51 protein-coding genes (2 of these 51 running past the window's edge) are annotated in these 56,469 nt (G+C 69.3%); 20 read left to right on the top strand and 31 right to left on the bottom strand.

Annotation, left to right across the window (positions count from 1 at the left end; genetic code table 11):
* From AB0K82_RS22975 to AB0K82_RS22965, 3 genes are all read left to right on the top strand, one after another.
* Positions 1–5,411, top strand: the 3' portion of a protein-coding gene (locus AB0K82_RS22975) for a LamG-like jellyroll fold domain-containing protein (RefSeq protein WP_364399959.1). 1,798 nt of this gene lie to the left of the window's left edge; 5,411 of the gene's 7,209 nt are visible here — the last part of the coding sequence; its start codon lies beyond the left edge, outside the window; the stop codon is at positions 5,409–5,411.
* Positions 5,412–5,687: 276 nt separating this feature from the next.
* Positions 5,688–7,244, top strand: coding sequence for a DUF4158 domain-containing protein (locus tag AB0K82_RS22970; protein WP_364399956.1), 1,557 nt, complete (start codon positions 5,688–5,690; stop codon positions 7,242–7,244).
* Positions 7,163–8,545: a transposase gene (locus AB0K82_RS22965; protein WP_364399953.1), complete on the top strand. Its 1,383-nt coding sequence runs from the start codon at positions 7,163–7,165 to the stop codon at positions 8,543–8,545. Before AB0K82_RS22970 ends, AB0K82_RS22965 begins: the two co-directional genes overlap by 82 nt.
* Positions 8,546–8,593: 48 nt before the next feature.
* On the opposite strand, the gene AB0K82_RS22960 is transcribed toward AB0K82_RS22965, so the two are convergent.
* On the bottom strand, positions 8,594–8,965 hold the full coding sequence (locus AB0K82_RS22960) for a hypothetical protein (RefSeq protein WP_364399950.1): 372 nt from the start codon (positions 8,963–8,965) through the stop codon (positions 8,594–8,596).
* Between the two features lie 281 nt (positions 8,966–9,246).
* On the opposite strand from AB0K82_RS22960, the gene AB0K82_RS22955 reads away from it, so the two are divergent.
* The 4 genes from AB0K82_RS22955 to AB0K82_RS22940 all read left to right on the top strand — a co-directional run bounded on the left by AB0K82_RS22955 (position 9,247) and on the right by AB0K82_RS22940 (position 12,827).
* Positions 9,247–9,570, top strand: a complete 324-nt coding sequence (locus tag AB0K82_RS22955; protein ID WP_364399947.1) for a hypothetical protein — start codon at positions 9,247–9,249, stop codon at positions 9,568–9,570.
* Positions 9,534–10,184 (top strand): site-specific integrase, encoded by a 651-nt coding sequence (locus tag AB0K82_RS22950; protein ID WP_364399944.1) that lies wholly within the window; start codon positions 9,534–9,536, stop codon positions 10,182–10,184. Before AB0K82_RS22955 ends, AB0K82_RS22950 begins: the two co-directional genes overlap by 37 nt.
* Positions 10,185–10,296: 112 nt before the next feature.
* Positions 10,297–11,421 carry a MerR family transcriptional regulator gene (locus AB0K82_RS22945; RefSeq protein WP_364399941.1) on the top strand — a complete coding sequence of 375 codons (1,125 nt, stop codon included), beginning with the start codon at positions 10,297–10,299 and terminating at the stop codon, positions 11,419–11,421.
* Positions 11,418–12,827: an MFS transporter gene (locus AB0K82_RS22940; RefSeq protein ID WP_364399938.1), complete on the top strand. Its 1,410-nt coding sequence runs from the start codon at positions 11,418–11,420 to the stop codon at positions 12,825–12,827. The genes AB0K82_RS22945 and AB0K82_RS22940 overlap by 4 nt, the downstream gene beginning before the upstream one ends.
* Here AB0K82_RS22940 and AB0K82_RS22935 read toward each other — a convergent pair.
* The 3 genes from AB0K82_RS22935 to AB0K82_RS22925 form a co-directional block, all read right to left on the bottom strand.
* Positions 12,739–12,984, bottom strand: a complete 246-nt coding sequence (locus AB0K82_RS22935) for a Tn3 family transposase (protein ID WP_364399935.1) — start codon at positions 12,982–12,984, stop codon at positions 12,739–12,741. The two genes, AB0K82_RS22940 and AB0K82_RS22935, sit on opposite strands and share 89 nt — an antisense overlap.
* Entirely contained in the window at positions 12,878–13,729 is an 852-nt protein-coding gene (locus AB0K82_RS22930; RefSeq protein WP_364399932.1) for a DUF4158 domain-containing protein, read from the bottom strand. Before AB0K82_RS22930 ends, AB0K82_RS22935 begins: the two co-directional genes overlap by 107 nt.
* 348 nt (positions 13,730–14,077) lie before the next feature.
* On the bottom strand, positions 14,078–14,647 hold the full coding sequence (locus tag AB0K82_RS22925) for a TetR family transcriptional regulator (protein ID WP_364399929.1): 570 nt from the start codon (positions 14,645–14,647) through the stop codon (positions 14,078–14,080).
* A gap of 77 nt (positions 14,648–14,724) precedes the next feature.
* On the opposite strand from AB0K82_RS22925, the gene AB0K82_RS22920 reads away from it, so the two are divergent.
* A complete protein-coding gene (locus tag AB0K82_RS22920; RefSeq protein WP_364399926.1) occupies positions 14,725–15,225 on the top strand; it encodes a DUF3237 family protein in 501 nt (166 codons plus the stop codon).
* A 398-nt stretch (positions 15,226–15,623) separates the two neighbouring features.
* Here AB0K82_RS22920 and map read toward each other — a convergent pair whose 3' ends face one another.
* Positions 15,624–16,391, bottom strand: coding sequence for a type I methionyl aminopeptidase (gene map / locus AB0K82_RS22915; protein ID WP_364399923.1), 768 nt, complete (start codon positions 16,389–16,391; stop codon positions 15,624–15,626).
* A 52-nt stretch (positions 16,392–16,443) separates the two neighbouring features.
* Between map and AB0K82_RS22910 the strand changes: the two genes are divergently transcribed.
* Positions 16,444–16,761, top strand: coding sequence for a helix-turn-helix transcriptional regulator (locus AB0K82_RS22910; RefSeq protein WP_364399921.1), 318 nt, complete (start codon positions 16,444–16,446; stop codon positions 16,759–16,761).
* A gap of 604 nt (positions 16,762–17,365) precedes the next feature.
* The gene (locus AB0K82_RS22905) at positions 17,366–18,256 is read left to right on the top strand and encodes a methyltransferase domain-containing protein (protein ID WP_364399918.1); all 891 of its coding nucleotides are present in this window, start codon (positions 17,366–17,368) and stop codon (positions 18,254–18,256) included.
* A 362-nt stretch (positions 18,257–18,618) separates the two neighbouring features.
* On the opposite strand, the gene AB0K82_RS22900 is transcribed toward AB0K82_RS22905, so the two are convergent.
* A complete protein-coding gene (locus tag AB0K82_RS22900) occupies positions 18,619–18,753 on the bottom strand; it encodes a hypothetical protein (RefSeq protein ID WP_364399915.1) in 135 nt (44 codons plus the stop codon).
* A gap of 260 nt (positions 18,754–19,013) precedes the next feature.
* Between AB0K82_RS22900 and AB0K82_RS22895 the strand changes: the two genes are divergently transcribed.
* Positions 19,014–19,577, top strand: a complete 564-nt coding sequence (locus AB0K82_RS22895) for a dihydrofolate reductase family protein (protein ID WP_364399912.1) — start codon at positions 19,014–19,016, stop codon at positions 19,575–19,577.
* A gap of 325 nt (positions 19,578–19,902) precedes the next feature.
* Here the strand turns inward: AB0K82_RS22895 and AB0K82_RS22890 are convergent, their stop codons facing one another.
* The 4 genes from AB0K82_RS22890 to AB0K82_RS22875 form a co-directional block, all read right to left on the bottom strand.
* The gene (locus AB0K82_RS22890; protein ID WP_364399909.1) at positions 19,903–20,910 is read right to left on the bottom strand and encodes an RNA polymerase subunit sigma-70; all 1,008 of its coding nucleotides are present in this window, start codon (positions 20,908–20,910) and stop codon (positions 19,903–19,905) included.
* 186 nt (positions 20,911–21,096) lie between these two features.
* Positions 21,097–21,537, bottom strand: coding sequence for a recombinase family protein (locus tag AB0K82_RS22885; protein ID WP_364399906.1), 441 nt, complete (start codon positions 21,535–21,537; stop codon positions 21,097–21,099).
* A 72-nt stretch (positions 21,538–21,609) separates the two neighbouring features.
* The gene (locus tag AB0K82_RS22880) at positions 21,610–23,037 is read right to left on the bottom strand and encodes an MFS transporter (RefSeq protein WP_364399903.1); all 1,428 of its coding nucleotides are present in this window, start codon (positions 23,035–23,037) and stop codon (positions 21,610–21,612) included.
* Positions 23,034–23,690: a TetR/AcrR family transcriptional regulator gene (locus AB0K82_RS22875; protein WP_364399900.1), complete on the bottom strand. Its 657-nt coding sequence runs from the start codon at positions 23,688–23,690 to the stop codon at positions 23,034–23,036. Before AB0K82_RS22875 ends, AB0K82_RS22880 begins: the two co-directional genes overlap by 4 nt.
* A gap of 307 nt (positions 23,691–23,997) precedes the next feature.
* Here AB0K82_RS22875 and AB0K82_RS22870 point away from each other — a divergent pair, with 307 nt between their 5' ends.
* On the top strand, positions 23,998–24,213 hold the full coding sequence (locus tag AB0K82_RS22870; protein WP_364399897.1) for a hypothetical protein: 216 nt from the start codon (positions 23,998–24,000) through the stop codon (positions 24,211–24,213).
* Positions 24,214–24,783: 570 nt separating this feature from the next.
* Here AB0K82_RS22870 and AB0K82_RS22865 read toward each other — a convergent pair.
* Positions 24,784–25,227: an ATPase gene (locus tag AB0K82_RS22865; RefSeq protein ID WP_364399894.1), complete on the bottom strand. Its 444-nt coding sequence runs from the start codon at positions 25,225–25,227 to the stop codon at positions 24,784–24,786.
* Positions 25,228–26,832: 1,605 nt separating this feature from the next.
* Positions 26,833–27,726 carry an NADP-dependent oxidoreductase gene (locus tag AB0K82_RS22860; protein WP_364399971.1) on the bottom strand — a complete coding sequence of 298 codons (894 nt, stop codon included), beginning with the start codon at positions 27,724–27,726 and terminating at the stop codon, positions 26,833–26,835.
* A gap of 70 nt (positions 27,727–27,796) precedes the next feature.
* On the opposite strand from AB0K82_RS22860, the gene AB0K82_RS22855 reads away from it, so the two are divergent.
* Entirely contained in the window at positions 27,797–28,426 is a 630-nt protein-coding gene (locus AB0K82_RS22855; protein WP_364399891.1) for a helix-turn-helix domain-containing protein, read from the top strand.
* Between the two features lie 688 nt (positions 28,427–29,114).
* On the opposite strand, the gene AB0K82_RS22850 is transcribed toward AB0K82_RS22855, so the two are convergent.
* Positions 29,115–30,017 carry a tyrosine-type recombinase/integrase gene (locus AB0K82_RS22850; protein ID WP_364399889.1) on the bottom strand — a complete coding sequence of 301 codons (903 nt, stop codon included), beginning with the start codon at positions 30,015–30,017 and terminating at the stop codon, positions 29,115–29,117.
* A 199-nt stretch (positions 30,018–30,216) separates the two neighbouring features.
* Here AB0K82_RS22850 and AB0K82_RS22845 point away from each other — a divergent pair, with 199 nt between their 5' ends.
* Both AB0K82_RS22845 and AB0K82_RS22840 read left to right on the top strand, forming a co-directional pair.
* A complete protein-coding gene (locus AB0K82_RS22845) occupies positions 30,217–31,422 on the top strand; it encodes an MFS transporter (RefSeq protein ID WP_364399885.1) in 1,206 nt (401 codons plus the stop codon).
* 50 nt (positions 31,423–31,472) lie between these two features.
* A complete protein-coding gene (locus tag AB0K82_RS22840) occupies positions 31,473–31,877 on the top strand; it encodes a MerR family transcriptional regulator (RefSeq protein ID WP_364399882.1) in 405 nt (134 codons plus the stop codon).
* 83 nt (positions 31,878–31,960) lie between these two features.
* Here the strand turns inward: AB0K82_RS22840 and AB0K82_RS22835 are convergent, their stop codons facing one another.
* The 5 genes from AB0K82_RS22835 to AB0K82_RS22815 all read right to left on the bottom strand — a co-directional run bounded on the left by AB0K82_RS22835 (position 31,961) and on the right by AB0K82_RS22815 (position 40,241).
* Positions 31,961–34,876 (bottom strand): Tn3 family transposase, encoded by a 2,916-nt coding sequence (locus tag AB0K82_RS22835; protein WP_364399879.1) that lies wholly within the window; start codon positions 34,874–34,876, stop codon positions 31,961–31,963.
* Positions 34,877–35,193: 317 nt separating this feature from the next.
* On the bottom strand, positions 35,194–37,584 hold the full coding sequence (locus AB0K82_RS22830; protein ID WP_364399876.1) for an excinuclease ABC subunit UvrA: 2,391 nt from the start codon (positions 37,582–37,584) through the stop codon (positions 35,194–35,196).
* 255 nt (positions 37,585–37,839) lie between these two features.
* Positions 37,840–38,289 carry a helix-turn-helix transcriptional regulator gene (locus AB0K82_RS22825; protein WP_364399873.1) on the bottom strand — a complete coding sequence of 150 codons (450 nt, stop codon included), beginning with the start codon at positions 38,287–38,289 and terminating at the stop codon, positions 37,840–37,842.
* A 77-nt stretch (positions 38,290–38,366) separates the two neighbouring features.
* Positions 38,367–39,500, bottom strand: coding sequence for an epoxide hydrolase family protein (locus AB0K82_RS22820; protein WP_364399870.1), 1,134 nt, complete (start codon positions 39,498–39,500; stop codon positions 38,367–38,369).
* Between the two features lie 90 nt (positions 39,501–39,590).
* Positions 39,591–40,241 carry a TetR family transcriptional regulator gene (locus tag AB0K82_RS22815; RefSeq protein ID WP_364399867.1) on the bottom strand — a complete coding sequence of 217 codons (651 nt, stop codon included), beginning with the start codon at positions 40,239–40,241 and terminating at the stop codon, positions 39,591–39,593.
* Positions 40,242–40,420: 179 nt separating this feature from the next.
* Between AB0K82_RS22815 and AB0K82_RS22810 the strand changes: the two genes are divergently transcribed.
* Positions 40,421–41,494: a tyrosine-type recombinase/integrase gene (locus tag AB0K82_RS22810; RefSeq protein ID WP_364399865.1), complete on the top strand. Its 1,074-nt coding sequence runs from the start codon at positions 40,421–40,423 to the stop codon at positions 41,492–41,494.
* Between the two features lie 21 nt (positions 41,495–41,515).
* Here AB0K82_RS22810 and AB0K82_RS22805 read toward each other — a convergent pair whose 3' ends face one another.
* The 4 genes from AB0K82_RS22805 to AB0K82_RS22790 all read right to left on the bottom strand — a co-directional run bounded on the left by AB0K82_RS22805 (position 41,516) and on the right by AB0K82_RS22790 (position 43,807).
* Entirely contained in the window at positions 41,516–42,241 is a 726-nt protein-coding gene (locus AB0K82_RS22805; protein WP_364399862.1) for a DUF3159 domain-containing protein, read from the bottom strand.
* Entirely contained in the window at positions 42,238–42,504 is a 267-nt protein-coding gene (locus AB0K82_RS22800) for a hypothetical protein (RefSeq protein WP_364399860.1), read from the bottom strand. Before AB0K82_RS22800 ends, AB0K82_RS22805 begins: the two co-directional genes overlap by 4 nt.
* A gap of 103 nt (positions 42,505–42,607) precedes the next feature.
* Positions 42,608–43,096 (bottom strand): hypothetical protein, encoded by a 489-nt coding sequence (locus tag AB0K82_RS22795; protein WP_364399857.1) that lies wholly within the window; start codon positions 43,094–43,096, stop codon positions 42,608–42,610.
* A 39-nt stretch (positions 43,097–43,135) separates the two neighbouring features.
* A complete protein-coding gene (locus AB0K82_RS22790) occupies positions 43,136–43,807 on the bottom strand; it encodes a DJ-1/PfpI family protein (protein WP_364399854.1) in 672 nt (223 codons plus the stop codon).
* A gap of 185 nt (positions 43,808–43,992) precedes the next feature.
* Between AB0K82_RS22790 and AB0K82_RS22785 the strand changes: the two genes are divergently transcribed.
* Positions 43,993–44,937 carry a helix-turn-helix domain-containing protein gene (locus tag AB0K82_RS22785; protein WP_364399851.1) on the top strand — a complete coding sequence of 315 codons (945 nt, stop codon included), beginning with the start codon at positions 43,993–43,995 and terminating at the stop codon, positions 44,935–44,937.
* 47 nt (positions 44,938–44,984) lie between these two features.
* Here AB0K82_RS22785 and AB0K82_RS22780 read toward each other — a convergent pair whose 3' ends face one another.
* Together AB0K82_RS22780 and AB0K82_RS22775 are read right to left on the bottom strand one after the other, a co-directional pair.
* Positions 44,985–45,155: a CGNR zinc finger domain-containing protein gene (locus AB0K82_RS22780; protein WP_364399968.1), complete on the bottom strand. Its 171-nt coding sequence runs from the start codon at positions 45,153–45,155 to the stop codon at positions 44,985–44,987.
* Positions 45,156–45,311: 156 nt separating this feature from the next.
* Positions 45,312–45,704 (bottom strand): helix-turn-helix domain-containing protein, encoded by a 393-nt coding sequence (locus tag AB0K82_RS22775; RefSeq protein ID WP_364399848.1) that lies wholly within the window; start codon positions 45,702–45,704, stop codon positions 45,312–45,314.
* Between the two features lie 95 nt (positions 45,705–45,799).
* Here AB0K82_RS22775 and AB0K82_RS22770 point away from each other — a divergent pair, with 95 nt between their 5' ends.
* The gene (locus AB0K82_RS22770) at positions 45,800–46,729 is read left to right on the top strand and encodes an NADP-dependent oxidoreductase (protein ID WP_364399845.1); all 930 of its coding nucleotides are present in this window, start codon (positions 45,800–45,802) and stop codon (positions 46,727–46,729) included.
* A gap of 41 nt (positions 46,730–46,770) precedes the next feature.
* Here the strand turns inward: AB0K82_RS22770 and AB0K82_RS22765 are convergent, their stop codons facing one another.
* The 6 genes from AB0K82_RS22765 to AB0K82_RS22740 form a co-directional block, all read right to left on the bottom strand.
* Positions 46,771–48,168: an FAD-dependent oxidoreductase gene (locus AB0K82_RS22765; RefSeq protein ID WP_364399842.1), complete on the bottom strand. Its 1,398-nt coding sequence runs from the start codon at positions 48,166–48,168 to the stop codon at positions 46,771–46,773.
* Positions 48,169–48,175: 7 nt separating this feature from the next.
* A complete protein-coding gene (locus AB0K82_RS22760) occupies positions 48,176–49,012 on the bottom strand; it encodes an ABC transporter permease (protein WP_364399839.1) in 837 nt (278 codons plus the stop codon).
* 64 nt (positions 49,013–49,076) lie between these two features.
* On the bottom strand, positions 49,077–49,931 hold the full coding sequence (locus AB0K82_RS22755; protein WP_364399836.1) for an ABC transporter permease: 855 nt from the start codon (positions 49,929–49,931) through the stop codon (positions 49,077–49,079).
* Positions 49,932–49,934: 3 nt separating this feature from the next.
* The gene (locus AB0K82_RS22750; RefSeq protein WP_364399834.1) at positions 49,935–51,158 is read right to left on the bottom strand and encodes a spermidine/putrescine ABC transporter substrate-binding protein; all 1,224 of its coding nucleotides are present in this window, start codon (positions 51,156–51,158) and stop codon (positions 49,935–49,937) included.
* On the bottom strand, positions 51,155–52,288 hold the full coding sequence (locus tag AB0K82_RS22745) for an ABC transporter ATP-binding protein (RefSeq protein WP_364399831.1): 1,134 nt from the start codon (positions 52,286–52,288) through the stop codon (positions 51,155–51,157). Before AB0K82_RS22745 ends, AB0K82_RS22750 begins: the two co-directional genes overlap by 4 nt.
* Entirely contained in the window at positions 52,285–53,715 is a 1,431-nt protein-coding gene (locus AB0K82_RS22740) for a gamma-aminobutyraldehyde dehydrogenase (protein ID WP_364399828.1), read from the bottom strand. The genes AB0K82_RS22745 and AB0K82_RS22740 overlap by 4 nt, the downstream gene beginning before the upstream one ends.
* 152 nt (positions 53,716–53,867) lie before the next feature.
* Between AB0K82_RS22740 and AB0K82_RS22735 the strand changes: the two genes are divergently transcribed.
* Both AB0K82_RS22735 and AB0K82_RS22730 read left to right on the top strand, forming a co-directional pair.
* Positions 53,868–54,371: an Lrp/AsnC family transcriptional regulator gene (locus tag AB0K82_RS22735; protein ID WP_364399825.1), complete on the top strand. Its 504-nt coding sequence runs from the start codon at positions 53,868–53,870 to the stop codon at positions 54,369–54,371.
* A 14-nt stretch (positions 54,372–54,385) separates the two neighbouring features.
* Positions 54,386–55,753 (top strand): aspartate aminotransferase family protein, encoded by a 1,368-nt coding sequence (locus tag AB0K82_RS22730; protein WP_364399822.1) that lies wholly within the window; start codon positions 54,386–54,388, stop codon positions 55,751–55,753.
* A gap of 383 nt (positions 55,754–56,136) precedes the next feature.
* Here the strand turns inward: AB0K82_RS22730 and AB0K82_RS22725 are convergent, their stop codons facing one another.
* On the bottom strand, positions 56,137–56,469 hold the end of the coding sequence (locus AB0K82_RS22725; RefSeq protein ID WP_364399819.1) for a hypothetical protein. 702 nt of this gene lie beyond the right edge of the window; only the last 333 of its 1,035 coding nucleotides appear in the window; its start codon lies beyond the right edge, outside the window; its stop codon occupies positions 56,137–56,139.

Genomic DNA, 56,469 nt, shown 5'->3' with positions numbered 1-56,469 from the left:
TCAAGCGGCTCGAAGGGGAGATCGCGGCCCTCCAGCCACAGATCGCGGCCCTTGTCGACAAGTCCGGCAAGGTGCCCGAGTACCAGGCCCTCCACGACCGGCTGAAGCGCGAACGCGACGACCTCCAGAACCGCTTCAACGCCGAGAAGGACCAGCTCACCTCATACCGCTATCGGCTGTTCTCCAAGATGACGCGCGAGTGGAACGGCAAGACCTGGCCGCTGCTGCTGCTCATCGCGGGCACCCGGGCGGCCCCCGCGAACGTGGCGGGAGCGGCAGCCGCCGCGTCCGACTTCGACATGGCGAAATGGACCGTCGCGGTCTCCAGCTGGTTCCAGAACGGGCCGACCTACCACAAGATCCGGTACGAGCCGTTCGACAAGTTCCTGTTCCCCCTGGGCGACTCGCCGGTCGACGGTGCCCCCATGAGCGCCAAGTCCGACACGGGGGATCAGAATTACGAATTCTCACTGCGGCAGGAGGGCGAGTACTTCCGCTTCGTCAACCGGATGAACGGCCTCGCCGTCTGCGTGAACAACAACGGTAAGGTCTACCAGTCGAGGGACGGCCTGACGAGCGACGTGGGCCTGCTGCGCCTGGAACGCCTGGACATGCTCTCGGGCGTGGACAGGCTGCTGGCGGAGGCCGAGAACAAGCTGGGTCCCGCCGTGAAGGACCTGATCGAGGCGCAGACCGCCCTCCAGCGCATCACCGAGCTGCGGAAGGCGCTCACCGCCAAGCAGGCGGAGCTAAAGGAGGCCCAAGACGAGCTGGCCCGCCTGTCCGGCGGCCTTCAGGGCGACGACGACCTGACCGTGACCATGCCGATGCTCGGAATGGACCGCACCGGCCTGAGCCACTACGGCGGCCTGCTCGACTTCGCCCGTGGCTCCGACACGCCCGTCCTGCTCGACAGCGGCACCGGCGACCTCGTGATGTACTTCCGCGGCGAGAACGAGCAGTTCTTCGCCGCCTACTACGACACGTCCGTCACGCGCGGTTCGCAGGAGCTGACCGCGGACGGCGGCAGACTCAGCTTCACCGCCCGCGACGCGGGTCTCGCCCTGGACTCCTGCACGATCGAGGTGACCGACGGCGACGTGCCCGGACGCTGCGACGTGACCGTCACGGCCGGCGGCGAGACCGAGACGTGGCGTTCGCTGCCGCGCAAGGCGGGGGTGATGGCCGCGGCGCTGGCCGGGAGCGCGGGCGAGCCGGTGGCGGTCGGGGCGGTCGCCTCGGTGAGCGGCTCGGGCATCCAGCTCACCGAGGGGACGGCCGTCAAGGTCCCGAAGGGTGCCCACCTGCTGATCGGCGGACGCGGGTACGCGGCCGCCGCCGACACGGCCCGCGGCGCCAAGGCGATCACCCTGACCACGGCCGGCGCGTCCGGCGCGGCGGTCTCGGCGATCTCGACGGGCGACAACGTCAACCTCGTCGGCTACGACTTCGGACGCGCGTCCTCCAGCCGTCCCGGGGTACTGATGTCGGGCGGCTCACGCCTGGTGGGACTCGTCACCAACGGGGTCGAGTCCGTTCCGAACGGCAAGGCCAGGCCGTTCGTCAACGGCACCGGCTGCCGCTGGCGGGCCAAGATGCCGGGCCGCGCCTACTTCTTCGACGGCAAGGAGCAGCAGTACCTGAGCCTGGCCAAGGACAAGGTGCCGCAGGCGTCCACTCCCGGCGACCTGTCCCTGGAGGCGTGGGTCCGCCCCGAGGAGGGGCAGGGCAGGCTCGTGCACGCTCACACGGGCGACTCGACCTACTCGCTGGCACTGGCGCAGGCGCCGCTGCCCGTGCAGTCCTTCGACGGCAAGACCCAGATCGGGTTGTCCGGCGCGCTCGACCTGGCCGGCCGCGACTTCACCGTCGAGCTGTGGGCCAAGCGCAACAACCTCCGCGGCGTCCGGGAACCGCTTCTCACCCACGGCGACATGGCCGGAAAGGTGGACCAGACCCTCCACCTGCACTTCAACGAGAACAGCACCTTCGGCTTTCATCTATACGGCGACGACCTGACCACCAAGGACCCCTACCCCGACCTGGACTGGCATCACTGGGCCGCCGTGTACACCCACGCCACCCGTGAGCAGATCCTCTACCGGGACGGCGTCGAGGTCGCCCGCCGCACCGCCACCGGCGCCTACGCCGGCAACGGGCCGGTGGTTCTGGGCTACCAGCAGTTCTACGCCGCCTACTTCAACGGCCACATCGACGAGGTCCGCATCTTCGGGCGGGTGCGCACCCCTGCGGAGATCTCCGACGAACGCCTGCAGCGGATCTCCCCCCGCACGCCCGGCCTGCTCGGCCACTGGACGTTCAACGGGACCGCGACCCCCTCGCCCATCAAGGGCTACCAGGTGGTGGCGCGGGTCGGCGACCGCGTCCTGCGGTCGGCCGAACGGTTCGCCTGCAACGAGTGGGCGCACGTGGCCGCGACGTACAAGCAGGCGTGGGCCGTGCAGCTGGACGGCACGACGAGCCTGGCGGTGGCCCCGCAGGCCGCGCTGGACCTCCTCGACGACCTTACGATCGAGGTGTTCGTGCGCATGGAACGGCTGGGTACCCCCGTGGACCTGGTCGCCAAGGGCGTCGCGATGGACGGCGGCCCGGGCGGTGTGCCGTACCAGCTGAGCGTCCGCACCGACGGATTTCTGGAGTTCGCCTTCGCCGAGGCGGACGGCAAGGTCGTGCGCTACACGTCCACCCAGGCCATCACCGCCGGGACCTTCCAGCGGGTGTCCGTCATCCGGCAGAGGCAGCGGCCCGCCGGGACCGCGCCCCCCGCCGACGCCCAGTCGACGACCGAGATCCGCTTCTATATCGACGGCAACGCCGCGGGCGACCACCGCTATACCGGTCCCGGCCCCCAGGCCAACGGCAGCGACGTCGAACTCGGCCGCGGACTGCGCGGCGAGCTGTGCGAGGTGCGGCTGTGGAGCACGGCCCGCGATCCCAAACAGCTCGGCCTGCCGGTCACCGAGCGCGACAAAGGACTGCTGGCGCGCTGGGCGTTCGACGAGAACGCCGGCAACGTCGCCCTCGACAGCCGGGGCTCCTTCCCGGCCAGGCTGCGGGGCGCCCGCTGGACCCGCGACCCCGACCCGAAGGCGAGCCCCCTGCGGTTGTTCCGCAACGGGCAACAGCTCTCCGACAACCTGACGCCCGTCGCCGAGGACGCCGTTCCCTACGGTGACAGGCAGCTCACCCTGGGCGCGCGCATCCAATCCGGCAGGGTGATGGACCCCCTTACCGGGACCCTGGAGGAGGTGCGCGTCTGGCGCAGCATGCGCACCCCCGAACAGATCCTGGACAACCTGTTCACCCGGCTGCGCGGCGGCAAACAGGACCTCATCGCCTACTGGTCCTTCGACCGCGACTCCACCGCCGCCACCGCCACGACCGTGCTCGACGACGGGCTGCGCGGCAACGACCTGGGCTTCTCCGCGAAGCGGCCCCGGATCCTGCTGTCGACCGCGCCGGTCTCTACCGACACCGCCGAGGTGCGCTCGGCGCTGGCCGGCGTCCGGACGACCTTTCACGACACCATTGGTTCCGCCCCGGCCGCGTCGGAGTACGCCGACATGCAGTACACCCCCGCCGGGGACATGACGGGTGTCCTCAAGCGCTGCTACGGCTACGTGCGCCAAGGACGCTGGCATCTGGTCACCGGCTACAAGGTCGGCGACCTGGTCACCGAGTGGGTGGGCCAGGTGCAGTTCGACCCGCAGCTCATCGGCTACATCGAGGGCGCGCCGCCGGTGCCGTCGGAGAACCTCACCAAGGACGGCGGGCACGCCGAGGCGTCCTCGGTGGAGTTCACCGAGGCCGACCAGGTCACCTACAGCTTGTCCTCCAGCAAGACTGGCAGCGTCAACTCCGCCTTCAACTTCGCGCTGGGCCTGGAGACCGACGCGAGCGTTCTGTCGATCACCGCGCCAATGGGGGTAGGAACGGCCCAGCCGGCGGCCAACGCCCAGCTGACGGTCAAGGGGAGCTTCGGCATGGAGTTTTCCAACTCCTGGAGCGAGGACACCCAGGTCGCCCAGGGGCTGAACACCACCCGCAAGACCCGGATGGCGCTGTCCGGGCATGTGGAGGACCCCACCCGGATGCTCAACCCCGCCCTCGGCCGCCGGTACGTGCCCGCCAACACGGGCATGGCACTGGTGCAGTCGGAGACGGCCGACGTCTTCGCGCTGCGCTTGGCCCACACCGGTGCGCTGGTCGCCTACCGGATGCTGCCCAATCCCGACATCCCCAAGGACTGGAACATCATCCACTTCCCGATCAATCCGCGCTACGTCAAACAGGGCACCCTGGACGGCGCCGTCGGTTTCAGCGACCAGGGCAAGGTCACCGACCCCGACTACCCGACCGCCGTCGGCTACGGCGAGCACAGCTACTTCAAACCCCGCGACGCCTACGCGCTCAAGAACCGCATCACCCGCGACCAGCAGCGCCTGCGCGCCTACTACGAGTCGGTCTCGACCGAGACCCACGCCTCCGACCCGACCCACCGGCAGGCGCAGGCCGTCCTGCGGAGCATGGGCGTCGACGCCCCCGACTCCGGGCCCGGCCGCGGCACCGGCGGAAGCGCCACCGCCGAGGGCTTCTCGCACCGCGACCTGGTCAACACCTACGTCTGGACGGCCCAGGGCGGCTTCTTCGCCGAGTCCACCGAGGCCACCGACGCCGTCACCCAGACCACCTCCGGCTCCTACTCGTTCTCCGGGAAGGCCACCTACAGCGAGGACTTCTCCCTCGGGTTCACGACCGTGAGCCTCATCGGCAATTTCGACTGCTCGTTCGGCGGCGGCATGAGCACCACCCGCACGCGCGCGAAGAACGCCGCCCGCACGTTCGGCCTCAGCGTCACGTGCGCGCCTTCCGGCGACCTCCAGAAGACGGACAAGGACGGCAAACCAGCGTTCGATGCCGGAGGCAAGCCGGTCCTGGCACCGGGCAAGGTGGACGCCTACCGCTTCTTTACCTTCTACCTCGGCGAGAACAGCTCCAACTTCGACGACTTCTACAACAAGGTCATCGACCCGATCTGGCTGTCGAACAGCAGCGCCGCCGACGCCGCCGCCCTACGCCAGGCCCGCCAGTCGTCCGCCAAGCCGCCGTGCTGGCGGATCCTACACCGGGTCACCTTCATCAGCCGTGTCCTGCCCCCCGTCCCGGCGCCCGGCGCGCCGCCCCTGGAGAAGGCGATGCGCGCTGAGAACATCGACAGCAACTACGAGCTGATCAAACGCCTCGAACCGTACGTCCGCAGCGCCACCACCAGCACCGACGCGCTCGGCACCGCCACCCGCGCCGCGCTGACCGCCCACATACCCGAACTTCTGCCCCACGCCCCCGAGATCATCGAGTACCTGACCCTCTACTACGGCGTCCGCGACTGACAAGCCCTCCCGCCTGGTGCCGCGCCGCCCGCACGACGGCGCGGCACCAGGTCCTGCCATCCCGCGTTTCAGCGGGTTGGAGTGTTGCGTTCTGCGCGCCAGCGCTCTACCAGGCCCTCCACTCGGGTCGGTGCAACCAAGTGAAAAGTAGCTGTACGTAACGTCTCGGGATCGTTGCGTAGCGATCACGTCTCAGTGATACCGATCAGTAGCCGCGCGGTTACAGAACATGTTTCTTCCGACCTTCTATGCGGGATCGGAAGAAAGGGCCCAGTCATGCGGCGGGAGTGGGAGTTGGAAGACCTCATCGAGTGCTGGACGCTGGATGAGGACGAGTTCGCCCTGTTGGGGAACAAGACCGGGGCGACGCGGCTGGGCTTCGGCCTGGTGTTGAAGTTCTTCGAGCAGGAGGCCCGGTTCCCGCGGCGGGAGGACGTCCCCAAGGCCGCGGTGGAGTTCATGGCCGGGCAGGTCAAGGTCGACCCGGAGCTGTACGGGGAGTTCGACTTCGCCTCCAGGCAGGCCATCAATCACCGCAAGCAGATCCGCGAGTTCTATGGGTTCCGGGAGATCGCGGTCGGCGATGAGGACAAGCTGATCGTCTGGCTGGCCGGCAAGATGTGCCCGTTGGAGGTATCGCGGGATCGTTGGTTGCGGGCCGCGTTGCCGGCCCGGTGCCGCCAGGAGAAGATCGAGCCGCCCAGGCCGGGGCAGGCCGAGCGGCTGCTGGGCGCGGCCGAGGCGATGTTCGAGCGGCAGTTCACCACCAGCACGGTCGCCAGGTTGCCGGCGGGCGCGGTCATCAAGCTGAAGGAGCTGATCAAGGTCTGCGATCCGGACCTCGGCTCCGAGGCGGCCGGCGGTGGCCGCAGCTTCCTGCAGGAGCTCAAGGAAGACCCTGGCCCGCTCACTTTGGACACGCTGCTGGCCGAGATCCTCAAGCTGGAGCGGGTCAAGGCGATCGGGCTGCCTGAGGACCTGTTCGGCTTCGGTGACATCTCCGAGAAGGTCGTGGACGGGTGGCGGGCCCGGGCGATGAAGATGTACCCGTCGGACTTTGAGTCCTCACCGGAGCCGATCCGGCTCACGCTGCTGGCGGCGCTGTGCCATGTCCGTAAGGCCGAGATGATCGACGGGCTGGTGGAGCTGCTGATCCAGCTCGTCCACAAGATCAGCGTGCGGGCCGAGCGGAAAGTGGAGAAGGAGATCAACGCCGAGTTCCGGCGGGTGCACGGCAAGAACGGCATCCTGGTCCGACTGGCTGAGGCGGCGCTGGATCTGCCCGAGGAGCTCGTGCGGGAGGCGATTTACCCGGTGGTGGGGACGCGGACGCTGCGCGACATCATCGCCGAGGCCAAGGCGAATGAGAAGGTGTTCAACACCCGGGTGCGGACCAAGCTGCGCGGCTCCTACTCCCACCACTACCGGCGCGGCCTGCCCAAGCTGCTGAAGGCGGTGGAGTTCCGCTCGGGCAACGAGGCGTTCCAGCCGGTGATGGACGCCCTGGCGCTGCTGGACCGCTACGCCGATTCCGAGGTCGAGCACTACGACGCCGCGGACGCCGTGCCGCTGGAGCATGTGGTGCCCGACGACTGGCGGGAGGCGGTCCTGGACCCCGACACCGGCCTGGTCGAACGCATCCCGTATGAGCTGTGCGTGCTGGTCGCTCTGCGCAAGGCGATCCGCCGGCGGGCAACATCTGGCGCGACCCCGAGGACGACCTGCCGCCCGACTTCGCCGAGAACCGCGACGTGCACTACCAGGCGCTGTCCAAGCCCCGCGACCCGGCCGAATTCATCGCCGACCTGCAGAAACGCCACCTCGCCGCGCTGAACAAGCTGAAGGAGGAGATCTCACGCCGATGGGGCGTGCTGGACCTGCTCAACGTCATCAAGGACGTCGACCACGTCACCGGATTCACCGGCGACTTCGCCTCGGTGGCCTCCCGCACCGTCACCGACGAGGCCGTCCTGCGGCGCCGGCTGCTGTTGTGCCTGTACGGCCTGGGCACCAACGTCGGGATCAAGCGGGTCGCCGACGGCGTCGCTGCGGCCGTCGGCGAGACCGACCTGGCCGACAGCGAGGCGGCGCTGCGGCGGACCCGCCGGCTGTTCATCAACCGCGACAACCTGCGAGCCGCGATCCGCACCGTGGTCAACAAGACCTTGCTGGCCCGCGACACCGAGCTGTGGGGGCCGGGAACCTCGTGCGCGTCGGACTCGCGCAAGTTCGGATCCTGGTCGGCGAACTTCATGACCGAGTGGCACCAGCGATACGCAGGCCCCGGGATCATGGTGTACTGGCACGTCGAACGCAAGTCGGTGTGCATCTATTCGCAGGTCACGTCCACGACGGCGTCCGAGGTCGCCTCAATGATCGAGGGCCTGCTCCGCCACCTCACCAGCGCGGAGATCGACCGGCAGTACACCGATACCCATGGAGCCTCGATCGTTGGGTTCGCGTTCGCGCACTTGCTGAACTTCAACCTCCTGCCCAGGTTGAAGAACATCGGGTCGGCGCGGCTGTATCGGCCCGGGATCGGTGAGGACGAGGCGTGGCCGGCCCTGGACGAGGTGCTGTCGAACAAGACCATCGACTGGGACCTGATCGCCAACAACTACGATCAGATGGTCAAGTACGCCACCGCGCTGCGGCTCAAGACCGCCGAGGCGCACCAGATGCTGCGGCGCTTCACCCGCGGCGGCCCCAAACACCCCACCTACCAGGCCATCGAAGAGCTGGGCCGCGTCGTAAGGACGATCTTTATCTGCGACTATCTCGCCGACGAGGAAATCAGAAGGGAGATCCACGAGGGCCTGAACGTCGTGGAGAACTGGAACAGCGCGAACAAGGACATCTTCTACGGCAAGGCCGGTGACCTGACCGGCGACGACCGCGAGCACGTCGAGGTGTCCGCTCTCGCCCTCCACCTGGTCCAGGCCACGATCGCCTACCTCAACACCCACTTGATCCAGATCGTGCTACGTGATCCCGCCTGGCGGGACAGGCTCACCGAGGAGGACCGGCGCGGGCTGTCGGCCCTGTTCTGGACCCATCTGAACCTGTACGGGCGGCTGGAGCTGGACATGACCAACCACCTCGACCTCGATCTCGACGACCAGGGCGTGGCCTGACGCCCACGAGCGTTCGTACTGTGCGGCTGCCGCGTATCGCGCGTGCGGTCACGCGCGGCCGAAGTCCTCGGCCACCTCGCGAATCTCCTCGTCGATGCTGTCGCGCGCCCGGACGCACAGGTCGCGGAGAGCAGCGTCCAGGCCGAGGTGGTCGAGCAGTTCGGCCATGCGCCGATAGTCGTCGCCCTCCGCTGCCTCGTCCAGCAGCTTCCGTACGGCCAGCGGGACGGCGGCCTCGGCGGCGGAATTGGGCAGCCTGCCGAGCAACTGCCGGACCAGAAGCGTGTCCCGGACTCGAAGTGCGGCCCTGAGCAAAGGGGGGACGAGCGCTTCGGTGATGTCGGTGCCGAGCGTCTCCAGGAGCAGTAGCGCCTCGTCCCGTGTTTCGAACGTCTTCAGGGCTTCCCCGAGCGCGCGCACGGTGGCTTCCCTGTCCTGCCGCAGCGGGACGAGTGAGCGGTTCAGGGCGCTGGCTGCCGCGAGGGCGTGCGAGAAGGGGGTTGAGGAACATCGGAACGAAAACCGGCGGTAAGGCGCCGTCGCTCCTGGTGAGCGTCCGGCGGGCTTACGACATCGGACGAGCTCCGAAGTCTTGGCACAGATAACGCTCTATTATCTGCGGGATCGCTGATCGCGGCCTGTGTCGATGAAGCTCGGACGGTGCGTGAAGCGGTCCTGTTATCTGTGGCAAGGGAGAAGCGGTGCCCACCGTCGTGCAGCTGCCGATCGGCAAGGGCGTGACCGTCCGGGCGGCGGCCGACGCCTTCCTCGTCTCGCTCGGCAATCCGAACACTCTCAGGAACTACGCCATCGGCGTTGGTAAGACCTCCGAACGGCTCAGCGAGGAGAGGCCGTTGGCCACGGTGGCAGACGACGAGATCGGCGAGGTTCTGGAGCTGCTGTGGGGAAGTTCAGCGGTCAACACCTGGAACGCCCGTCGCGCGGCCACGATGCCCCAGCTGTGCCGGCCTGGGCGAAGCGGCTGCCGGTGCCGGACTCTGAGACCCCCGCCCGCTCGAAGATAGCCATCGACCGGCTGATCGCCCGCCGCGAGGTCCACCTGCGGGAGAAGACCTTCTACCGGATGCTCTATGAGACCGCCGCGCGGGCAGAGGAGATCCTGAGCCTGAACATCGAGAATCTCGACCTCGCCGGCCGCCGCGCGTCGGTGAAGGCGAAGGGCGCCCGCGCCAAGACCCGTCGCCGTGGACAGGCACGGGAGGACTTCGTGCTGGAGGCCGTCTATTGGGATGCCGGCACGGCCCGGTTGCTGCCCCGTCTGCTCAAGGGCCGCACTCGGGGCCCGGTGTTCATCACCCACCGCCGCCCGGGCCCGGGCAAGGTCGTCAGCCCACGGGACATCTGCCCAGATACCGGATTGGCCCGCCTCTCCTACGGCCAAGCGCGCGCCTTGCTGGATGAGCACACCGCCTTGGGCGGGCCGGGCACTGGCTGGGACCTGCACGAGTGGCGCCACTCCGCTTTGACCCACCTCGGCGAGCAGGGAGCCACGCTACTGATGCTCATGGCGAAGTCCCGGCACAAGAAGCCGGAGAACGTCCGCCGCTACTTCAAGCCCTCTCCAGAGGCGATCGCCGAGGTGACCAGCCTGCTCGCTCCAGGTGACAGCCGACGCTGAGACTGTTGCAACTGTCGGTCTGGCCGGGACTGCGGGGCCGTGTTGACCTTGCCCTTGGGGCAAGCCGCAGCATCGTCGGCACCGGCCAGGACGGCCGGGACGAGGAGGAGTGGTGCGGCAGCTGCTGACGATCGGTGTGTTCGCCAGGGCCGCGCGGTTGTCGCCGAAGGCGTTGCGGCTGTACGACGAGCTCGGATTGCTGCGGCCGGCCGCGGTGGACGGGGAGTCGGGCTACCGGTTTTACGATCCGGAGCAGTTGGAGCGGGCCCGGTTGATCGCCTGGCTACGGCGGCTCGGCATGCCGTTGGCCCGCATCCGGCGCGTGTGTGACCTGCCGGCCCCGGCGGCCGCTGAGGAGATCGCCGCCTTCTGGGAGCAGGTGCTGGCCGAGACTGCCGCCCGGGGGCAGTTGGCCGGCTTCCTCGTCGACTACCTGACGGGAAGAGGCAGCCCTGTGGAAGAGCCTACGACCATGCTTGGAATCCGTTACGCCGCCCGGTCGGAGTTGGGGCTGGTGCGCACGAGCAACGAGGACACCGCCTACGCCGGGCCCCGATTGCTGGCCGTGGCGGACGGGGTCCGCGGTTCAGGCGGTGACCTTGCCAGCACCGCGGCCATCGAAGCGCTCAAACCGTTGGAGACCCTGGCCGTACCGGCCGAGGATCTGCTCGGCGTTCTCGCCGACGCCGTCGCTGAAGCCGACCGGGCGATCGGGCGGATTGCCGCCTCGGCGTCGGCAGGTGAGGCGCTCACCACGTTGACCGCGCTGCTGTGGTCGGGTTCCCGGCTGGCCCTTGTTCACATCGGCGACACCCGGGCCTACCTCGTACGTGATGGGGAGCTGTTCCAGATCACCCACGACCACACCTACGTGCAGTCGCTCGTGGACGAGGGCGGGTTGACCCCGGAGGAGGCGGCCTCGCATCCACAGCGCTCGCTGCTCGTACGGGCGCTGACGGGTACGGGCGCCGCCCGGCCGGACCTGTCGCTGCACGAGGCGGCGGCCGGGGACCGGTACCTGTTGTGCTCCGATGGGCTTTCCACCGTCGTGGCGGCCGAGTCGCTGCGCGAGGTGCTGACCGGGCCGGGTGGCCCGGAGCAGGTGCTGGAGGAGTTGGTCACACGGGCGTATACCGCAGGCGCCCCCGACAATATCGCCTGCGTGGTCGCGGACGTGGTCGCGCTGGAAGGACCGGCTGCCGCGGATGCCGGCCGTAACGGTGGTACGGGACGGTGAGCAGGTCAGGGGTCCGGTCGCTGGGCGGCTACGCGATCGACCGTCGTCCGCTGGACATCCCGGCGTATCGGCGGCTGTGGGTCGCCTCGGTGGTCTGCGCGGTGGGTGGTTCGTTCAGCGTGGTCGCGATACCGGCCCAGCTGTTCACCATGACCGGATCGTCGGCGACCGTGGGCGCTTCGGCCGTCGTGTCGTTGGTCACGCTGGTCGCGGCGGCTCTGTGGACCGGTGCCCTCGCCGACGTCAGGGACCGCCGCAAGGTGCTGCTCGCTGCCCATTGTGGCCTCGCGGTGACGTACGCGGCGTTGTGGACCCAAGCGGCGCTGGGCGGCGGTTCGGTCCCTGTCTTGATGCTGTTGGTGGGCTGCCAGGGGCTGACCTTCGGAGCGATCATGACCACGATGGGCGCCGCAGTACCCCGCCTGGTCCCGATCGAGCTCCTACCGGCAGCGAACAGCCTCAGCCAGTTGGTCCGCTACGCCGGGTCGATCCTCGGGCCGGTGCTGGCCGGTGTCTTGATCCCGATCGTTGGGCTCAGCACGTTGTACCTGTTCGACGCCGTCGCGCTGCTGGCCGTCGTGTGGGCCGTCATCAAGTTGCCGCCGCTCCCGCCCCGTCCACACCCGAACGGAGCGTCGAACGACCCGGTCAGGCCGTACCGGCAGGGAGGATCCACGATCGGGCAGGTCTTGGCCGGGTGCCGGTACCTGGCCGCCAGCCGGCTGCTCGTGGCGGTGCTGGCGGTAGACCTCGCCGCGATGGTTCTCGGCATGCCGACCGCCCTGTTCCCGCAACTGGCCCAGCGCACCTACGGCGGTCCGGCGGGCGGCGGCATGCAACTGGGATTGCTCTACGCCGCCTACCCGGCCGGAGTCGTCGCCGTCGGCCTGATGTCGGGCACGTTCACCCGCGCCCGACGCCACGGTGCTCTCATGGCGGCGGCCGCCGCCGCATGGGGCATCACCCTCGTGGTCCTCGGACTGGCCCCACGGCTGTGGATCGCGCTGGCTGCGCTCGTGCTCGGTGGTGCGGTCAACTTCGTGCTGAGCACCTTCCGTAACGCGATCTCTCAGGCACTCACCGACGACGTCATGCGCGGCCGGATCCAAGGATCGCTCACCGTCGTACTCATCGGGGGGCCACAGATCGGGAACCTGCTGCACGGGACCAGCGCATCGATCTTCGGCCCCCGGATGGTCATCTGCGCTGGTGGGCTGCTCACCACGCTGGTCGTGGCAGTGATCGCATGGGCAGTTCCTGAGCTGAGTCAGTACACCGCTCAGCGAGCGAGTGAAGCAGGACCGGGGGAGGCGGCCCTCACTGGTCCTCGGCGTCCGGAACGCGAAGGGGACGCATCCCCCCGGGCAGTTCCGGGAGCTGAAAGGAGTACCGACCCAGCAGGTTGACGTGGTGCCGCACGAACGGCGACAGGCGGGCCACGTCCTCCTGGCGGACCTCAAACCCTTCCGCGCGCAGCTTGGCCACGGCGGCGTCCATGTAGCGGGTGTTGAACAGCACCAGCGCGTTGAGCACGAGGCCAAGCGCGCCGATCTGGTCTTCCATCCCCTCGCGATAATTCGACCTCGCCCATGCCCAGTGCGGCGATCTCCGCAGCGCGCTCGAGCGCGCGGCCCATCTGCGGGCCGGAGACCCGCATCGGGCCGCGGCGTAGCCGGTCCAGCTCCGAGACTCGCGCGCCGTCCGGGACCACCAAAAGCGCATCGAGCATGGCCCGCTGCCCTGGCTCCAACAGCTCGTACAGGCTGTCCCAAAGCCGCTGGTTCGCCGCCTCCCGCACCGAGGCCACCAGCCGCGTCAACGTCGTCACCCCCGGCAGCAGCACCCGACGCTCACGCAGCCAACCGACCGAGGCGTCGAACAACGCATTCGGACCCTCCCCGGTCGTCCAGGCCCGCGCGTCCACCCACCTGCGAAGCTCGCCCTCGACCTCGGCGAACTCCCGGTAGCCCAGGACTCGGCGCAGCTCCCGGACGTGCTCCAGCCGGGTGTTCTTCCGCTCGCCGTACGCCTTCAGCACCGAGGCGTCGTCGATCCGGAGCTGCTCGGCGAGGTAGTCCACGACTACCGCCGGCACGTCGACCGGGTCATCGAGAAACACCCCGAGGTACCGGACGCTGGTCAGCAGAACGGCGAGCCCGAGGCGGTTGTGCGGCCGGCGCTTGGACTCCACCAGCTCCCGGTCGACATCGTCGAGGAAGAAGAACCGCTCCAGCTCCGCGCGCGAGGGCGCCCGCCCGAACGCGGCGTAGCCCGCTACCTGCTCATCGGTCAAAAACTCCACCGGCATACCCGGCCTCCAAACAGTCGATCAACACGACCGCTGAAGACTCCGACACCCGATCAAGTCAGGTCAAAGCGCAGGAACTCACCTGGCCGCCGCGGGGGAATTGGGGGTTCAGCAGCAACCGAACGGCCAGTCACGTTAAGGAGCCCGGTCGGCGTCTCTTGCCGTGACTGGCCGTTCCGATGCGGGTGGGGCGTCGCCTTCGGCTGGGATCTCGTAACGGTTCGGTCGCTGTGTGTGGGTTACTGGTGGGTCGGTCCTACTTTGCGGCGTATGCGGGTGGAGTTCTTGACCGATGATGAGGCGGCTGCGTCCCGACCTTCCCGACTTCGTCGGCTCGGCTTAGTTCACCTAGAGATCGAGCATCCGCGTCAGGGCCTGCTCCCACCAGTCCAGGGTCTCGGCCGGCGTGGCGTCCGCCAGGCCGGCGCTACGGCGGAACTCGGTGCCCACGATGGGGTCCAGGGCAACACCTTGGTGGAGTGCGGCGACGGTGAGCTGGACGCGCCGTCGATCGGGTGTCCGGCCACGTGCGCGGATCCGCTCGCTCAGCGCGTCGACCACCGGTGACAGCATCCCGGTGGCCGCGTCGCGCCACCCAGACTGGTGCAGGGCAAGGGCCAGCTCGGCGTACCCGTCGGCGTAGACCTCGGCGAGCGAGGCCGCCAGCTGCTCGACGTCACCGCCGCTGGCCTGCGCCAGGCGCTTTCTAAGGCGCGCCCCGCCGTGCCGCAGCAGCGCCACCAGCAACTGGTCACGAGTGCCGAAGTGGTGGTTGATCGCCGCATCGGTGATACCGACCTCCGCGGCCACGGCCCGTACCTGGACTGCTGCCACTCCGCCTGCGATCAGCAACCGCTCGGCCGCCTCCAAGATGAGCCGCCTGGCTTCCTGTGGTTCTCGCCGCACACGTCCTGCCATGACAGCCAACCCTACCTTGACTCTCCAAGGTTCAAAGGTTTACCTTACCTTGGACACTCAAGGTATAGGAGAATGCGATGCCCAGCTCCGAACAGACCACGACGCTCAACCCCGAGCAGATCTTGCCCGCGCTCCCCGGCGCCCCCGCGCCAGCCGGGCTCAAGCCACTATTTCGCGGCGTGTGGCGGCTGGCGCCGACGCTCATGCTGCCCGGCACGCCGTTGGGGACCCGGGTCATCGTCGAGTTCACCGACGGGCTCATCCAAGGCCGGGGCGTGACCGCCCGCCTCAAGGGCGCCGGGGCGGACTGGTTCACCGTCGACCGGGAAGGCCTGGGGACGCTGGACTGGCGTGGGCGGGTCGTCACCGACGACGGTGACGACATCTACGTGTACGGCAGCGGCCGCCTGGACACCACCAACCGCGACATCCTCATGAACTACGGCGCGTGCCTGTTCGAGACCAGTGCCGACCACCTGCGGTGGCTCAACAAGCTCCAGGGGGTCTACCGTGGCCAGACCATCCGGCAGGGCGCCACGGGCGCCATCTACCACGACGAGTTCTTCGAACTGGTCTAGGAGTGTGTCCGATCGATCTTGATCTATCGGTTCGGTGGCTCTTGGTCGGCGACGCGGTGATCGGAACGGCCAGTCACGGCAAGACGAGCCCGCCGGGCTCCTTAACGTGACTGGCCGTTTGGGTTGCTGCTCAAGCCCCGAATTGGCGACAGTCGGATACGCGAGCTCACCAGTCTCAACCCCCTGAACGTGGTCGCCGGAATCGACGGCCTCGCTGCCACGGCGAGCTGCGCTCGGTGTGTGCTGTGGCAGCCCGGTTGCCTGGCTCAGCCGCCCCGCCATCGAACACGCCACCCCAGCAGCCACCGGCACAGCTCTACCGGCCTTCGAACGGGGCTCGTCCTCACTCAGTCCGGCCCTGATCTGGAGTCCCGCCCGTGGCCCTCTCTCATCGGGCGTCAGGGGAGGGTCAGGATGACCGGCCCGTCGTCGGTGATGGCCACCGAGTGCTCGACGTGGACCGTACGGCTGCCGTCACCGCTGCACAGGGACCAGCCGTCCTCGGCCATCGCGTAGTCGTCCCTGCCTCCGGCCATCAGGCTCGGCTCGATGGCGATGACCATGCCGGGGCGGAGCCTCAGGCCGTGCCCCCGACGGCCCACGTTGGGTACGAATGGCTCCTCGTGCATGGCCCGCCCGATGCCGTGGCCGGCGAAATCCTGCTGGATGCCGTAACCGGCGGCGCGGCCGATGCGGGACATGGTCTGGCCGATGTCGCCTAGCCGCGCGCCCGGCACGGCCTTCTCGATCCCGGCGGCCAGCATGTGCTCGGCCGTCCGGATCAGGTCGCCGTCGCCCTGGCGGGCGCGGCCGACGCAGAAGCTGACAGCGCCGTCGGCATGCCAGCCGTCGATGTGGGCGCCGCAGTCGATGCTCAGCAGGTCGCCGTCACGGAGCCGGTACCCGGTGGGCAGGCCGTGCAGCATGATTTCGTTCACCGAGGTGCAGATCACGCCAGGGTAGGGAGTGGCGCCGAACGCCGGGTGGTAGCCGAGGAAGGACGATCCAGCCCCGGCCTCGTGCATGATCTGGCGGGCCAACTCGTCGAGCTCGCGCAGGGACACCCCGGCTGTCGCGTACGAACGGACCTGTGCGTGCACCGCGGCGACGACCCGGCCGGCCTCGCGCATCACCTCGATCTCGGCGGCGGTCTTAAGCTCGATCAATTTCTGCCTCCTCTTAGCTCGCGATAACTATACCGGTATTAGTATTGGGCTCATGGTACGGGAACCGTTGTCGATCGCCGACCGCCTGCGCGGGGAACGGCTGGGCGACCTGCTACGCGAGGCCAGAGGTTCGCGCAGCATCACCGACGTGGCGCTCCAGGCCGGGATCTCCCCTGAGACTCTGCGGAAGATCGAGAGGGGCCGCATCCCCACACCGGCCTTCTTCACGGTCGTCGCCGTCGCCGGGGTTCTGGAACTGTCACTCGACACGCTGCTGGTCCAGGTCAGCCCAGCCGACACGGCCGCCGGAGCCGCGGACGAAGCCATCGCCGACACTCGGGCCGAAGGCGGACGCAGAGCTGCGGGATGATGCCCGCCGCCAGAATGCCTCGCATCCGCGTTTCATAGCTCGTCCGGTGCGCCGCGTTCTGCACTGTGCGTCGATCCCACCTCAAGCACGACCGGGCGCGCCGGTACGGGGATCCGAGTCGGGCCGTCCGGTCATGGCCGCGCTCGATCTGCGCGGACGGCGCTGGACGATGCGCATCCTGTGGGAACTGAGCCAGGCACCGACAGAGACACCGACAGGCTTCCGCGAACTGCAGCGCCGCTGCGGCGTATGTCCTCCAGCGTGCTCAGCACCCGCCTCGCCGAGCTGACCGACGCCCGCCTGCTCACCCCGCACAGCGACGGCTACCACCTCACACCGCTCGGCCGGGACCTCGTCGAGGCGCTGAGTCCGCTGGACACCTGGAGCCGACGCTGGGCAAGGGAGATGGACACCGCCACAACCCGGGGGTGCTGCGTTCGCGGCGCACCGGGTGCGCTGGTTGTGGGGGCCGAATACATGTACCCCTTCCGGCGCGTCACGGTGCAGAACCGTGCTGTAGGACGTGCGGGGTTCGGTGGCCGTGTGAGATACCCCTCTCCCGTCGTCGTGGCGTTGGTGGTCTGGGGAGGTGACCATGTGGTTGATGACCTCCTCGCCCCGCCCGCCGCACGTCGGTGGCCGACCGGATCCGATAGACGGGACTACCGCACTCGGTGGAGAGTCCGCTCCCGCCCGCGGATACCTGCTGGACAACGCGCGTGCCGAGGCGGGCGAGCGATTCGTTTGGCTGGCCGAGCTGTTCGACGGTGTGACGCGGGGGCACTTCGATCGACTGGGGATCGGGGTGGGCTCGCGCTGCTGGGAGGTGGGGGCCGGTGGCCGCAGTATCCCGGAGGCGCTCGCGGCGGCCGTCGGTCCGACCGGGCACGTGCTGGCCACCGACATCGACCCGTCGTGGCTGAAGGCAGGTGGCGGGTACGAGGTGCGCCGGCACGACGTCGCCGCTGATCCGCCTCCGGAGCCGGGGACGTTCGATCTGGTGCACGCCCGGCTCGTGCTGGTCCATGTACCCGACCGGGCTCAGGCGTTGGCCACGATGGCGGCGGCGCTGCGGCCCGGCGGCTGGCTGCTGGTCGAGGACGCCGATACCGCTCTCCAGCCACTGGCATGCCTGGATGACAGCGGCCCGGCGCGGCGGGCCAACCGGCTGCGCGACGCGGTCCGGGAGCTGCTGACGCGCCGCGGCGCGGACCTGCGCTACGGCCGGACACTGCCGCGGGCATTGCGAGCGGCCGGCTTGGTAGATGTCGCCGCGGCGGGCTCTTTCCCAGTCGGCGGGCTGGCCTGCGACCGGCTGGAGGCGGCGACCATCCGACACGTGCGCGGCGAGCTGCTCGCGGCCGGCCTGGCCGACGACGCCGAGATCGACGCGCACTTGGCCGCCATCCACGCGGGCGAACTCGACCTGACACTCGCGCCACTGATCTCGGCCTGGGGACGTCGTCCAGCCGAACACCCGCCGGCACTCGGTTAGGTGCGGATCCAGACGTTGTCCGACCTGCCCACGGCGCTGTTCGTTCGAGGAGACTTTCGGGCCGCAGGAGTAGCCCCTTACTTCTTGGGGCGGGGCCGGAAGATGCCAGGAACCTGCCGTGGCTCATGTCGATGCTGGTCAGGTACGCGTCTGGAGGGCGGCGAAGTCGGTGTGTGCCTGTTCGACCGCCTCTGGGTAGCGCTGGTGCTTGTCGCGCTCGGCCAGTGCCCGCTAGATGCCGGCCAGGCTCGGGTTCTGACCTCTGCGTTTGCCGGTAGGGGTGATCAGGTCCGGGCGGATGTCCTCGACGGATTCGCCGTGGGCGCGTCGGCGGAGCACGGTGTGCGGCATGTCCTCGGTGATCACCGGTGGCCGGCCGCCGTGGTTTCTTTGCGGGCGGCGGCGTTCAGGCCCTCCAGGGTGGCTTCGCGGATGTTGTCGCGTTCGGTTTCGTCCATCGCGGCCGCCGGCACCGGAAGCGTCCGCACCGTGCCCATCCGACCAGCCTCCCGCACACCCGGCTGACCGCGCTGGGCTGGCGATCTCCAGTGCGGTGAGAGGGCCCGGCGCTGTAGCTGTGTGACCAGGCGTTTGCGAGGGTGAAATCGAGATCCGGTCGGTGGTGCTCGAGCCCGCCGAGTACGCCGTGCCGAGTCTGGAACGCGAGGACTACCTGCGGACGCAGATCGCGCACCGATCAGGTTTCCGCGCCGCGCCCGTCTGTACGTGTGAGATCGACTCACGGAAGGCTGGCACGATGCGGAAACTGATCTTCGGCATGAACGTGACCCTGGACGGCTACATCGCTGCGACCGGCGACGACCTCGGCTGGAGCGTGCCGAGCGACGAGCTGTTCCAGTGGTGGTCCGACCGGGTGGACGCGACGGGCCTGGCGCTGTACGGGCGCAAGCTGTGGGAGACGATGAGTTCCCACTGGCCGACCGCCGACAAGCAGCCGGGTGCCACACCGGCGGCGATCGAGTTCGCCGGCCGCTGGCGGGACACGCCGAAGGTGGTGTTCTCCTCTACGACCAGCACGGTCGACTGGAACACCCGTCTGGTCACCGGCGACGCGGTCGCCGAGATCGCCCGGCTCAGGGCCGAGGACGGCGGCCCGATGGACATCGGCGGCGCGACGCTCGCCGGGGCGGCCATGCGGGCCGGGCTGATCGACGAGTACGCGCTGGTCACCGTGCCGGTCCTGGTGGGCAGCGGCACGCCGTTCTTCACCGCGCTGGACAACTGGGTGAACCTGAACCTGGTCGAGACGCGGACATTTCCCGGCGGCGTGGTGCTGACCCGATACGAGACGAGGCGATGAGCACCGGCCAAGTGCTCGGCTCGTAAGGCCAGGTCGAAATCCTTCCTGGCGTGCTCACCGTGACCCTCGGCGATGAGGGAACCTTTTCCCTGCCCTTCCTTGCGTTCCGAGTGAGCTGTTGACCGACTCGCTGAAGATGAGGACGACGGCCTCGTTGATCGTGACGATGTTCCTCGGGCATGAAGTCGCCCCGCCGGCAACGCCGGCGGGGCGGTGGTGTTCGCGTTGCCGCATTAGTGTTCAGCTGGTCAGGGTGCTCATTCCGCGGTGACTTCGGTGACGCCGGCCCGTGCGCTGGACTCGTCGACGATGGGGACTTGTCTGATCACAGCGTCGCGGGCAGGCCCAGCCATGGTTTGTCGGTGGCGTCGAATCCGGTGAGCTCGGCGACCTTCCCGTCGACGATGTGCAGGACCGCGATGTTCAACAAACGGTACTCCGGGTCGTCGGGGGTGCGGAGGTACAGCACGGCGGCAGGCATGCGGTTGATCGTCGTGGCGATGCAGCGCCAGTCGTCGTGGCCGCGCTGGAAGAGCCCACCGGAGACCCAGCCGTCCACCGCGTCCTTGGCCGTGACGATCAAGGTGCCCGGCTCGGGCAGCATCGCGAAGCGCAGATCGTCGCGCAGCAGGGCCATCAGCCCGTCGAGGTCGTTGCGCTCATGGGCGTCGATATACGACTTCACCACGCCGCGCTCGTCATCCGACAGCTCGTGCGTGGCAGGGCTCCGCCAGTCGAGGCGGCGGTCGGGCAGCTGCTCGCGCATCGTCACGCGCGCCCGCTGCAGTGCGCTGGTCACCGATGCGACGGTCAGCTCGAGGGCGTCGGCGACCTTCGACGCCGGCCAGCCGAGGACGTCACGCAAGATGAACACCGCCCGCTGCCGCAGCGGCAGGTGCTGGACGGCGACGATGAACGCCAGCTCGATCGTCTCCCGCGCCACCACCGATTCCTGCGGGTCCTCCGGGAGCATCCGGTCCGGGTAGGGCTGCAGGTAGCACACTTCCGAGCCCGCGCCCGGTAGCTCGGCAGGCACGGGTGTGCGGTCGTTGCGCTTCTCCAGGAAGTCGAGGCAGGCGTTCGTCGCGATCCGGTACAGCCAGGTCCGCAGCGCAGCGTGGCCCTTGAACGACTCCCGCTTGTTCCACACCCGCAGGAACGTCTCCTGCGTCATGTCCTGGGCGTCCTCGTAGTTCGCGAGCATCCGGTAGCAGTGCACGTGCAGCTCACGCCGGTAGCGCTCCGTGATGAGCGCGAACTGTGCTGCGTCATTTGAGCGGGCCGCCGCGATGAACGCGGCCTCGTCGTCGCCTAGCAGTCTGGCGTCGGTCATGGTCGTCAATCCTTCCGCGGGTGGCGAGGGGCTACGAGAACTGACGACGTGGCGGAGGATTTCTGATCGGTGAAGCCGCTGACACCGGGCCGTTCGTCAGGCCGGATGGGTCGGGGTCGATCCAGGGGACGTGTTCGGGTCGGTGGCGCGCATCTTCGACTGGCTCGACGACACGATCTGCCCCGTTCAACGGTCTCGGCCCCGGACTCCCAGCTCTGTCCCCAGGGGCAAAGTAACCCGCTGGTTGATTTCAGGACTTCGGGGCGGCGGTCTTCTTGGGTTGGCGGGGCACGGTCTTGGTCTTTCAAGGTGCCCGTACACCGTCGACCTTGGCACGCTGAACATGTCGGCGATCTGCTGGACGGTCTTCTCTCGCTGGTCGTGGAGCCGTTGGGCGAGCGCGGCCTGGTCCTCGGTGAGCTTCGGCCGGCGCCCGCCAACTCGGCCCCGGGCGCGGGCGGAGGCAAGCCCGTCGTTGGTGTTCGCCACGATCAGTTCGCGCTGGAGCTCGGCCAGCACGGACAGCATCCCGAACATCGCCCGTCCCTCCATTGTGGACGTGTCGATGCCCTGCTCGATCACGTGCAGCCCGATGCCGCGCTCGCGCAGGTCGGCGCCGAGCGTCAAGACGATCGTTTGCCGACACTGAAGATCGGTCTGATATATGACCGGATCAGTCTGGGTGTGTTCGGCGGTTGCTCAACTGTTTGTGTGTCGAGCTGGTGCCGCCTGTGGTGTTGGCGCTTGCGCCGGGCGTGAGGCGGTCGTGTCGTCTCCTTCCTGGTAGGCCGGGCGCCGGGGCAGCCGCGACGCGGGCAGCAGGCCGAGAGCGGCGAGTGCGGCCAGGATCAGCAGAGTGGAGCTCGTGGTTGACGCAGCCGTGCCGGTTGCGCTGGCCGCGACGGCGATGCCGAGGGTCGGCCCGATATTCATGGCGGTCTGCTTGAGTCCGCTGACGATCCCGGCGTACCCGGGCGGCGCGTCACCGACGACGGTCCCGGTGGCGGTGACCAGCACGGTGGCGAACCCGGCACCGATGGCGGCAAAGGCTGCAGCCATGGCCATCCATGTGCTGGCGGGACCGAGCCGGGACAGCCCCGCGATGCCGACCACGACGAGGACCGTACCGGCGATCGCGGTGCGGCGCGCACCGTACCGGCGCAGTGCGGCAACCGCGGCGGGTGAGCCGAGGACCATGAGCACGGTCAGCGGGAGCACGCGCAGACCGCTGCCGAGTGGATCGAGTCGAAGTACGTCCTGGAGGTAGAAGGTGGCCCTGAACAGCGCGCCGAACAGGCCGGCGGTGGTGACCAGCAGGATCGCCATCGACGCTGTCACCGGCACGGACCGCGCTACGGCTGGTGGAACGATCGGGTGCGTGGTGCGGCGTTCGTGCCAGGCGAGCACCGTTGCGACGCCGATGACGGCGAGGAAGTCGAGCAGCGTCGGCGCGGCGGTCCACCCCCGCGCGGGTACATCGGCCAAGGCGTGGACCAGGATTGCGAGCGCGACCGCCAGCAGGCCCGCGCTGGTGAGGTTGAGCCGTGGAGAGTTGGCACGTTGAGGTGCCGGCCTCCGTACGGCGAGGGCGAGGACGGCGATGACGAACGCGAGGGGCAGGTTGACCCAGAAGACGGCGCGCCATCCCAGATGAGCCACGAGAAAACCGCCCACAAGCGGACCGGACCCTGCCGCCACCGCGATCGCGCTGGTGCGAATGGCGATCGGCTTGCCGAGCCGGTCCGCGGGATACGCCAGCCGTAGCAGCGCGAGCGTCGCAGGTTGTAGGAACGCGGCGAACCCGCCCTGCACCGCGCGCAGGACGATCACCCAGCCGACGCCCGGCACGAGCGCGATCCCGGCCGAGGCAGCCCCGAAACCGAGGACGCCGACGAACAGCAGGCGCGGGTGCCCGTACCGATCCCCGAGGCGCCCGGCGATCACAAGCAACGCGGCCACGGCGACCAGATAGCCGGTGCTCGTCCACTGGATCTGCGCCACGCTCGCGCCGAGATGACGCTGCATGCCGGGCTGCGCCATGAGCAGGATGGTTCCGTCCAGTGCGACGATCACCGCGCCGACCACGCTGACCAGAAGTGCAATCTGCCGCGGTGCGGGGGCGGTCATGAGGTCACCGGGCCGAGATGGGCGTCCAGAACTGCCGCGATGAGCCGGTCGCGTTGGTCGTCGCCGGGGTCACCGCTCAGCGGTGAGGCGCCGAGGGCGAGTTGCAAGCTGCCCCAGGCCAACAGCTGGGCCATGCCGTGCAGGTTCGACCACAGGGCGGCGGCGGTCACCGCAGGCGGCGGTCCGGCCTCGTTCGGCCCGTCGGCGCGTCGCGCGGCCTCCCTCTCCGATAGGCATCGGGCGACGAGTCCGGTGAAGTGCCCGAACAGCGGGAGGGTCGACTCGCGCAGCCTCGGTTGGTCCGATGCCTGCGCCGCGCCGTCGAGCAGGTCGTGCCGCCACATGAGTTCGAACATGCCGCGGCGTTCCAGTGCGTACCCAACGTACGCCCGCGCGAGAGCCTCCAACTGGCCGCGCGGTGTGGTCGTGCCGGCGACCGCGGCCTCGAACATGGCTGCGAGATCCTCGAAGCCGCGACGGCCGATAGCCGAAAGCAGCGCGTGGTGCGTGGGGAAGTACCGACGCGGCGCCCCGTGCGACACCCCCGCTCGACGGGCTATTTCCCGCAGGCCCACGGCCGCGGAGCCCTCGGTCAGCACAAGGTCGACCCCGACATCGATCAACCGCTCCCGAAGGGAGCTCTCATCAGTCATAGACAGTGTCTACCGTGCATTCGTAGACACTGTCTACTCATTGGGTGAGTGATCATTCTGCTCAGCGGGTGGCGGGGGCTGCCTCTGCTCGCTCGCTCACGGCGGCACGCTGACCGGGAATGGTCACGCCCGATAGGTCGAGGCGCTTGTTCATGTCGAGGCGGAACGTGCCGTACGGGTTGATGTTCGACCAGAACAGCGCGGTCAGCCCACGCCGGTCCTCGTCGCTCAGCTTCTTCGCCCAGGCCGGCTCGGCTCCAGGTCGACGTCGCTCGCCTTCAGCTCCTCGGCCAGAGTCGCCAGTTCGATGCGGCGGCGATCAACACTCGGTGACGGCGGCACCGCCATGCTCTCCATGGCCCTGCACCTGCGCGAGCAGGACCACAGCCTCCGTGAGATCGCCGCCCGGCTCGTCATCACCAAGGGCAAGAAGAAAGGCCGGCACCCCTCACCTGCCACCGTCATGCGCCTGCTCCGCGAACACGACGAACAGGCAGCAACAGCGGCAGCCTCCAGCGAGTGATCAGCCCCCGACAGCGCGTCAGCGCAGGTCAGACATAGGTTCGTTGGATTTTCCGCGATTGCTACCGGGCCCCCAAAGGGGGGGACCGGAAACCTGAGTTACCGCCGACCTGGGTCCACCAGCGCGGGGGAGCTGCCAAGTGCCACGAGAGCGTCAGTGGGTCGTGCCACCGGATGTCAGTGGGTGTGCCGCGAGAACGTCAGTAGCGCCAGGCAGGCGCCACCCTGTTCTCGGAAGTCGTGAGCAGGCCGTACGGCGTCGCTGGCGCGCGTTCTCGGAAGCTCGGCCCGGTCGCCGGTCCCGAGAAGGCGTCGTTCTCGGAAGGTACGGCGCCCGGGCGAGACTCACGGCTCTCCACTCGGGTCGGTGCGACCAAGTGAAAAGTAGCTGTGTGTAACTGCCGCTGCCGAGACGCGCGCAGGGCCCTGCGATCCCGTTGACCGGGCAAGGGGTGGCGTGCACCCCGGCTCCGCGCACAGGTTAGGTAGCCATGCGCGGAGCCGGGGCTTGTTTCAGGTGAGAGGGGACCGGCCCCTCTCTGTTACTTCTGACGCCTCCGCGAGGATGGCGTCAGTTGATGGCCGGTTTGTCCAGGTCGCGGTGGGTCAGCGTGACCTGTAACCCACGGTCGACGAACCGCTCGGCAAGATCACGAACGTTCAGCGCTTCGGCCGCCTCGACGTCGCCGGTCAAGATGGCCCGCAGCGCCATCGCCGATGTGGGAGCCCGATGGTGGCCATTTGAGCAGCCGACGGCGACCTCGACAACTGAGGAACGCGCGTACGGGCACTCCAGGTATGCCTCCACCTGGGCAACGGTGGCGATCACCACGCTCCGGATACCCGGGGTGGCCATCACCAGAGTGCGGATCCTGGCGTCACGTGCCGTCAGCTCGTCCAGCATCGGATCAACGCCCTTGTCGTGGAAGTGCTCCCTCAGGTCCAGCCCCACATGTGCTGTGGGAGCGCCGCCTTGCGGGCCGTTGTGCTTGTGTCCGAACGAGGTGATGTCCACCCGGTTTCGGATTCGACTCATCTGAGGCTCCAACCCCTGTTTTTGTCCTCCGCACGCGGAAGACAGCCCCGTCCTGACGGGGGCCACAAGGAAACGGTCCGTCGATCGGCACATAACGCCACAGACCGAAATCGTTAGCAGCCTGCGCGCCGAGCTCTGCGCTCGACGGCGTCCCGCACCCCCGCCGATGCGCCGGTCTTCGCCCGACGGTGTGGAGTCCAACTCGGTAGCGACAGTTACACACAGCTACTTTTCACTTGGTCGCACCGAGTGGAGGGCCCTCACCGCCATCAAGCCCGCGCCGGCCAAAGGGCCCGAGAGCGAGTGACCCAGGTCGCTGACGTTCTCGCGGCACAACCCACTGACACTCTCGTGGCACTTGGCAGAAGACCGAGTGCCAAGCGGCGGGAGAAGGTCAGCGGTCCGCGCCACGAAGATGTCAGTGACGGCGACGCGAGAGCGTCAGTAGGCGACACGAAAGTGTCAGTACTCGAGAGTGAGTGCCGGTGTTGAGTGGCAGCCTGCGTCGACCGCTGGCCGGCCTGGGCGTTCACCTTGCCGGTTCGGTGCATGCTCTGGGCATGTCATCCGGGTGCATCGCCGCTCAGAGCACCCTCCTGCTGAAGGGCTCCGCGTCCTACACCTCGGGTGGTCGGCCACCTCGGGTGGTCGGCGTCGGCGGTCGGCGGCGGGCGCGTTGTCGGCAGGTCGGTCCGCAGTACAGGCGAGGCCGGCCGGTGGTTGCGGGTTCCAACTCGCGATCGCAGCTGGGCGCCGCGCAGTGGTGCCGCCGGCGGCGGGTGCCGGCGGTGATCTGGTCGGCCAGCTCCGCCAACCGCACCGCCTCCGGTCCGGATAGGCCAGGCTCAGGGAGAGCTTGATCGCATCGCGCAGTCGCTCGGCGATCTCCTCTAGCTCCCCGGAGGATGGCAGCAGACGCTGTGAGCGTTCCCGGATGCGCCGCGGCGTGTTCCAGTCCGGGAGGGCCGCCGCGGTGATGCGAGCGGCGATCTCGAGGCTCCGCCCGGACAATGCCTCCAGCTCATCCGGGGCCACCGGATGGTGTGCCCGAGCCAGGCAGCCTTGTGTGCGATTGCCGGGGTGGATGTCAGGTGGCGGCGTTCCAGCTCCGCCTCGGCCTGGCGGGCCAGCGGCCGGAGTTGGCGTAGCAGCTCGGCGAGGAGATCCAGGTCCCGGCGGCATCGGTCTTCCTCTGCCAGGGTGGGGTCGGTCTCGAGCGCAGCGGCAACGGCGTCGACGGCCTGCATCCCACGCGACCGCGCCCGTCGGACGACCGGCGCGCCGGCGGCCGGAAGTCGACCTCCGAGCTTCATCGACACAGGCCGCGATCAGCGATGCCGCAGATAATAGAGCGTTATCTGTGCCAAGACTTCGGAGCTCGTCCGATGTCGTAAGCCCGCCGGACGCTCACCAGGAGCGACGGCGCCTTACCGCCGGTTTTCGTTCCGATGTTCCTCAACCCCCGTTCAGTAGCCGGATCAGGTCGGCTCCGGAGGCGAGGCCGACGATGGTCGCCCGGCCGATGAGCCTCGCCCCGCCATCGGCGAAACCTTTGATCAGCCGGGCAACCGCGCAGGAAACGACTCAGACGATCATGACCCGGCGTCCGCGCGTGTGGCCGGCGTGGCTGTCGATGTGCGCCGCAGCGGCCTCGGCGAGCGGGTACGACTTCTCGACCGGGATGTGGAGCTTTCGTCGCGAGATGAGCCCGACGGCCTCGGCGAGCGCTTCCGGGACGCTCCCGGCCACGCCGGAGAATCGGACCCCGAGCTCCGGAGCACCGAGATCGGCGATGGAGATCACCTTCTGCGGATCCCCGGTCAGCTCGACGAGCTCGCGGATCACGCCCGAGCCGGCCAGGTCGAGGGCCGCGTCGACATGGCCGAGCTGCCGCACCCGCTCGACCCAGCCCTCGCCGTACGTCGTGGCGAGGGCGCCCAGGCTACGCAGATAGTCCTGGTTCGCGGCCCCAGCCGTGCCGATCACCGTGATGCCGCGGTCGCGGGCGATCTGCAGCACCGCCGATCCGACTCCGCCGGACGCACCGCTGACCAGCAGCGTCTGCCCGGCCCGCACACCGACCTGGCGGATGATGCGCAGCGCGGTCTCCACCACAGAGGGGTACCCGGCCACCTCTTCGAACGTCAGACCCTCGGGCATACGGGCCCAGGCCGACAGCACGGCGAACTCGGCATAAGTGCTCGAGCCTTCACCGAACACGTGGTCGCCGATCTCGACACCTTCGACGCCCTCGCCGAGCTCGTCCACCACCCCGGAGGCGTCGATCCCGACTCCGGAGGGCAGCTCGATCGGATGGGCTTTCAGGCTCTGGCCTTCACGAATCCTCCAGTCGACGGGGTTCACGCCGGCCGCCCGCACGGCGATGCGTACCTGACCGGGGCCCGCGTGGGGCTCCTCGGCGTCGATGAGTTGCAGAACGTCCGGACCGCCGAACTCGGCGAAGCTCACTTTCTTCATGCCGCCGACCGTAGCACTAACAGTTAGCGTTTTGAAACGGTTATGACTTTGCATTTGGTAGTGTTAGCGTATGACCGTGCCGCCCGGACGCCGCGAGCGCAAGAAGGCCGCGACCCGCCAGAAGATCGCCGATGCCGCCCTGCGACTCTTCCTGGAACGCGGGTACGACGCGGTGGGCATCCGTGACGTGGCCGCTGAGGCCGACGTCGCCGTCACCACGCTCTTCTCCCACTTCGCCTCGAAAGAGGCCCTGGTGTTCGAGCAGGACGAGGACTTCGAGCAACGCCTTACGCAGGCGGTCACCGGCCGGGCCCCGCACGAGTCGCTCATCCCCGCGCTGCGCCGCGAGATCCAGGCCCTGGTGCGACATTGCACGGCGGACGGCGCCGCCCCGATCTGGCGCATGATCGACGAATCACCTGCCCTGCGGGAGTACGAGGAGTCGATGCGGCTGCGCCATGCGGAGTCGCTCGCGGCGGCCATCGCTGCCGATCCCGACCTGCCACAGAGCCCAACGGCCTGCCGGACGATCGCGAGGTTCGTGATCGACGCCTACTCGCTGGCCCGTGAGGCGGCCGATCCGGAGGCCGCGGTGAACGAGATCTTCCAGATGATCGAGGCGGCCTGGGAGGTCGCCTCCCCTTCTCGACATGCGCGAGGAACTACTCCTTCAGGAAGGGCGGCTGTTACGAGTCACTGAACGCTTGTGGTTCCTCGACTCGTCAGGGATTGCGTGTCGCCGGTTGACGCCCATCGGTCGCCTGGAGGTACGACGCCCGCCGGCTATTCCCGGCCGCCGGGCCGGGCAACACTGGAGGCGGACGTGGAGCCGGATCACGGGGCGCCGTGGTCGGCAGCCAGGGCGATGACGGACTCCGGCAGCCGGCTCCTCCCAGACCAGGGGCGTCGGCAGGGGAGCCCGTCATCGGCATGGATCGTGTCACCGTCGCCCGGCGCACCAGCAGCGCCGAACACTGAGAGGACACGATGACCGACGCCTCCTGGTTGGGGCCGCCCCTCGACGTCCGGCCCGTGCTCGCCGAGCAGCAGGCCGCGTTCATCGACCTGCTGCGCCACCTTGACGGATCGTGACCGGACCCGGCGGAGGAGAGTGGATCTGCACCCGCGCCCCGACCACTGGCGGCTGCACCGTTGCCGCACACACTCCGCGGTGTGACCGCCCTGCAAGGCGCCACCCTCCAGGTAGTGAGCCGGACCCGCCGAAACCGCCGCCGTCAGCACCGGCTGCGGACACGCACGGCACCCGACCGGAAACCTCCTGACCACAGCCCCGCTTTCATCGGCTGTCGGGACCTTGGTCTCGGCCCTGCCGTCTCGGCGGTGTTCTCCCGAACATGACCCCAGCCGCAAGGTAGGTCGCGGTGCCTCTACCGGTCGAAGACTCGCTCGACGACGGCAGCGGTCTCGGCAGGTCCGGCGCGGAAGTACCGCGCCGAGGTGTCCAGGGACGAGTGACCGAGCAATGCCTGGACCTGGGCAGGGTCGGCGCCGCCCTGGCGGAGCCGAGTGGCGAAGGTGTGGCGGAGCCGGTGCGGGCGCAAGCCTTCGATGCCCGCCGCCTTGCCGACGGCCAGGACGACCTGGGCGATGCCGGAGTCGGTGAGCCGACCGCGCTGGCCGGTCCACAGCGGGCCGACCTCTCGGCCGCGCTCGTCCAGCCAGTCCGTGATGCGGCTGCGGGCGATCGCCGGGAGGGGGACGGTGCGGACCTCGTCGCTCTTGCCGTGCAGGCGGACAGTGCCGGTGCGGGGGGTGATGGCGATGTCCTCCAGGTCGAGGCGGGCGCATTCTTCCACCCGGGCTCCGGCATGCAGCAGCACGGTTACGATGGCCGCGTCGCGGGCGCCGCGGCGGGCGGCCGCGCGTTCGACGGCGCCCTGCTCGGCGGCGGTGAGGGCGTCGGGTTCGCCGGGCTTGGGAACGCGGGCGCGCTTGACGGCGATGCGCAGGCTGGCCTGTTCGTACAGCAGAGTGACGGCGGCCAGGGCCTGGTTGACGGTCGCGGGGGAGGCTCGGCGGGTGATGAGGTACCGGCGCCAGACGGTGACGGCGGCCTCGGCGCCGACCAGGTCGGCGAACGCGTCGGGGTAGTTGGCGGCGTGCTCGGTCAGCCAGGTGAGGTAGGCGCGAGCCTGCCGCTTGTAGGCCTTAATCGTGTTGGCGGCCAGCTTGCACCGGCCGAGATGCCGGTCCAGCGCGCTCAGCGCGACCTTGGCGGCCGCGAGCGAATCATGTCGATCGGGGCGGAGAGGGACGACTGGGGCGGCCATGCCGGGAGTCTCCTTCTTATCCGCTGAGTTTCACCGGCGAGCGGATCCGCCACGGCGTCATTATCCGCTGAGATTCTAGTCGAACTCAGTGGATAACGAGAGTTATCCACTGAGGTATGCAGGCCGTGGTGCGGTCTACGCCACGGATAGGAGTTTGGCCTTGACCTTGACGCCGACGTGAAGGCCAAGGCTTAGCGGCATGGGAACCACGAATCACTCCCGGGCCCTGGCGGTGCTAACGCTGTGCGCGTTCACCTTCGGCACCGGAGAAATCATGATCGCGGGGCTGCTGCCGGAGATAGCCGAGTCGGTGGGCGTCTCGCTGGCCACAGCGGGACTGCTGGTGAGCGCGTTCGCCGCCACCGTGGTGGTGGGTGGTCCGCTGCTCTCCCTAGCGGCGGGGCGGACACGGCGCAGGCGGATGCTCGTCGCGCTGATGCTCCTGTTCGTGGCGGGCAACGCGGCGGCCGCACTCGCCCCCTCGTTCGCCTTGCTGGCGGCGGGACGGATCGCGGCGGCGCTGGCGCATGCGGCGCTGATGCCGTTGTTCTTCGCGGTGGCCGCCGATGTCGCGCCGCCGGAGCGGCAGGGCTCGGCAGTGGCGCGGGTGTCGCTGGGGTTCAGCCTCGCGCTGATCGCCGGGCTGCCACTGGGTACCGCGCTCGGCCACTGGCTGGGCTGGCGGGTGACGTTCTGGGCGATGGTGGCGCTGGCGACGGTGGCGCTCGCGCTGGTCGCGCCGATCGTCCCGGACACCCCGGCAGGTGGACCTGGCGGCCGCGCGGCCGAGCTGCGGGTTCTGGCCGACCGGCGGGTCCAGGCGGTGATCGCGGTGACGGTGCTGGGCGCGGCCGGGGCGTTCACCGCCTATACATTCGTGACACCGCTGCTGACCGGGGTCGCCGGATTCAGCGCTACGGCGGTGACCGTCCTGCTGCTGTTGTTCGGCGCGGGCGGGACCGTCGGTGGCCTGGCCGGAGGGCGCCTCGCCGACCGGTCGGTGACCGGCGCCATCGTCGCGGGCATGGCCGCGCTGGCGGTGTCGCTGTTGGGACTCGGCCTGCTGGCTGGGGAGCGGGCCGGGGCGACTGTGTTCCTGCTGTTGTTCGGCGCGGCGTACTACGCGGTGATCCCGGCGGTGAACACGCGCATGATCGAGGTGGCGTCCCGCCGTGCGCGGACGCTGGCGCTCACCGTGCAGAGCTCGGCGTTCAACATGGGCATCGCGCTCGGCGGCTGGCTTGGCGGGCGCGTCATCGACCTCGGCCCGGGCCTACGCTGGACGCCGGCGGCGGGCGCGGCCGTCGCCGCGCTGGGCTGGGCGGTCGCCCTGGCGGAGCACTACAGGTCTGCGGCCGCCCTGCCCGCCGCCGAACCGGCCGAGGCACCGGAGACGCTGGGATGACGGGCGCGTCGCGCGGCGTTGACCTCACCGGCGAAGGGAGAGGTGACGGTATGCGCATCGGGGAGCTGGCGCAGGCGACGGGCACGACGACGCGTGCGCTGCGCTACTACGAGGAGCAGGGGCTGCTGCGTCCCCAGCGGTCGGCGAACGGGTACCGCGAGTACAGCCCCGAGGCCGAGCGCGTGGTGGACAACATCCGGCTGCTGCTGGCGTCCGGGCTGACCAGCGAGGACCTGCGGGCGGTCGGGGAATGTCTCGGCGACGAGCTGTTCGGTGATCGCGTCTGCGCCGACCCCGGCCCGAAGGTTGAGGTCTTCGAGCAGCGGCTCGCGTTGCTGCGGCGGCGCATCGGCGAGCTGGTCGCGGTGCACGACCGGCTCGCCGCTCGGCTGGACGACCTGCACGAAGAAGCCGCCAGGCGCCGCTGTCCACAAGCCGGACAAGCGGTCGCCTGAGCAACCTGCGCTGCGACCGTCCAACGACGCCTCTCCACGGCGTCCGCACAGGAAGTCTAAGCAATCCTACAATCTGGTCAGGGTCATGCGGCGAGGCCGAGGTCGAGGTGGGTGTCCATGTCGATCTCGATGGTTCCGTACAGGTTGGCGTGGGACCAGAACAGCGGGGACAACGCGCGCCGGTCGGCGTCGGTGAGCCGGCCCGCCCATTCGGGGTCTTTGAGGACCGACTGGACCAGGATGGTGTTGACGAAGACCAGGGCCGACTGCAGCAGGTGCAGGGCGAGCATGGAGGTCTCCTGGTTCTCCCGGTCGGTGCCGGTCAGCACGCCGTCCTTGCCGTAGAACAGGTCGGAGTTGGCCGAGTTCCAGTTCTCCACCACCTGCAGGCCCTCGTGGATCTCCCGGCGCAGGCCTTCGGAGGCCATGTACTCGGCGATGAACACCGTCTTGACCGCACGGCCGAGCTCCTCGATCGCCCGGTAGGTTGGATGCTTGGGGCCGCCGCGGGTGAAGCGGCGCAGCACCTGTTCGGCCTCGGCGGTGCCGAGCCGTAGCGCGGTGGCGTACTTGACCATCTGGTCGTACTGCTGGGCGATCAGGTCCCAGTCGATCGTGCGGTCCGACGTCATGCCCGCCAGGCACGCGGGGACTTCGTCGTCGGCGCCGGCGCGGGCCAGCTTCTGATGAGCGATGTTCTTCATCCGCGGCAGCAGCTTGAAGCCCAGCAGATGAGCGAAGGCGAACCCGACCAGGTTCTGGCCGTGGGTGTCGGTGTACTGCCGATCGATCGCCGCGTCGGTGCAGTGCCGCAGCACGCCCTCGATCATCGCGGCGACCTCTGAGGCCGAACACGACTTCAGCTGGGAGTACACGCACACCGACTTGCGCTCGACGTGCCAGTAGATCATCACGCCGTGGCCGCCGTAGCGGACGTGGTACTCGGTCATCAGGTTCGAAGACCAGGACCCGAACTTCTTCGAATCCGACGCGCACGCGGTTCCGGTGCCCCACCAGGCCTCATCACGCATCTTCAGCGTGGCGTTGACCAGGGTGGCGATCGCCTTGCGCAGGTTGTCGCGGTTGACGAACAGGTATCTGGTCGCACGCAGCGCGGCCTCGGTCTCGCCGTGGCGGCCGGCGGCCGCGATTCGTTTGATCCCGATGTTGGTGCCGAGCGCGTACAGCACCAGCAGCAGCCGTTTGCGGACGACGTCGCGTGGGGTGTTCTCCCTGGTCGCGACTGTGGTGAACGCGTCGGTGAACTTGGTAACGAAGTCGGCTTCCTTGAGGAAGTCCAGCAGGTCGATCACGCCCCAGCGGGCCTGGACCTCGGCGTGCAGGGCCCGCAGGTTGGCCGGGACCTCCAGCTTGCCGAGGTCGGGGACGTGCCAGCGTGGCTCGCCGCGGTGGGTCTTGACCTTTGTCCCGCCCGAGCGGCCCTTGCTGACGGCGGTCGCGCACGCGGTGATGGCGGTGCGCATCTGTTCCTTTATCGCGGCGATGAACTTGCCGGCGTCCAGCGGTTGGCGCAGTTCCTCGTAGTGGACGTCGCGGTTGTCTTCAAAGTCGGCCGGCAGGTCTTCTTCGGGGTTGCGCCACCGGCTGGCGCCGGCGACGTAGATCTCCCGGCGGCGTAGCGCGCGGGCCAGTGCCACCAGCACGCACAGCTCGTAGGGGACGCGTTCGATCTGCCTGTCCTCGTCCACGATCGCCTCCAGCCACGCGTCCGGGACCCCGCCGGCGGTCGGGACTTTCTCCAGGCCGTCGTAGTGGCGGATCTTGTTCGACACGTCGGCGTATCGGGCCAGCAGGTCCAGTGCGTCCATCACCGGCCGGTAGGCGGTGTTGTTGCACTTGAAGTCGATCGCGGCCAGCAGTTTGGGCAGCATCCGCCGGTAGTAGGAGGAATAAGAACTGGTCAGCACGGTACGAACCCGGGCCTTGTAGGCCCGCTGGTCGGCCTTGGCCTCGGCCACCAGCGCATGCAGCGTCGTCTCGTTCACCACCGGGTAGACCACCCGGCGGACCGTCTCATCCGGCCGTGCCAATGCCGCCTCGGCGATGGAGAACAGCTTGCTGTTCTTGCCGTGCACTCTCTTGGCCTCGGCGAACATCGCGTTTTCGACCTTGCGCTCGGCCCGTGTGTTGATCTTGGCGATCAGACCGATCAGCAGGTCCACCAGGGCGTCGGTGATCTCGGCGGTGCGGCACCAGGCCAGCGCCGCCAGCAGTGTCAACCGAATCGGCTGCGGATTGGCGGCGAAGTCTGATGGGTGCGAGGCCGCGGCGCGGGCCCGCCACGCCGCCACCAGCTTGTCGGAGAACCCGCCGAACAGGTCCGCCGGCAAGCCCAGCGTCTTCGCACGCTGCAGCTTGACGATCTCTTCCAGCAGCGTCTCCAGACCCAACCGCCCCGGGTCGGACTTCAGCTCGGCCAGGAATCCGTCCCGGCCGGTCGCCAACTCCTCCAGCCCGGCGACCGTCTCCGCTGACAACCGGGCCACCACCTGGGCGCAGAACGCCTTCTCGAACCGGGCCCGGCTGCCGCCAAGGATCCGCTCGATACGGCCCGGCGGCTCGATCTTCAGCTTCCGGCAGCGGGCCAGCATCGCCGCCCGCACGCCCTCATCGGCCAATACCACCGGGCAGATCTCGATGGCCAGCCAGTCGATCAGGGACTCCTCATCGGCCCGGGTCGCCTCCCGAAAGCCCAGCGCCTCCCGGATCTGAGCACGGTGGTACTCGATCGTCCGGCCCGTCCACCGGTACTCCGCGAACAGCTCCGGATCGACCTTCACCTGCCCGGCCACATAGTCCACTGCGGCCTTGGGGATCTCCCCAGCACGCCGCGGGAACCGGGCCTCGATCTCGAAGAACTTCAGCAACAGGCCGAAACCCAGGCGCGTCGCGCCGGTCTTGTTGCCCACCAGCCGCCAGTCGCCGTCCAGCAACGTCCACGCGGCGATCAGATCTTCCGGCTCCCACTCCCGACGCACCCGCGCGCACCCTTCGCTCGATCCATTCCCCGAGGATGAGGACCACGATCGAGCGCCCCGCACGCCCTACCGCGTCGTACCGCCAACCCGTGACGATCACGAACCGCATTCGTGATCTAGCTCATCGCTACCTTGCGGCTGGGGTCACGTTCGGGAGAACACCGCCGTCTCGTCCTGCCGGGTACACCGAGCCGACCGCACAGCGGGACGAAGACGAGAAAAGTGCCGCAAGCGGCCCTTCCCCCGGGGCTTCTCAGTCCCCGGGGGCTTCCCGCAATGTGCGAGAACTCGTTCCACGGTGTCCGGTAGAACCTCAGTCAGGCGTCGACGTAGGCCGCGAGGTGCTCACCGGTGAGAGTGGAGCGGGCGGCGACGAGGTCGGCGGGTGTGCCCTCGAAGACGACCCGGCCACCGTCATGGCCGGCTCCGGGGCCGAGGTCGACGATCCAGTCGGCGTGCGCCATGACCGCTTGGTGGTGCTCGATGACGATGACCGACTTGCCGGAGTCGACGAGCCGGTCCAACAGGCCGAGCAACTGCTCGACGTCGGCGAGGTGCAGACCGGTGGTCGGCTCGTCCAGGACGTAGACGCCGCCCTTCTCGGCCATGTGGGTGGCCAGCTTGAGCCGCTGCCGTTCGCCGCCGGACAGCGTCGTGAGCGGCTGGCCGAGGCTGAGGTAGCCGAGCCCGACGTCGGCGAGCCGGCCGAGGATGGCGTGCGCGGCCGGGGTGCGCGCCTCGCCGGTGCCGAAGAACTCCTCGGCCTCGGTCACCGACATCGCGAGCACCTGGCTGATGTCGCGGCCGCCGAGGTGATACTCCAGCACCGATGCCTGGAACCGTTTCCCCTCGCACTCCTCGCAGGGGATGGCGACGCCGGCCATCATCGCCAGGTCGGTATAGATCACGCCGGCGCCGTTGCAGTTCGGGCAGGCGCCCTCGGAGTTGGCGCTGAACAGCGCCGGCTTCACGCCGTTGGCCTTCGCGAACGCCTTGCGGATCGGGTCGAGCAGTCCGGTGTAGGTCGCCGGGTTGCTCCGTCGCGAGCCGCGGATCGGGGTCTGGTCGACCGACACCACCCCGTCGCGTCCGGAGACTGAGCCGTGGATCAACGAGCTCTTGCCCGACCCGGCCACGCCCGTCACCACGACGAGCACCCCGAGGGGGATGTCGACGTCGACGTTCTGGAGGTTGTGCGTCGCCGCGCCGCGGATCTCCAGCGTGCCGGTGGAGGTCCGTACCTTCTCCTTGAGGGCCGCCCGGTCGTCGAGATGGCGGCCGGTGATGGTGCCGCTCGCCCGCAGTCCCTCGACGGTGCCCTCGAAGCAGATGGTGCCGCCCGCCGTACCGGCGCCGGGGCCGAGGTCGACGACGTGGTCGGCGATCGCGATCGCCTCCGGCTTGTGCTCCACGACCAGCACGGTGTTGCCCTTGTCCCGCAGGCGCAGCAACAGGTCGTTCATCCGCTGGATGTCATGCGGGTGCAGCCCGATCGTCGGCTCGTCGAAGACGTAGGTGACGTCGGTGAGCGAGGAGCCGAGGTGGCGGATCATCTTGGTGCGCTGAGCCTCGCCGCCCGACAGCGTGCCCGCCGGCCGGTCGAGCGAGAGGTAGCCCAGCCCGATCTCCACGAACGACTCGAGGGTCTCCCGCAACGCCTCGAGCAGCGGCCCGACGGACGGTTCATCCAGGCCCTTCACCCACTCGGCGAGGTCGCTGATCTGCATCGCGCAGGCGTCGGCGATGCTGATCCCCTTGATCTTCGAGGAGCGGGCCGTCTCGCTGAGCCGGGTGCCCTCGCACTCGGGACAGGTGGTGAAGGTGACCGCTCGCTCCACGAAGGCACGGACGTGCGGTTGCAGCGAATCGACGTCCTTGGACAGCATCGACTTCTGGATCTTCGAAATCAGACCCTCGTAGGTGAGGTTGATCCCCTCGACCTTTATCTTGGTCGGCTCCTTGTAGAGCAGGTCGTTCAGCTCTTTCTTGGTGAACTTGCGGATCGGCTTGTCCGGGTCGAAGAAGCCGCAACCGCTGAAGATGCGGCCGTACCACCCGTCCTTGCTGTAGCCGGGGATCGTGAGGGCGCCCTCGTTGAGCGACTTGCTGTCGTCGTACAACTGGGTCAGGTCGATGTCGTTGACCGAGCCCCGGCCCTCGCAGCGCGGACACATGCCGCCGGTGATGCTGAAACTGCGACTCTCCTTCACTGTGCGTCCGGCGCGCTCCAGGGCGACCGCACCCGCCCCGCTGATCGAGGCGACATTGAAGGAGAACGCCTGCGGCGAGCCGATGTGCGGCTGCCCGAGCCGGCTGAACAGGATGCGCAGCATCGCGTTGGCGTCGGTGGCGGTGCCGACCGTGGAGCGGGGATCGGCGCCCATCCGCTGCTGGTCGACGATGATCGCGGTCGTCAGCCCGTCGAGCACGTCGACCTCGGGCCGCGCCAGCGTCGGCATGAAGCCCTGCACGAATGCGCTGTAAGTCTCGTTGATCAGCCGCTGCGACTCCGCGGCGATCGTGCCGAACACCAGCGAACTCTTACCCGAGCCGGAGACGCCGGTGAACACCGTCAGCCGACGCTTCGGGATCTCGACGCTGACGTCCTTGAGGTTGTTCGCGCGCGCGCCGTGCACGCGGATCAGACCGTGGCTGTCGGCGACGTGCGGCGCAGGCGGCTGCGTGTCCGTTCTCGTGGCAATGCTCATCGTGTCTCCATCTGTTCGGGTGGGCCCGGCTGCACGCTCTCCGCCGGCGTCGCCCGGCCGAGGCGTCAGACCGGCCGGCGGCCGTCGCGCATCGGCTCGCGGTCAGGCGGTTCGTTCACCTCGCGCCAGGCCTGGACACGGCACGGGTAGACGCGGAACCGGCGGTACGGGGAGCGGGGGGCGGCACTCATCGATCCTGGAGCACCTGCTCGTCGTAGGCGAGGAAGCCGGGATGAACGGCGAAATTCATGGCCGTCACGCTAGCTGCGGCCCGCTGACCGGCGCTTCTCGATTCCTGATCGGTCTGGTCACCTGTTTGGCCACGCATGACGGGATCCCTGCGGCCGCGCCGGGTGCCTGGCGTCGGTAGACGCTGGGGGGCGTTCCGACGAGTTCGGTGAAGCGGGTGCTGAAGGTGCCCAGCGATGAGCAGCCGACCGCGAAGCAGACCTCGGTGACGGTGAGGTCGCCGCGGCGTAGCAGTGCCATCGCGCGTTCGATGCGCCGTGTCATGAGATAGGCGTACGGCGACTCGCCGTAGGCGCGCTTGAACTCGCGGCTGAGGTGCCCGGCCGACATGTGCACGCCGCGGGCGAGTGCCTCGACGTCCAGCGGCTGCGCGTACTCCCGGTCGATCCGGTCGCGGACACGGCGCAGCCGCGCGAGGTCGCTCAGGTTCTGCGCGGCGGCGGGTCTGCTGGTCACCTGCGAGATAGTGCCACGTCGCACCCGAAGTTGCCTAACGCCGCCGGCGTCCGTCCCCCCGCGCTCGGGGGCGATGATCAGCGGTAGGCGCGGAAGAAGTCGGTGATGTCGCGGGCGAGCAGGTCCGGTTCCTCATGGGCGGCGAAGTGTCCGCCCCGGGGCATGCGCGTGTACCGGGTGAGGTTGTAGGTGCGCTCGGCCCAGCTGCGGGGCGGCCGGCTGAGGTCGGCCGGGAACAGGGCGAGCGCCGTGGGGACGTCGACCCGTTCCACGCGCCGCGTCAGTCCATTGGCGTACTCGTAGTAGGGACGGAACGACGTGGAGATGGTCTCGGTGAACCAGTAGAGCGATGCCTGGGTCAGGATGAAGTCGTCGCTGAACCGGGAAGTCAGATCGCCTCCGCAGTCGCTCCACGCGCGGTACTTCTCGACGATCCAGGCGAGCAGCCCGGCCGGTGAGTCGGCCAGTCCGAGGCTCAGGGTGAGGGGGCGGGTGCTCTGCTGGTGCTGGTATCCCCCCTCTTCCGTGGTCCACGCCGCGACGGAGTCGAGGTACGCCTGTTCCTCCGGGGTGAGGCCGGCGGCGTCGTAGGCGATCGGATTGGCGATCGCGAGCAGGTGAATGCCGACGAGTGCTTCGGGGTGGGCCTCGCCGAGACGCGAGGTGACTCCGGCGCCCAGGTCGCCTCCGTGGGCGGCGTATCGATCGAAGCCGAGTTCGTCGTGCATGAGCCGGTGCCAGAGCTCGTGGGTCTGCGGCGGGTCCGTGAGCGAGGGTCGCTGTGGCGAGAAGGCGAATCCGGGCAGCGAGGGGACGATCACGGTGAACGCGTCGGCGGCGTCGCCCCCGTACCGCGACGGCGTGGCCAACCGGTCGGCCAGGCCGACCAGTTCGAGGAAGGAGCTGGGCCACCCGTTGGTCAGGACGATCGGCAGGGCGCCGGGGCGTTCGCCGTCGAAGCGCAGGTAGTGGACCGGAGTTCCATCGATGTCCGCGAAATGGGACGGAAGAGCGTTGATCTCGGCTTCGTGCGCGCGCCAGTCATAGCCGGAGGCCCAGTACGCGACGAGCCGCCGCAGTTCGCCGGCCTCGGTGCCGGCACCCCACCCGCTCATGGGCCAGGCGAGCGGCCACCGCGTGCCGAGCAGCCGAGAACGCAGGTCGTTCAGCTCTGCGTCGGTGACCGCGAGCAGAGGCGAAGTGCGGGACATGGAGGTCTCCTTTGTCTGTCTTGGCTGTCAGTACGTCGCCGGCGCCGGCCGTCACTTCGCGCCCCGGTGGGGGAGGGCCGGCCACACCGGTCACCCGGCCGTTCCGTCGGTGGGGTCGAGAGTCCGGGCGATCGCGGCCCGCGTCACCTCGCGCGGCTCCGGCGCCGTCGCCAGCAGGGCATGCATGATCATTCCCTCCAGCAGGGCGTCCAGGCGCGCGGCATCGTCCGGGCTGGTGAAACGGGCCAGTACGGCCCGGCTCTCCCGCGTCCACGCTTCTGTCAGGACGCGCAGGTCGGGGTCGCGGAGCGCGGCCAGGTGGAGCTCGAATCCGAGGACCGCGCCGCGGTGCCGGGCAGGGCCTCCGTGGACGAGATCGACCAGGACCTCGACGAACTGCTCATGCGTTCGCACGTCCTCGAACAGCCTCTCGAAGTGCGCGGACTGCAGTTCCACGTACCGGGCGAACGCCTGCGCCTGCAGATCGACCAGGCTGGAGAAGTGGTAGGTGACCGACCCCAGCGGCACGTCGGCACCCGTGGCGATGTGCCGGTGGGTCGTCCCGGCCAACCCGTACTCCGCGATCACGTCGAGGGCGGCGTCCAGGATGCGCGTCCTGCGGTCCGGGTCGTACCGGCGAGTCCGCCGCACCCGGCCCGACCCGGCCGCGGAACGGCGCCCCGGACCCGTAGCCGTCTCTCCCTCGGCAGGATCCGCCGACGGCGGTTCGATGGGCGTCATGTGGACAAATGTACACTCACTAGGAACAAATGTACGCGTCGATGGTCGGGGGAGGGGCCGGCACCGCACGTTCGCCCCCTCAGCGCAAGGCGCTGAGCTTGAAGACGGTGACACCCCCTGGAGGGCGAAAGGCACACCACTCGAAGAAGGCCGCCGTCGGATGACAGGATGGTCCGTCGATGATCGAAGACGAACCGCAGGCGAGCGCACCGGGCCCTCATCGGATCGACCGGGTCGGCCCACCGGTCCGGCTGTCGATGAGCGACGGACGCGCGCTGCACGACTGGGGGGCTCCCGGTCTGCCGGCGGCGTACGACCCCGAGCGCGACCCGTACCGCGTCTATCTGGACCGGCTCGACAGCGAGCAGTCGCGGCGGACGATGCGCGGCTGCCTGGACCGGATCGCCCGGATCATCGCCATGGACGACACCGTGACCGGGGCCGGGCGCCCGTGGTGGCTGCTCCGCTACGAGCACACGACGCGCATCCGCGCCGAACTGCGCGCCCGGACGAGTGAGGACGGGCGGCCGGCCTACTCGCCGTCGTCGATCAACAAGCATCTGGTGGCCTTGCGGCAGGTCCTGCGCGAGTGCTGGCGGCTCGGGCTGATGACCGCCGAGGACTATCAGCGTGCCGTCGACCTGAAGTCGGTGGAGGGGTCCCGGCTGCCGCGCGGTCACCACATCCCGGACCGCTCCCTGGGCGCGGCGCTGGCCGTGTGCGACACCGACCCCTCACCGGCCGGGCGGCGTGACGCCGCGCTGCTCGCCGTCCTGTACACCACCGGCGCCCGGCGCGGAGAGATCGCCGGGCTGGCGATCGGCGATTACGACCCGGCGGAGCGGTCACTGCGGGTACGCGGCAAGCGCGACAAGGAGCGGCTCGTCTACGTGACGGTCGAGGCGGCGATCCGCCTGGACGCCTGGATCGCCGTTCGCGGCCGCGGGCCCGGAGCGCTGTTCCCGCCGATCAGCCGGGTCGGCCGGTGCCGGATCCGGGACGGCGCCCTGGCCCACCCCACGGGCCAGGCGATCGCCGGCATCCTCGCCCGCCGGCTGGCCCAGGCGGGCGTCCCACCGCACACGCCGCACGACTTCCGCCGGACCTTCATCGGCGAGTTGCTGGACGCCGGAGTCGATCTGGCCACCGCCCAGCAGCTCGTCGGCCACGCCTCTCCGGCCACCACGGCGCGTTATGACCGCCGCCCCGAACGGCAGCGCCGCGACGCCGTCGACCGGTTGCGCCTGCCCTGACCCGGTCGGCGGCGTCCTCGATCAGCGGTCCTCTGCCGGCGGACGTGGAACGTCCGCGTCGGCCGTATTCCGGTAGCGGGTCACGGCCATGCGGGACAGGACGATCGAGGCGGCCGTGATGCCGGCCCACAGCGGCGCCATGAGGACGTGCAGGATCCCGAGCCAGGCGACCGCGGAGAGACGGTAGAGGGCCACCTGCGCCGTCAGGCTCGCGCCGCTCGCCAGGGCGATGAGGAGGGTCGTCCGCAGGTAGAAGCGATGGAGCGGCCGGCGCGAACGCCAATCCGGCGGGCCGCCCACGATCCGGTTCGCGACCAGGCCTGCGAGGGGGCGGCCGGCGAGGATGGACAGGAGGCATCCCGCCGTCGCCGCCGCCGGCACCAGCATGGGGAGGAGGAAGAAGCCTCTCGCCTGCCCGGTGCCCGCCGCCACGGCGGCGCAGACCAGGGCGAGGAGTGCGCCGAGGACCGCGTGCGCGACGTGCTGCCGGGCACGCAGCCGCCAACCGAGGATGAGGACACCGGTCACGGTGGTCGCGATCAAGGCCGCCCGCAGTCCGCTGACGCCGTCGGCCACCACGAAGACGAGGGTGGGGGCCGCCGTGGTCAGCAGTGAGGACGTTCGGCCGCCCGGTCTGATCGCCGCCGTCGCCGCCGCGCGCACGGCTGTGGCCTGCTGGACCGGGGGCGGAGCCGCGTCGGGGCGGCGACGGTAGTCCGGCCGCTGTGCACTGAACGGTGTCCTCATGAGCGCCCTCGTGTCCCGCGTGGAGCGGCGTGCCACCCGGAGTGCGCGGGATCCGCACACGCGCTCTGGTTCCGGGCACGCTCGTCGGCGCGCTGCAGCGCGCGAAGGGCGAGCATGCCGCCGATGCCGGGGACGGCGGCGCATACCGTGATCCCGATGGTCCGGCGCGGGTCGCGCCAGGTGGCGAAGATGCTGAAGAGCCAGGCGATGCCGTGAATGGGACCGAAGAGCGCGGCGATCTCCTGAACGTCCGCGGTCGCCATGTTGAGGAGCAGGATGGCGAGGCTGACCAGTTCTACGGTCGCGGAGACGCGCAGCGGCCTACGGACGTGCCGTGGTGCCGGTGTCGTGGGCGCGGCGATGGGGTCACACTCCTGTGGTGGAGCCGGGGCGGACGATCATCAGGACGGTGACCGTGGCCCACAGCAGGTTGAACGTGCCGGTCAGCATGGCCAGCCGCCTGATCCGCGCGGGCTCGAGACGTGCCGCCGCCGTAGCGGCACCGGAATCGGTGCGGGTCAGGTCGGCGAGGACGGTCTCCTGAGCGGGGAGGATCAGCAGCGCGAGTACGAGGGCGGCGAGGCCGGTCAGGACGATGGAGACGACCAGCCAGGGGGTGCCCAGGACATGCAGGCTGCCGGCGGTCGCGAAGCCGAAGACGGGAACGGCCAGGCCGACGACGGCGTAGACACGGCAGATACGGTGCAGGAGCCGTACGGCGGCGACGGCTTCTTTCCCGTCGGATGGGCCGGTGGCCCTGCGGACCGCCGCGGGGAACATGCTGCCCGCGACGGTGACCGGGCCTACGGCGATGACCGCCGCGAGTACGTGGAGGATGAGGAGGATCTTCGTCATCGCCGGGTGTGCGCTTTCGATCTGGGCGAGGGGAACGGGTCAGGCGCTCTTCGGAGTGGGCTCGAGGTCGCGCCAGACGACGCCGCGGCGCTCGTACTCGAACAGCCGCTCGACCGCGAGTGCGACCTTCGGTCCCACGACCCGCTCCAACAGGTACAGGCCCAGGTCCAGGCCGGAGGTGACGCCGCCCGCGGTGACCAGATCGCCGTCGTCGACGACCCGGGCCCGTATGGCGTTGACGCCGCCCGCGCCGAGCACGTCCAGGCCCTGGTGGTGAGCGGTGGCGTTACGGCCGTCGATGAGCCCGGCCATGGAGAGGATCAGCGGGCCCCCGCATACCGCCCCCATCGTGGTGCCGGGCGCGGCCATGGCTTTGCCGAGCAATGCCGGAAGCCCGGTGGTCAGGGTCCGGCCGAGAATGGCGGGAACCGTCGCCTCCCGCTCCTCGTCCGTGAGGTCGTCCTGGCCCTGGGGGAGCGTTCTTCCGGCGGCGCCGGGAACGACGACCAGGTCCGCGCGTTCCGGGTCCAGGCCGGCGGTGGCCGCCAGGGAGATGGCGGGGATCCCGCTGCGGACCTCCCGTGGGCCCTCGGCGGCGACCAGTTCGGCGCTCACCTGGTCGGTGTATGCGCTCGCGGCGCTGAACACCTCGAACGGGGCGATGACGTCCAGCGGGTCGAAACCATCGAACAGGACAAATTGGGCAAGCATCGGTGGCTCATCTCTGTCGTTCCGTGACTGCCGCGCTCACGCTAGGAGACCTGACAGGTCTCGGCCACGGGCTGGATCGACAGATTCCAACGAGTTCTCGCCAACTCGCTGAGCTGCGAAGTTCCGGCTCTCACCGAGACAACGCACGGCTGGGCATTGGCTGGAACCCGGCGTACGCTGCGTCCGTGCATACGGTGGCGATTCTGGTCCTGGATCAGACGGTGGTCTACGACATGGCCATCCCGGTGGAGGTGTTCGGACGTGTCCGCCTGCCGGACGGGCGCCGTCCTTATCGGGTGCAGGTGTGCGGGACGCAGCCGTACGTGGCGACCGAGATCTTCACCATCCATCCGCCGTGGGGGCTGGACGCTCTCGCGGACGCCGACACGATCATCGTCCCCGGTTGCGAGAGCGCTGAGCCGCCACCGGCCACCGTGCTGGAGGCGCTACGCGATGCCGCTGCCCGCGGCACCCGCATCGCCTCGATCTGCGGCGGTGCCTTCACCCTGGCCGCCACCGGCCTGCTGGACGGTCTGGCCGCGACCACGCACTGGACCGCCGCGGAGCCGTTCGCCGAGATGTTCCCGAAGGTCGAGGTGCGGCCCGACGTGCTCTACGTGGACAACGGGCAGTTCCTCACCTCGGCCGGCGCGTCCGCGGGACTGGACCTGTGCCTGCACATGGTCCGCCGCGATCTGGGCTCGGCCATCGCGGCGGACGCCGCCCGCCTGGCCGTCACCCCCCTGGAACGGGAGGGCGGCCAGGCACAGTACATCGTCCACGAGCAGCATCCGGTGCCCCGCGGCTCGCTGCTCGAGCCGACGCTGACCTGGATCGAGGACCACCTGGGAGAAGACCTCACCCTGGAGGTCATGGCCGCCCGCTGCGGCATGAGCACCCGCACCTTCAGCCGCCGCTTCCGCGAGCACACCGGCACGACACCCCTGCAGTGGCTGCTGCGTGCTCGGGTCAGACGGGCGCAGTACCTGCTCGAGCACACCGACCACTCCGTGGAGCGGATCGCCGTCCAGGCGGGCTTCGGATCCGCCACGGCCTTCCGGGAACGCTTCAAGCGCGTCGCCGGCACGACTCCGCACGCCTACCGGGCCGCGTTCCGCGGCCCCCGCTGAACGAGCACGGCCTTCGGATCGACGGTCCGCGCGCAGCCGGTCCCGGCTCAGGGGACCGGGCGATGGTGGCGCCGGTAGTGGCGCGCGGCGCGAGCCCGGTTGCCGCAGGTCGCGGAGCACCATCGCGGCGCGGGTGGTCCTTGCGGAAGTACAGGACGTTCCGGGGGCCAGGCTGGCGCGTAGCCGCAGCCGATCGGGCCGGCCGAACAGGTGGGCATCACCTGGCTTAACGCCGTCAACGACCAGGTCGCGGGCATCGGGCAGATGGTCGTCCCCGGCACGCCGCCGCCGTGTGGCGGGTACGAGCGCGCTTCGGCTGTCTGCCTCAGCTACTGGACCCCGGTCAGGGCCCTGAGTGCCCTCTCGGCCGCTCCTCAGTCTCGGCCCGGTGCGCCCTGGGCGACCGGCTCGGGATCGGTGTCGAGTGCATCGAGCACTGCGTCGCCGTTTGCTCTCGCCCACTCGGTCAGCATGTGGATCGGATCGATCAGCGTCGCCCCGAGCGGGGTGAGCTCGTATTCGACGCGGGGCGGCACCTCGGCGTAGGCGTGGCGGCGGACGAGTCCATGCGCCGCAAGCCGTCGGAGTGTCTGGGTGAGCATCTTGCGGGAGATGTCACCGATCAGCTTGAGCAGCTCGCCATGGCGAACCGGGCCCTGGCTGAGGCCGTAGAGCACGACCACCGTCCACTTGTCGGCGATCAGCTCGACCGCCAGACGTGCCGGACAGTCGGCGAGAAAGGAATCACCGGGACCGAAACCGCTCATGGCGCCAAAGGTACCCGCTGGTTACTAAAGGCACCTGCTGGTTCCTACCGGAAACCTAGCCTGGAATCTCTCCCCTTTCCAAAGCCAGGAGAGTCATGCGAGTCATCACCCAGCAGACGCTCGGCGGTCCCGAGGTGCTCACCATCGTGGACGCGCCCGAGCCCCAGTCCCTCCCGACCGAGGTGCTCGTCCGCGTCAAGGCGATCGGGCTGAACCCGCTGGAGGCGCGCCTTCGCGCCGGCGAGTTCCCGCTGATCGGCCGGCCGCCGTTCATCCTCGGCTGGGACATCAGCGGCGTGGTCGAGGAGTCACCGCAGACGTGGCGGTTCAGGCCCGGCGACGAGGTGTTCGGGATGCCGCTGTTCCCGCGGCCGGCGAGCGCGTACGCCGAACTTGTATCAGCGCCGGCGCTGCACCTGGCACGCAAGCCGGCCTCGCTCTCCCACGTTGAAGCCGCTGCGCTCCCGATCGTCGGGCTGACGGCGTGGCAGGGGCTCGTCGACCTCGCCGGCGTCAGCGAGGGGGATCGCGTCCTGGTCCACGGCGGTGGCGGCGGGGTCGGCCACGTCGCGATCCAGATCGCGAAGGCCTTTGGCGCGCACGTGATCACGACCGCCAGCGAGAGCAAACGGGAGTTCGTCGAAGCGTTCGGCCCCGATGAAGTGATCGACTACATGGCGGTCGACTTCACCGACGCGGTCCGCGACATCGACGTCGTGCTCGACACGATCGGCGGCGACACCGTAGAGAGGTCTCTCGGAGTGCTCCGCCCTGGCGGTCACCTGGTGACGGCGACCGCCGAGGATGACCCGGAGCTCATCGCCGAATACGAGGCGGCGGGCATGCACTTCAGCGGTATCGCGGTCGACCCCGACCCGGTCGCCCTGCGCGGTCTCGTCGATCTCGTCGAACAGGGAAAGCTCCGGGTCCACGTGCAGGAGACGTTCCCCTTCGAGCGCGTCGCCGACGCCCACCGGCTGCTCGACAGCGGTCACCTTCAGGGCAAGCTCGTCCTCACCCTCTGATCCCGAGCCGCCTGCCCTGGTCGAGACGGACCTGCGGCCGGTCAGGAGTCGAAGCCGACGCCCAGGTGGTCGAGAGTGCGCAGCCACAGGTTGCGGCGGCCCTGGTGCTGGTCGGCGCGGGCGAGCGACCAGCGGGTGAGCTGGATGACGCCGTAGCGGAGCGGCTCCGGGGGGAACGGCATCGGCCGGGAGCGCACCATCTCGAGCCGGGTGCGCTCGGTGTCCGCCCCGGACAGCAGGTCGAGCATGACGTCGGCCCCGAACCGCGTGGCTCCGACGCCGAGGCCGGTGTAGCCGGCCGCGTACGCCAGCCGGCCGCCGTACGCCGTTCCGTAGAAGGCGCAGAAGCGGCTGCACGTGTCGATCATGCCGCCCCAGGCGTGGCTGAAGCGCACCCCTTCCAGCTGCGGGAACGTCGCGAAGAAGTGCCGGGCGAGCGTCGCGAACGTCTGCGGGCGGCGTTCCAGCTCGGAGGCGACCCCGCCGCCGAAGTGGTAGATGGCGTCGTAGCCGCCCCACAGGATCCGGCCGTCCGCGGTGAGCCGGTAGTAGTGAAATTGGTTCCCGCCGTCGCCGACGCCCTGGCGGTTGCGCCAGCCGATCGACGCGAGCCGGTCGGCGGACAGCGGCTCGGTGACCAGCGCGTAGTCGTAGACCGGAACGGCGAAGTGCCGCAGGCGACGCAGCGGCCCGGCGAACGCGCCGGTGCCGACCGCGACCTTCGCCGCGTCGACGGAACCGTACGGGGTGCGCAGCCGCAGCCGGCCGTGCTGCTCGTCCTCGACCGCGTCGACGGGCGTGCGCTCGTACAGCCGGACGCCGGCCGCCAGGCAGGCCCGCCGCAGTCCCCAGGCGAGCTTGGCCGGGTGCACCATCGCGACGCCGTCCCGGTCCCACAGTCCGCCCTTGTAGGTGGGCGACGCGATCTCCGCTTGGACGGCGTCGGCGTCCAGGAGGTCGGCGGGCCGGCCGAGGGCCGCGGACTCCTCGGCCAGCGTCCGCAGAGCGGCGAGCTGCCAGTCCTCCGTCGCGACGCTCAGCTCGCCGGTGCGCTCGAAGTCGCAGTCGATGCCGTGGCGCCGCACCGTGTCCTCGATCCCGTCGAGGTTCTCCCGGCCGAGCCGCTCGAGCACGGGCATCTCCGCACGCCAGCGGGCCAGGCCGTTGCCGAGCCCGTGGGTGAGGCTCGCCGCGCAGAACCCGCCGTTGCGGCCGGACGCGGCGCCGCCGGCCACGTCCGCCTCGACGATGACGACGTCCAGGGACGGGTCGCGTTCCTTGGCGCGCAGCGCCGTCCACAGGCCGGTGTAGCCCGCGCCGACCACGGCCAGATCGCAGGAGGTCGAGCCGACCAGGGCCGGCGCGGGTTCGGGCGCCGCCGGGTCCGTCAGCCAGTACGGGGTGGGCTCGGCCTCGGCAAGAGCCGCCAGGACGTTCATCGCCGGATCACCGCCGCCTGCGGGCGAGCACCGCGTTGCCCACCGCGAGGAGGACGCCCGCCAGGAAGATCAACGTCCCCATGACGTTGACCTGCGGCGGAAGCCCCTGTTTCTGCGCACCCCAGATCCACAGCGGGAACGTCAGGGTGGAGCCGCTGTTGAAGCTCGTGATGATGAAGTCGTCGATGGACAGCGCGAACGCCAGCAGCCCGCCGGCCAGCACCGCGGGGAAGATCATCGGCATGGTGACGAGCCGGAACGTCGTCCAGCCGCTCGCTCCCAGGTCGCGCGCCGCCTCCTCCACGAACGGGTCGAGGGTGAGCACCCGCGCCCGTACGGTGACCGCCACGAACGACAGCGAGAACATGATGTGCGCGACGAGGATCGTCAGGTAGCCCCGGCCCACGCCCAACTGGACGAAGAACGACAGCAGGGACGCGCCCATCACGGTCTCCGGGGCGGAGATCGCCGCGAACTGCACGAGATTCAGCGCGCCCTGGCCGCGGAACCGGTAACGCCCCAGGGCCAGGCCGATCAGCGTGCCGAGGACCGTCGCGCCGAGCGCGGCCAGAATCGCGATCGTCAGCGAGTTCACCAGCGCCGTGGTCAGGTCCGGAACCGCGAACAGCTTCCCGTACCACTTGACCGTGAAGCCCTGCCACGTCAGGTTGAGGCGCCCCTTGGCGTCGTTGAACCCGAACGCGATCATCACGGCGATCGGCAGGCACAGCCAGACGACGATCGCCCAGGTGTAGGCGTACAGGATCCGGTCGCCCCAGCGGCCCCGGCCCCGCCGCGCGCGGACCGCGGGGCCGGCCTCAGTCTCCGTCATGGTCGCGGTCATGAGACCTCCTTCGTCGGCCTCATGACCGAGGTGCTGTGCCTGATGATTCCCTTGCTCCGCTCGGTCATCGGGCCGCCACCTCCAATACGTCCTCGGTGCCCAGCGCCCGCGCGTACGCGAAGATCCCGAGCAGCAGGATGGCCATCAGCGCGAACGACAGCGCCGCCGCCTGTGGGTAGTCGTTGTTCACCAGGTAGAGGTTCTGGATGACGTTGCCGATCATCGTGTTGTTCGTGCCGCCCAGCACCGTCGCGTTGACGTAGTCGGCGCTGACCGGGACGAACGTCATCAGCACGCCCGCGAACACCCCCGGCACCGACAGCGGCAGGACCACGCGCAGGAACGCCTGCGCCCGGCCGGCGTACAGGTCCTGCGCCGCCTCGATCAGCCGCGGGTCCACCCGCTCCAGCGCGACGTAGATCGGCAGCACCATGAACGGCAGGTAGTTGTAGGTCAGGCCGGCCACGACGGCGAAGCCCGTGGCGAGCACGTGGAAGTCCTGCGGCAGCAGCCCGGCGTTCTTCAGCGGGCCCAGCACGATGCCGTCGTCGGCCAGCAGGAACTTCCAGGAGAACGTCCGCAGCACGAACGACACGAAGAACGGCAGCAGCATCAGGAACAGGTACGTGGACTTGCGCGTGCCGCCGCGGAAGGCGATCCAGTACGCGGCCGGGTAGGCGAGCAGCACGCACGCCGCCGTCGCGAGCAGGCCGTACACGAGGGAGCGGATCAGCTGGTCGGCGTAGGCCGACAGGCTGTCGGTGTAGTTCTGCCAGTGCCAGGTGAGCTGGAAGCCGTTCACGACGTCGCCCTGCATGAGCGAGAACGACAGCATGACGACCATCGGCAGCACGAACAAGATCGCGAGCCAGAGCCCGCCGGGCAGGACGAGCAGGTACGGCGCGAGGCGTCTGCGCATCGGTCACCCCGCCGTGATCTGCTGGAAGACCGTGTTGTACTGCTGTTCCTCCGCCGTCGTCATCTTCCGGTAGTGCCGGAGCCGGGCGTAGTCGGCGTCGGAGGGGAAGATCAGCGGGCTGGCCGCCAGCGTCTGGAGCGTCTTCTGCCGCGCGCCGGTGGCCTTGGCGGCCTCGGCCGTGAGGACGTCCTTGGCGCCCGGGACCGGCGTCACGTAGCTGACGATCTCGGCGAGCTGGGCGGCGATCTCCGGCCGGTAGAAGTAGTCCATCAGCGTGATGGCGTCGACCGGGTTCTCGGCGGTCTTCGGGATCGTCAGGTTGTCGGTCCAGATCGTGCCGCCCTCCTGCGGGAGGACGAACTTCAGGTTCGACTTCTCCGACAGGTTCTGCTGGAAGATGTCGCCGGAGTAGGCCATGGACAGCCAGATGTCACCGCGGGTGAGCGCGTCGATGTAGTCCTGGTCGAAGTACTTGCGGACGATCCCCTGGGCCTTCTGCTCCTGCAGCTTGGCGCCGGCCTTCTTCCAGTCGTCCGGCGTGGACTTCTCCGGGTTCACGCCGATCGCCATCATCCCGAAGTTGCCGATCTCCTGGATGTCGGACAGCATCCCGACCTTGCCCTTGAACTTCGGGTCCCACAGGTCGGCGAGGCTGGTGATCTCGCGGCCGGTCTTCGTCGGGTCGTAGGCGATGCCGGTGATCCCGGTCTGGTACGGGACGCTGTAGACGTTGCCGGGGTCGAAGGACTCGTTCTTGTACGCGGCGCCGGCGTTCTTGGTGAAGTTCGGCAGCTTCGAGTGGTCCAGCGGCACGAGGTAGCCGAGCTCGGTGAGCTTGGTGAACGACACGCCGTTGGTGATGACCATCAGGTCGTACCCGATCGACTGATTCGCCTGCAACTGCGGCTGGATCTTGCCGAACCACGACGGGTCGTCCTGGATGACCTCGCGGTAGGTCACCGCGATGCCGGTCTCCTTGGTGAACTGCTTCAGCGGGGTGCGGCCCTTGTCCATGTACAGCGGCCAGTTGGCGAAGTTCACGTGGCCGTGCTTGGTCTTGCCGTTCCAGTACTTCTGGACGTCGCTCTGCTTGGCCGGGGCCGCCTTCTGGCCCTTGACGCCGCACGCGGCGAGGCCGAGACCGGCGCCGGCCAGGCCGAACAGCCGCAACGCGTCGCGCCGGCTCCGGGTCATGCCGCGCAGGAGCGCCGGGTCGATCTCGTTCATGATGCTCCGATCGCGTAGGAGTGGCGGGGCTCCCAGGAGAGCCAGACGGTGTCCCCGGACGCGGCGACGTCGTCCGCGGAAGAGGCGTTCTGCAGGAAGACCACGACCTCGGCGCCGGTGGACGTGCGGACCGTGTAGTTCGTGAACGTGCCGAGGTAGACGACCTCGGTCACGGTGCCGCGTAGCGCGCAGACCTCCCCGTCGGGGGGATGCAGGCCGATGGCGATCTTCTCGGGCCGTACGGTCAGTTCGACGGTGCCGCCGGCCGCGGGCTTCGCCTGCGGCACGAGGATCCGCTCGCCGGGACCCGGCTCGATGACCGCCGTGTCGCCGTCGGTGCGGGCGACGGTGCCGGACAGGACGTTCGAGGTGCCGATGAAGCCGGCGACGAACGCGGTGGCGGGCCGTTCGTAGACCTGCCGGGGCGGGCCGAGCTGCTCGATGACGCCCTCGTTCATGACCGCGATGCGGTCCGACATCGTCAGTGCCTCGCCCTGGTCGTGGGTGACGTAGACGAAGGTGATGCCGACCTCGCGCTGGATGCGCTTGAGCTCGACCTGCATCGCCTGGCGGAGCTTGAGGTCCAGCGCGCCGAGCGGCTCGTCCAGGAGCAACGCCCGGGGGCGGTTGACCAGCGCACGTGCCAGCGCGACCCGCTGCTGCTGGCCGCCGGACAGCTCGCGCGGCCGGCGTTTCTCCCGGCCCGTGAGGTCCACGATCTCCAGCATCTCCCCGACCCGGCGGGTCACCTCGTCCTTGGGGGTGTTCTTGCGGCGCAGCCCGAACGCGACGTTCTCGAACACGCTCATGTGCGGGAACAGCGCGTAGGACTGGAAGACCATGTTGATGTCACGGCGGTTCGGGGGTACGCCCACCACGTCGCCGCCGTGCAGGATGATCTGTCCCTCGGTGGGCTCGTCGAACCCGGCGATCATGCGCATCGTCGTCGTCTTGCCGCACCCGGACGGGCCCAGCAGTGAGAAGAACTCGCCTTCGGCGATGGACAGGTCGACGCCCCGGACGGCGGTGACGGTCTCGCCGTGGGACTGGAAGCTCTTGACGACGCCGCGCAGTTCGATCGCGGCGATCTTCGCGGCGGCTCCGGCCTCGGTCTCTCGCAGCTCGGTCATTCGCCGGCTCCGATGTAGCTCATGACGTGCTTGATCCGCGTGTAGTCCTCGAAGCCGTACATCGACAGGTCCTTGCCGTAGCCGGAGTGTTTGAAGCCGCCGTGCGGCATCTCGGAGACGAACGGGATGTGGGTGTTGATCCAGACCGCGCCGAAGTCGAGCCGCTTGGACATCCGCATGGCCCGGCCGTGGTCGCGTGTCCACACGCTGGCGGCCAGCCCGTACGGCACGCCGTTGGCCAGGTGCACCGCCTCGTCCTCGTCGGCGACGCGCTGCACCGTGATGACCGGGCCGAAGATCTCGCTCTGCACCATCTCGTCGTCCTGGTGCAGGCCGGTGACGACGGTGGGGGCGTAGAAGTAGCCGCGGTCGCCGACGCGCTCGCCGCCGGTCAGGACCTCGGCGTGCGCGGGCGCCCGTTCGAGGAACCGGGTGACGCGGTCGAGCTGGTTCGCGTTGTTGAGCGGGCCGTAGAAGGCGTCCTCGTCGCTCGGCGGGCCGACCTTCGTGGCCTTCGCCCGCTCGGCGAGCGCGGCGACGAGGTCGTCGTAGACGCCGGGGGTGGCCAGCACGCGGGTGGCCGCGGTGCAGTCCTGGCCGGCATTGAAGTATCCGGCCTCGGCGACGCCCTGGGCGGTCTTCGCGACGTCGGCGTCGTCGAAGACGAGCACCGGCGCCTTGCCTCCGAGTTCGAGGTGGACCTTCTTCAGGGAGCCGGCGGCCTGCCGGGCGACCTGCATGCCGGCCCGTACCGAGCCGGTGACCGAGACCATCTGGGGGATCGGATGGCCGACCAGCTCACGCCCGGTGTCCCGATCGCCGCAGACCACGTTGAGCACGCCGGGCGGCAGGAACTCCGCGGCGATCTCGGCGAGCATGAGGGTGGTGACCGGTGTGGTGTCGGACGGTTTGAGGACGACGGTGTTGCCGGCCGCCAGCGCCGGCGCGATCTTCCAGGTCGCCATGACCATCGGGTAGTTCCACGGCGTGACCTGGGCGCAGACGCCGATCGGCTCACGGCGGATCATCGAGGTGTGGTCGGTCATGTACTCGCCGGCCGACCGTCCCTCCAGCAGCCGGGCGCAGCCGGCGAAGAACCGGAACTCGTCGGCCATGGGGCCGACCTCCTCGTCCCGGGTGAGCTGCAGCGGCTTGCCGGTGTTGCGGCACTCGGCCTGAACGAGGTCCTCGGCCCGGGCCTCGACGGCGTCGGCCATCCGTAGCAGCGCCAGACTTCGCTCGCCCGGCGTCGCATCGCGCCACTCCTCGAACGCCGCCGCGGCGGCGGTCATGGCGGCGTCGACGTCCGCGGGCCCCGACAACGGCGCCCGGGCGTACGTCTCCCCGGTGCTGGGATCGATCACATCGGACGTGCGGCCGTCCTTGGCATCGACGTGCTCGCCGCCCACGAAGTTCCGCAAGATCACGGTCGGCCTCCGGGCTGTACAGGCTGTGATGTGCCGACCATGGCAGAACAAATCTCCCAAAACAAGCGATTCCGTTGTTACGATCAGATTGCACGACGAAATCCTTGACTTCCGGGTCTGATCTGCCACGATGTCGCAGCAAGGAGGCCGCGATGACCGACGATCAAGGACCCCCCGCACGGCCGGTGGGTAACGGACGGCGCACGGGCAACAACCACCTCGACGAGACGTCCAAGAAGCTGATCGAGCTGCTCCAGGCGGACGGCCGCAGCTCGTACGCCGCGCTGGGCAAGTCGGTGGGACTCTCCGAGGCGGCCGTGCGCCAGCGCGTCCAGCGGCTGCTGGAATCGGGCGTGATGCAGATCGTCGCGGTCACCGACCCGCTCTCGCTCGGCTTCTTCCGGCAGGCCATGATCGGCGTCCGATGCGAGGGTGACCTGGAGACCGTCGCCGACGCGCTCGCCGACTTCGACGAGATCGACTACGTCGTGATCACCGCCGGGTCCTTCGACCTGCTGGTCGAGATCGTGTGTGAGAGCGACGACCACCTCCTCAACGTCCTCGGCCGGATCCGGGCGGTGCCCGGCGTCGCCGGCACCGAGAGCTTCGTCTACCTCAAGCTCCGCAAGCAGACCTACGCGTGGGGAACCCGCTGAGAGAAAGCAGACTCATGAACCTCCAGGACGCCGCCAAACGCCATCTGTGGATGCACTTCACCCGGTTGTCGTCCTACAAGGACGCCGACGTGCCCGTCATCGTGCGCGGGGAGGGCGCCTACGTCTACGACGACAAGGGCCGGCGCTACCTCGACGGGCTGTCGGGCCTGTTCGTGTCCCAGCTCGGGCACGGCCGCCGCGAGCTCGCCGACGCCGCGGGCGCTCAGGCCGGGGAACTGGCGTACTTCCCGCTGTGGTCCTACGCCCACCCGAGTGCGATCGAGCTGGCCGAGCGGCTCGCCGCTCTGGCCCCGGGCGACCTGAACCGCGTCTTCTTCACGGCCAGCGGCTCGGAGGCCGTCGAGTCGGCGTGGAAGCTGGCCCGCAACTACTTCAAGCTGATCGGGCAGCACGGCCGCTACAAGGTGATCAGTCGCGACATCGCCTACCACGGCACCTCCATGGGCGCGTTGTCGATCACCGGCCTGGCGCCGATCAAGCACCCGTTCGAGCCGCTGGTGCCGGGCTCGGTCCGCGTGCCCAACACCAACTTCTACCGCGCGCCCGAGTACGGCGACTCCCCGGAGCGGTTCGGGCAGTGGGCGGCCGACGAGATCGAGCGGGCCATCCTGCGGGAGGGCCCCGAGTCGGTGGCCGCCGTCTTCCTCGAGCCGGTGCAGAACGCGGGCGGCTGCTTCCCGCCGCCCCCCGGCTACTTCGAGCGGGTCCGCGCGATCTGCGACAAGTACGGCGTGCTCCTGGTCTCCGACGAGGTGATCTGCGCGTTCGGGCGGCTCGGCCACTACTTCGGCTCCGAACGGTACGGCTACCAGCCGGACATCATCACCTTCGCCAAGGGCGTCACCTCCGGCTACTCGCCGCTGGGCGGCATGATGGTCAGCGACCGCCTCGTCGAGCCGTTCGCCGACGGTCCGGACACCTTCCTGCACGGCATCACCTTCGCCGGGCACCCCGTCTCCACCGCGGTCGCGCTCGCCAACCTCGACCTGTTCGAGAAGGAGAGGGTCCTCCAGCACGTCCGGGACAACGAGGCCGCCTTCCGCGCCACGCTGGAGAAGCTGACCGACCTGCCGATCGTGGGTGAGGTCCGCGGCGCGGGCTACTTCTACGGCATCGAGCTCGTCAAGGACACCGGCACCCGCGAGACCTTCGACGCCGCCGAGTCCGAGTGGCTGCTGCGGGGCTTCCTGTCCTCCGCGCTGTTCGACGCCGGCCTGATCTGCCGGGCCGACGACCGCGGCGACCCGGTGATCCAGTTGGCCCCGCCGCTCACCTGCGGCCAGGAGCACTTCGACGAGATCGAACGCATCCTGCGCGAGACGCTGACCGAGGCCTGGTCCCGGCTCGGTGCTCGGGCCTGAGCGGCCCGAGCACCGACAGGATCCGCCCGATCGATCCGAGGCGATCGCCGGCGTCCGGCGATCGCCTCGGTCACCGGCTCTCGGCTGCGGGTCGCCGGCCGCCCCTCCGCCCGCCGAGGCCTCGGGCCTGATGTAGCAGGCGAATGACTCGGGTCCGTGTCATCTCGCGCCAACCAGGGGGTTTGCGCAACACGAGCCGTTGTCGCCGGTGAGTTCCGGCCGGCCTATGTGCCGGGGTGACGCCCGCAGACAGGCCCGGTTAGGACGAGCGGGTGCGCGACGTGCCGCTTCGGCTGATCCAGGCGCCGCCACCGGGGCTGACCAGGATCATGCGGCTGTGGGGCCCAGGTGAACGTTCACCGGGCCCCTGTCTGGTCGTGGGCTCAGGTCAGGGTGAAGACGAGCGGGCCGGCCAGGGGGTCGTAGCCGTCGTTGTAGAAGTACCAGGCCGCGTAGGAGCCCGGCCCGGGCAGCCTGCCGGTGTCCAAGGTGGTGCTGCCCTTGGCGTCAGGTGTGTACGCCCAGACGAAGGACTCCTGGGGCGGACGCGTCGGACCGGCGGGGTAGAGGCCGATCCAGTTCTTGTCGCTGAGCTTGTCCGATGAAGTGGAGTAGCGCAGCGTCAGGGGCGCGCCCGTGGCCAGCGTGGACCAGTCGGTGGTGAGGGTGCTCTTCGGGAGCAGCGGTGGTGTCCTTTGGGGCGGATGGTGCAGATT

This window comes from Actinoallomurus sp. NPDC052274 (genome assembly GCF_040679475.1).
GTDB classification, from domain to species: domain Bacteria; phylum Actinomycetota; class Actinomycetes; order Streptosporangiales; family Streptosporangiaceae; genus Actinoallomurus; species Actinoallomurus liliacearum.
The sequence above is the reverse complement of the archived record's forward strand: the minus strand, read 5'-3'. Positions and strand labels throughout refer to the sequence as shown.

Coding starts and splice junctions, on each gene's coding strand:
- AB0K82_RS22970 (WP_364399956.1), top strand. CDS start 5,688: ATGCGGCGGGAGTGGGAGTTGGAAGACCTCATCGAGTGCTGGACGCTG.
- AB0K82_RS22935 (WP_364399935.1), bottom strand. CDS start 12,984: ATGGAAGACCAGATCGGCGCGCTTGGCCTCGTGCTCAACGCGCTGGTG.
- AB0K82_RS22930 (WP_364399932.1), bottom strand. CDS start 13,729: ATGCCGGTGGAGTTTTTGACCGATGAGCAGGTAGCGGGCTACGCCGCG.
- AB0K82_RS22925 (WP_364399929.1), bottom strand. CDS start 14,647: ATGGCAGGACGTGTGCGGCGAGAACCACAGGAAGCCAGGCGGCTCATC.
- AB0K82_RS22920 (WP_364399926.1), top strand. CDS start 14,725: ATGCCCAGCTCCGAACAGACCACGACGCTCAACCCCGAGCAGATCTTG.
- AB0K82_RS22910 (WP_364399921.1), top strand. CDS start 16,444: ATGGTACGGGAACCGTTGTCGATCGCCGACCGCCTGCGCGGGGAACGG.
- AB0K82_RS22905 (WP_364399918.1), top strand. CDS start 17,366: ATGACCTCCTCGCCCCGCCCGCCGCACGTCGGTGGCCGACCGGATCCG.
- AB0K82_RS22900 (WP_364399915.1), bottom strand. CDS start 18,753: ATGGGCACGGTGCGGACGCTTCCGGTGCCGGCGGCCGCGATGGACGAA.
- AB0K82_RS22895 (WP_364399912.1), top strand. CDS start 19,014: ATGCGGAAACTGATCTTCGGCATGAACGTGACCCTGGACGGCTACATC.
- AB0K82_RS22890 (WP_364399909.1), bottom strand. CDS start 20,910: ATGACCGACGCCAGACTGCTAGGCGACGACGAGGCCGCGTTCATCGCG.
- AB0K82_RS22880 (WP_364399903.1), bottom strand. CDS start 23,037: ATGACCGCCCCCGCACCGCGGCAGATTGCACTTCTGGTCAGCGTGGTC.
- AB0K82_RS22875 (WP_364399900.1), bottom strand. CDS start 23,690: ATGACTGATGAGAGCTCCCTTCGGGAGCGGTTGATCGATGTCGGGGTC.
- AB0K82_RS22870 (WP_364399897.1), top strand. CDS start 23,998: ATGCGGCGGCGATCAACACTCGGTGACGGCGGCACCGCCATGCTCTCC.
- AB0K82_RS22860 (WP_364399971.1), bottom strand. CDS start 27,726: ATGAAGAAAGTGAGCTTCGCCGAGTTCGGCGGTCCGGACGTTCTGCAA.
- AB0K82_RS22855 (WP_364399891.1), top strand. CDS start 27,797: ATGACCGTGCCGCCCGGACGCCGCGAGCGCAAGAAGGCCGCGACCCGC.
- AB0K82_RS22850 (WP_364399889.1), bottom strand. CDS start 30,017: ATGGCCGCCCCAGTCGTCCCTCTCCGCCCCGATCGACATGATTCGCTC.
- AB0K82_RS22845 (WP_364399885.1), top strand. CDS start 30,217: ATGGGAACCACGAATCACTCCCGGGCCCTGGCGGTGCTAACGCTGTGC.
- AB0K82_RS22840 (WP_364399882.1), top strand. CDS start 31,473: ATGCGCATCGGGGAGCTGGCGCAGGCGACGGGCACGACGACGCGTGCG.
- AB0K82_RS22830 (WP_364399876.1), bottom strand. CDS start 37,584: ATGAGCATTGCCACGAGAACGGACACGCAGCCGCCTGCGCCGCACGTC.
- AB0K82_RS22820 (WP_364399870.1), bottom strand. CDS start 39,500: ATGTCCCGCACTTCGCCTCTGCTCGCGGTCACCGACGCAGAGCTGAAC.
- AB0K82_RS22815 (WP_364399867.1), bottom strand. CDS start 40,241: ATGACGCCCATCGAACCGCCGTCGGCGGATCCTGCCGAGGGAGAGACG.
- AB0K82_RS22810 (WP_364399865.1), top strand. CDS start 40,421: ATGATCGAAGACGAACCGCAGGCGAGCGCACCGGGCCCTCATCGGATC.
- AB0K82_RS22805 (WP_364399862.1), bottom strand. CDS start 42,241: ATGAGGACACCGTTCAGTGCACAGCGGCCGGACTACCGTCGCCGCCCC.
- AB0K82_RS22800 (WP_364399860.1), bottom strand. CDS start 42,504: ATGGCGACCGCGGACGTTCAGGAGATCGCCGCGCTCTTCGGTCCCATT.
- AB0K82_RS22795 (WP_364399857.1), bottom strand. CDS start 43,096: ATGACGAAGATCCTCCTCATCCTCCACGTACTCGCGGCGGTCATCGCC.
- AB0K82_RS22790 (WP_364399854.1), bottom strand. CDS start 43,807: ATGCTTGCCCAATTTGTCCTGTTCGATGGTTTCGACCCGCTGGACGTC.
- AB0K82_RS22780 (WP_364399968.1), bottom strand. CDS start 45,155: ATGCCCACCTGTTCGGCCGGCCCGATCGGCTGCGGCTACGCGCCAGCC.
- AB0K82_RS22775 (WP_364399848.1), bottom strand. CDS start 45,704: ATGAGCGGTTTCGGTCCCGGTGATTCCTTTCTCGCCGACTGTCCGGCA.
- AB0K82_RS22770 (WP_364399845.1), top strand. CDS start 45,800: ATGCGAGTCATCACCCAGCAGACGCTCGGCGGTCCCGAGGTGCTCACC.
- AB0K82_RS22765 (WP_364399842.1), bottom strand. CDS start 48,168: ATGAACGTCCTGGCGGCTCTTGCCGAGGCCGAGCCCACCCCGTACTGG.
- AB0K82_RS22760 (WP_364399839.1), bottom strand. CDS start 49,012: ATGACCGCGACCATGACGGAGACTGAGGCCGGCCCCGCGGTCCGCGCG.
- AB0K82_RS22755 (WP_364399836.1), bottom strand. CDS start 49,931: ATGCGCAGACGCCTCGCGCCGTACCTGCTCGTCCTGCCCGGCGGGCTC.
- AB0K82_RS22750 (WP_364399834.1), bottom strand. CDS start 51,158: ATGAACGAGATCGACCCGGCGCTCCTGCGCGGCATGACCCGGAGCCGG.
- AB0K82_RS22745 (WP_364399831.1), bottom strand. CDS start 52,288: ATGACCGAGCTGCGAGAGACCGAGGCCGGAGCCGCCGCGAAGATCGCC.
- AB0K82_RS22735 (WP_364399825.1), top strand. CDS start 53,868: ATGACCGACGATCAAGGACCCCCCGCACGGCCGGTGGGTAACGGACGG.
- AB0K82_RS22730 (WP_364399822.1), top strand. CDS start 54,386: ATGAACCTCCAGGACGCCGCCAAACGCCATCTGTGGATGCACTTCACC.